The organism is Rhodanobacter glycinis (assembly GCF_900114325.1).
Lineage (GTDB): Bacteria > Pseudomonadota > Gammaproteobacteria > Xanthomonadales > Rhodanobacteraceae > Rhodanobacter_A > Rhodanobacter_A glycinis.
In genome coordinates, this window is the sequence record NZ_FOSR01000020.1 from 1 (window position 1) to 57,671 (window position 57,671).

Genomic DNA, 57,671 nt, shown 5'->3' on the forward strand with positions numbered 1-57,671 from the left:
TCGAACGCCGCACCGCTACCGCATCCAGATGGTAGTGGTGCTCGGTTTGTGCGTTGAACCCGACCTCCACCGTGCGCAGGCTATCGGCACCGGAAAGCTGTGCGTAGACCATCGCCAGCAACTGCTGCCAGCGACCAAATCCCTTGCTGTACTTGTCGGCCTCGCACCGCTCGACGGCGCGATCAAACACGCCACGCGGGAGATGCTTCGTCAGTGCATGGAATCGGCTTATGCTGAACATGTTGCGGGCCCCGGTTTTTGAGTTGGCGCTCGGGGGTGTACACCCCCAACCGTTGGCCCGCAACGCTTCTCGCTCCCATGGCTGGATTTATTCCGGACAGCAGTGGGCGAGAGCTGGGATCCAGTGCCTTTCCAGCGACCTGTTTAGCGACAAGGTTCAGCCAATGCCTCACCGTTCGCCCTGAGCGTAGGCCCGCAGGGCCGGAGTCGACGGGTGATCGCCTGCAGGCGCTTCGACTCCGCTTGCTGACGCAAGCTACGCTCAGCGCGAACGGTCTTTTTAGCTGAGCTTCGTCGCTGATCAGGTCCAGCTACTGAGCATCAGGCAACAGCCTTGGGATCAGCGCGGATGGCGACGCGGGCCGGGTGATCGTGCACCCGCTGGCGAGGCCGGAGCCACTGGCTGGCGCAAGGGCGTGGCGGCGGTTTCGCCTTCCTGCAGCAACCAGTCCAGCGTCCATTTGGCCGGCTGTTCCTGCGAAAGCAGGCGCGCCAGCGCGCGCAGTGGCTCGCGCAGCGCTTCGTCGAGTTTCCACGGTGGGTTGAGGATGACCATGCCCGAGCCGTTGAGGCGCAGCGGCGAGTCGTCCGGGTGCACCAGCAATTCCGCGCGCAGCACACGTTTGGCGCCGCTCTGGCGCAGGTTGCGCAGGAACGGCTGCACCTGGCTGCGCTGCTTGATCGGATACCACACCGCGTAGATGCCGGTGGGCCAACGCTGCAAAGCCTCCTTCAGCGCTTTCTCGATGGTGACGTACTCGGCTTCCTGCGCCTCGTAGGGTGGGTCGATCAGCACCAGGCCACGTTTCTCCGGCGGCGGCAGCAAACCCTTCAAAGCCTCGTAACCGTTGCGCGCGTGCACGTGCATGCGGGCATCGCGACGCAGCAGTTCGCGCAGGTTGGCGGCTTCTTCCGGATGCAGTTCGCACAGTTGCGCGCTGTCGTTTTCGCGCATGGCGTGGGCGACCTGCAATGGCGAACCGGGATAGAGCTTCAAGCCGGATTCGTTGCCGGGCAGCGCCAGAATGCTGTCGAGCCAGCGGCGCAGCAGCGGTGGCAGGGCTTCCATGGAGGCCGCGCCACGGGACATGTCAGGGAACATCAGGCGCTGGACGCCATCCTTGTATTCGCGGGTCTTGTTGGCCTCGACGCCATCCAGCGCATAGCTGCCGCTGCCGGCATGGGTGTCGATCAGCCCGAACGGCGTCGGCTTGCTCTTCAGCGATTCGAGCAGTGCCAGCAGCACGACGTGCTTGAGAACGTCGGCAAAGTTGCCGGCATGGTAGGCGTGGCGGTAATTCATGGGCATGGCGACGTGCGAGGGGCGACCAGTATAGGTGGCGCTGGACCATCGCAGTGGTTACCCGACGAGACAGCTCTTGGCAGTGCCTCGCCGGCGGGGTTTTGGCTGGGCAGCGCGCTATTCCACGATATTGTGGCTTTCGGTGGTGCCGAGCAGTTCGGTTTGTGCGGGACGCCGGCGACGGTTGCGGCCGAGCAGCGGATGCGTGAACACCGCCAGCAGGATCACCGTCACGCCGGCGTAGAACCAGTTGTCCAACTGGCGTTGCTCACCCAGCAGCACGATGGCCAGCACGATCGCATAGACCGGTTCCAGGTTGGTCACCATCTGTGTGCCGAACGCGGTCATGTGGCGCAAGGCCACCAGTGCCAGCGCGAACGGCAGCAGGGTGCAGCCGAAGGACAGCACCAACAACAGCAGCGCATCGTGGACGCTGGGCAGCACGAAGGCCGGGCCGGTGTGCGGCAGCAGCGGCGCCAGCAGGGTGAGGAACAACGTACCGGTGCCCAGCTCGATGCAGGTGACGGTGAGCGGGTCGCCGTGTTCCACCATGCGCTTGTTGAGGGAGCCGAACAGCGCCACGAACAGGGCCGACAGCACGCCGACGGCAAGGCCGAGGCGCATGGCGTGCGGTACGCCGCCCACCACCATCACCACGCCCGGCACCACTGCCGCGCCGATGAAGAGTTCACGCGGGTCGAAGCGGCGCTTCGCCAGCCAGGGCTCCATGAAGGCCAGGAAGACCGGGCCCAGCGCCAGGCAGGTGGCGCCCACCGAGGCGTTGGACAGCTTGATCGCGGCGTAGAAGGTGAGCCAGTGCAGCGACACCAGTACGCCGATGCCGGCATAGGCCCAACGCGTGCGCGCAGGCATGGCGCGCAGGCCGCGCCACACTTTCGGCATCAGCAGCAGCGTCAATGCGACCAACAGCATGCGCCACCACACCAGCGGCAGGGCCTGCAATGTGATCAATTTGCCGATGATGGCGGTGAAGCCCCACAGCAAAACGCAGAAGTGGATCTGCAGGCGGGCGCGGTGGATCGGTTGCATGGGGCGAGGCCGGGAAGGGACGCGCCATTTTATGCGATCCGCAGCCGCCCGGATGCGGCCCGGGAGGCCGCCGGGCCTCGTGGTGGCAGCCCGACAAGCCCGTCAGTGTGCCGTTGCCCGGGCTGGATGCTTCGGTGATACGACTTTCGTCGGGGCGGCCCCGGATGGGCCGCGCATCTTCTGCAGTACCGCGCGGCAGGTGTTGGCATTGCCGGTGTCGTGGCTGGGTGCGATCAGCGCGATCAGTGCCGCCGCCGGCGCCGCCACCACGCCGAGGGCGATGGCACCGCCGCCACGCAGCAACAGCGGGCCGGGGTGGACGCCTACGTCCGGATTCTTCAGCGTGCCTTTCACGTACAGCGGCGAGCGCAGCGACAGGATGCGCAGGCCCTTGGTATGCGGAATCACGTCGAGGTCGAGCTTCTCGTTGGCGAAGTTCACCGTGCCGGTGACATCGATCAGCGCGTCCGGCGTGTCCAGCACGAACAGCTTGGTGTCGAACAGGCCATCCTTGGCGGTGAAATTGCTGGCGGCGCAGTTGATCTTCACTGTCTTGTCGCCGAACAGTTTGCCGAGAATGATGTTGCCCACGTTGAGGCCGGCGGTTTCCAGCAGGTTGCGGCTGATCGCGCCATCGTTCATCAGCAGCTTCAATTCGCCGTTGGCACTGCCGAGCAAGGCGGCCACGGAGTTGCCGCGCGCATCCAGTGCCGCGTTGCCATTGATCTCGCCCAGGCTGGTTTGCATCGGCTGGAAAGTGGGGAACAACTGCTTGAGCTTGAGGTGGCGGGCGTGCAGGGCCAGCGTGCCGTGCATCGGCGTGGTGCTGCCGTCGAGACGCAGGTTGCTGTCGACCTTGCCGCCGGCCACGCCGAACTGCAGCGGGTCCAGATGCAGCACGCCAGCGTCCATGATCACGTGGGTATCGAGCGATTCGATCGGCAGCGCCTTGCCGTGCACGATGCGGTCAGCGCTGAAGGTCACGTCGGCATCCATCGCCTTCCAGCGATCGGTACGGAACGGTGCCGTGGGCAGCACGCGATCGCTGGACGCGGTTTGGGACTTGGCATCGGCCGGGGTGGCGGTTGTGGCCGTGTCATTCGCACCGATCAGCGGTGCCAGGTCGGCGAAGCGCAACAGTTTCGAATGCACGTCGCCGCTCAGCTTCGGGCGGGCGCCGCCGGTGACGAAATCGAGGTCGCCGGCCAGATCGCTGCCGCCGACGCGACCATGGAAATGGTGATAGCCGAAGCGGCTGCCGTTGCGATGCAGTTCGGCGGTGAGTCGGCCGCGGGTGGCGTAGGGCGGGGTGTCCGGCAAGGTGACGCCGATGATCGGATACAGCCTGGCCATGCTGGAGCCGGCGAACCACAGGCGCAGGTCGAGCGCGCCCAGATGCAGCGGGTCGGTCAGCGTGCCCACCAGCGCGATATGGGTGTCGCCGATACGCAAGTGCGCCTGCACCGGGAAGGGTTGTTCGGCCTGTTGCAGCGCCAGCACGGCACCGGTCTTGCCGCTGCCGTCCAGGCTCGCGCCCTGGTAGCTGCCTTTGGCTGTCCACGCGAATTGGTAGCTGGTGGCGCTGGCCTTGCTGTCGCCGGGCTGGCCATTGCCATTCGTGCCGCTGCTCGTGGCCACCGATTTCCCGGCGGCGCTGCCGGCACTGTGGCTGGCCTGGGTGCGTGCATCGGCGACGGTCTGCGCCACGATCTGGTCGTAGGGAATGGCCTGCTTCAGCGGGGTGATGTCCACTTTCAGCTTCGCCTTGGTCGCCGCGTCATCCAGCGCAATGTGCCCGCGGTCGAACCCGATCGCGCCGAGATCCAGCGTCCATCGGGACGGCGTATTGTTCTGCGGCAGGGTGAAGTCCCAGGTGGCGCGGCCCTTTGCGTCGCGTTCCAGGTCGACGTCGGGTTGCACCAGTTGCAGCTGCGGAATCTTCACGCGGAACACCAGCAAATCCAGCGGCGACAGGCTGAAACGCAAGGCATCGAGATGCGCGAACCGCGGCTGCGAGGCCCACGCCGGGTTGGCGATGCTGACATCATGGGCGGTGACCTGCGGCCACGGCACCCACGCGCGCAGGCCATGCGCATCGTGCTCACGCCGCCAGGCCACGTCGAGGTCGCCGTTGATTGCGAAGGGGCGTCCGATGGTCTGGCTGACCTTGGCATCGATCGTGGGCCGCAGCCGGTTCCAGTCGAACAGCGCGATGATCACGATCAGGATCACCGCCAGCGCCAGCCACACGCCGATGATCCATGCCAATACCTTGCGACTGCGTGTCATGGCCATCTTCTTCACTGCCCTTGTCTATACCGGGGTAGAAGCCCGCTCGCGGGCGATGCTCCTGGCATGGCATCCGAAAGCCTGAAAAGCATCGCCCGCGAGCGGGCTCCTGCAGGTTGCGTGCGGCGGCCTGCTCTGGGCAGCCGACGATGCGCAAGACATAGCCGATGTTGTGACAAGGTTTTGTGGTGATGGTGTGATTCCGCGGGCCGGCGGTTCATGGCCGGCCAGCGGGTGCGCCGAGGCGGGTTCAGTCTTCGTCGTCGTCCGGGCCGGCCTTCCAGTAGCCGCTGGCCTTGATCCAGTCCTTCGGCACGCCGCGCTGGTCCAGCCATTGGCGCATGGCGCGGGCGCGGCGCGATTCGGTGGCGATCCAGTAGAAGGTGTCGCCGGGAGGCGTCGGCAGCGCGTGCAGGGCGTGTTCCAGCAAGCCTTCCTGCTCGGTGGGGCGGCCATCGCGTTCCAGCCAGGTGATGTCGAGGCCGGTACGGGCCGGCAACGATTGGCGATCCTGCACTTCGGGGATTTCGATCAGTGCGCTGATCCGGGTGCTGGCCGGCATTTCCTCCAGCCAGCGACCGATGGCCGGCAGGGCGGTTTCGTCGCCGATCAGCACGTAATGGTCGAAGTCGTCGGCGACCACGAAGGAACCTCGCGGACCGCCGGTGCCGAGCTGTTGTCCCGGGCCTGCCTGCCAGGCCCAGATGGAGGCCGGGCCATCGCCATGCAGCACGAAGTCGATGACCAGCTCGCCGCGTTCGGCATCGTGGTAACGCGGGGTGTAGTCGCGCATCGGCGAGGGTTCCAGGCCGGCCGGGAATTCGACGCCGTTCGGCCCCAGCGTCGGTGGTACGAGCTGGCCGGCACGGTTGGGGAAGAACAGCTTTACGTGGTCGTCCGGCGAGGGGCTGCGGAAGCCGCGCAATGCGGCGCCGCCCAGCGTCACGCGCTGCATGTGTGGGGTGAGGCGCTCGACGCGCAACACGTCAAGCGTACGAAACACGACGTCGTGGCGCAGTCGCTGGTTGAGGTGTGGGGCCATCGGGGGATTTCCGTGTGGGGTGAACGAAAGCGCGTGGCGATGGCTGGCGCGGGAGGGAGGGCGTTACGTGATCAGGTGCGTGGTTCTGGCCGCGTGTGGCTGATCAGATTCGGGCTGGAAAGGCAGTACGGCAACGGCATCGAGTGGGCCGTCGGCTTCCAGCAAGGTGCGAACGATGGCCTGTCGTGGCGCGGTGAACGTCAGCCCGTGTTCCTTGCAGCGTGCCGCCCAGCCAGGGCCGGCGTGGGATCAGTCTTGCGCTCGACCACTGGCGATCTCGCTGGCAGCGCGTTCGAGGATGGCGGCAATGCGCTGCGCTTCGGCCTTGTCCCATTCCATGCCGTGCATCAGCACCGCATGCTTCAACGCGTGCATGGCCTTGCGCACGATCATCGGGGCGGCCATTTTCGCTGCCATGCGCGCGCTGTGCCGGGTGCGTGCCGTGACGGCTTCCACCGCCTCGCGGTTTTCGTCGAGGAAGGCGTGGCCTTCGGCGGTGATGCCGTACAGCTTGCGGTTGCCCTCCTGGCTCTGGATTTCGGCATGGCCGAGTTCTTCCAGCATGGTCAGGGTGGGATAGATCGCGCCGGGACTGGGCGAATACTGGCCGTGAAACATTTCCTCGATGATGCGGATCAGCTCGTAGCCGTGCCGCGGCTGCTGCTCGATCAACGCCAGCAGCAGCAGCTTGAGGTCGCCATGGCCGAACATGCGACCGCCACCGTGGCGACCGCCGCCGCGCAATCCGCTCCAGTCGCCGAAGCCGTCTTCGCCGTGGCGTCCGCCGAACGCGCCACCGAACGGGCCCCGCCCGGCATGGCGCTCGTGATGCTCGCCTTCGTACCCGCCGTGGCAGCCGTGATGACCATGCTGCATGGCCTTGAAAAAGTGATGATGCAGTCTCATGACATGATTCCGATATATCGCAAGTATGAATTAAGATATATCGTAGTAATGTCGTTTACAAGTGTTGGCGCCCCGTGCGGACGCCACGCCACCAGGAACCGAGCATGCCTCATCAAACTGCGGGCCCGCGCGCCGGCGGCCATCACGAACCGTCGCCGCCGAAGAGCCTGCGCGAGCGCTTCGTCGCGTTGCGCAACCTGCCGCCGTTCCTCGCCAGCATCTGGCGCACCAGCCCGTGGCTGTGCGTGTGTACCGTCGTGCTGCGGCTGTTGCGCGCGTTGCTGCCGGTGTCGACGTTGTATGTCGGCAAGCTGATCATCGATGCAGTGGTGCACCTGCTCGCTGGTGGCAGCGTGAAGGTGGACCCGACGGCGTGGCTGGGCAGTCCGGCCTTGCAACATCTGTGGCTGCTGCTGGCGGCGGAGTTTGGGCTGGCGGTGGCGGCGGACCTGCTTGGCCGCATCGTCTCGATGATCGATTCGCTGCTGTCCGAGCTGTACGCCAACAGCACCAGCGTGCGCCTGATGGAGCATGCCGCCTCGCTGGACCTGGAGGATTTCGAGGACGCCGACCTGCAGGACCGGCTCGACCGTGCGCGCCGCCAGGTGGCCGGGCGCAGCTCGCTGCTGACGCAGTTGCTGGGACAGGCGCAGGACATGGTCACCATCATCAGCTTCGCGGTGGGCCTGCTGGTGTATGCGCCGTGGCTGATCGTGCTGTTGCTGGTGGCGCTGGTGCCGGCGTTTCTCGGCGAGTTTCATTTCAATGCGCAGAGTTACGCGGTAAATCATCAGTGGACGCCGGAGCGACGCGAGCTGGATTACCTGCGCATTCTCGGCGCCAGTGCGCAGACCGCGAAGGAAGTGAAAAGCTTCGGCCTGAATCGCTTTCTGGTGGATCGCTACCGCGAGCTGTCATGGTCGATCTACTACGCCAACCGGCGCATCGCCTTGCGCCGTGCGGGCTGGGGCGGGCTGTTCACCACCATCGGCACGATCGGCTATTACGCCGCCTACGTGATCATTGCGTGGCGCACCGTGCACGGCCAGTTCAGCGTGGGCGACCTGACCTTTCTGTCGGCCTCGTTCCGGCGTCTGCGCACCTTGCTGGAAAGCCTGCTGACGGGCTTCTCGCAAGTGGCCGGGCAGGCCTTGTACCTGGACGACCTGTTCTCGTTCTTCCAGATTCGCCCGGAGATTCTGTCGCCGGCACAACCGCGACCGTTCCCGCAGCCGATCCGCGCAGGCTTCGTGTTCGAGGACGTCGGCTTCCGCTATCCGGGCTCCGAACGCTGGGCCGTGCGCCATCTGGATTTCACCCTGCATGCGGGGGAAGTGCTGGCATTGGTGGGCGAGAACGGCGCCGGCAAGACCACGCTGGTGAAACTGCTGTCGCGACTGTACGACCCGGACGAGGGCCGCATCCTGCTTGATGGTCATCCACTGGCCGAATACGACCTGGAAGCCTTGCGCGCGAACGTCGGGGTGATCTTCCAGGATTACGTGCGCTATCACTTCGATGCGGCGGACAACATCGCCGTGGGCCGGATCGAGGCGCGCGCCGATCGTGCACGCATCGAGGATGCGGCCCATCGCAGCGTGGCCGACGAAGTGATCGGACGCTTGCCGGGTGGATACGACCAGCGCCTGGGCAAACTGTTCAAGGATGGCGTGGACCTGTCCGGCGGCGAGTGGCAGAAGATCGCCATCGCCCGCGCCTACATGCGCGACGCGCAGTTGCTGATTCTCGACGAACCCACCGCCGCACTGGACGCGCGCGCCGAGTTCGAGGTGTTCCAGCGCTTCAAGGAGCTGTCGCACGAACGCAGCGCGGTGGTGATCTCGCACCGCTTCTCCACCGTGCGCATGGCCGATCGCATCATCGTGATGGAAGGCGGCCGGATCGAGGCGATCGGCAGCCACGATGAGTTGGTGAGTGCCGGCGGCCGTTACGCGGAATTGTTCGAATTGCAGGCGGCGGGGTATCGGTGAGGCATGTATGTGGCGTCACACGCCATTGCCTGCTCTGCCAACGTTTTTCCTCACCGTCATTCCAGCGAAGGCTGACTGCTGTCCGAAGTCATTCGGAACATTCGCAATCATGCGCAACGCCCGCCGACACCACGCCCTTGCTCGTCATTCCTGCGAAGGCACACTGCTGTCCGGAATAAATTTTGCGAAGGCATGACGGCAGCGGAATCCGTCATTCCAGCGAAAGCTGGAATCCAGTCAGACATGCGTGCGAAGCACACAAAAACAAGAAGTTGAGTGTGCTTCGCACAGCATCTTAACTGGATCCCAGCTTTCGCTGGGATGACGAGACGGGGCGTGGCCGAAAACTCTGAAATTTGAGCCTCATGCGAACTCTATGGTTGCAAAGTTGTACGGCTCGGGGCTTTCCACGCATCGCGCACTTTTATTCCGGACAGCAGTGTGCGAAGGCAGGAATCCAGTGACTGTGTTGCCTGAGCAGGCGTGATCGCTACTGGATCGCGGCCTTTGCCGGGATGACAAGCACGACAGGTCGTCGCTGCCCGATTTTGAGTTGCCGCTTGGCGGCGGCCCGTGCATACGACACCTCTGACGCAGCCATGTCCACTTGCATCACGCGGAGGATTTCAATGCGGCTTCGTTACGGACTTTCGCGGCGGGTCACGCGGTAGACGGAGGCGGGCGGCAGGTTGAACAGGGTGCTGCCCACCCGTTGCGCTTTCAGGCCTAGGCGCTCCAGCAAGCTGTGCGGCAGCGGACAGCGAGGGCCGTAGGTGAACTGATAGAACACGCCATCAGCGCGCAACTGGCGTTCGAACGCACCTTGCACGATGGCCGAGACGTGAAGTGCCGGCATCGACAACAAGGGCAGGCCGCTGACGATGGCACCGGCGCGCCTGTCGCCGAACAGCGGCTGGATGTGGCCCAACCTTGTCGCATCCATGCTCAATACATGTGACTGCGGGTGGCGATGTGTCAGCGAACGGGCAAAATGAGGGTTGGTTTCGATCAGAGCCAATTGCTCGGGGCGTACGCCGCGCGCCAGCAGCGCGCGGGTGAATACGCCGGTGCCCGGACCGAGTTCGATCACCGGACCCACCGCCTCGCTGATGCCGGCGGTGATCAGGCGCGCCAGCGCAGGGCCGGAGGGCATCACGGCGCCCACACGCCGTGGCGTGCGAAACCATGCTTGAAGGAAAACCAGATTGTCGGTCAACGGCATAGGGCAGGTTCTGCTGAATTGGCCAAGCCGACACGTTTGCCGGACCTTCCCCCACCATAAGGATTCCGGCTGAATGAGATGTTGCCCTGCGCTGGCGTATTTGCCGGTTTCGGCCTGTGGACAATGCTGGCAAGGTGTGTGTGTTTGCTCCTCCCCCTGCATGCAGGGAAGGCTGGGAGGGGGTAGGCGGGCCTGCCACGAGATGGGGTGACCCCACCTCAACCCTCCCCTGCTTGCAGGGGAGGGAGCAAAGCGCTATGGCGAAACGGGCTTCCCATCCACCCGCACCGGCGCATGGATATCGCAAATGCCCAGTTTGCCCACCGGCGTCGGATAGAACGCGTTATGGCCGTGGCGGGCGGCGTCGATCATTGCGGTGAAGGTGGGGCTGGTGGTGCGCAGGACCTGGATCTTCTCGCGCTGGGCCGGCGGCAACTCGCTGGCCAGTTTCACCGAGATAATCGGTGTGCGCTCCGAGGCCTTGGCGTAGAAGCCCATCGGACCGGTGCCGCGCGGCAGCGCGGACAGGTATTGCATGCCTTGCAGCACGCGGCCGGCCACGGCCAGGTTGTGGTCGAGTCGACGCGGCGCCTGACCGATGATGGCGTACAGCGCGCTGCCGTTGCCGCTGTTCGGTGGCACGTCGCGGCCCACGCCAACCATGCCGTAGCACTGCACCAGCCACTCCTCGCCGTTGGCCGGATCGCGCGCTACCGGGAAGCCACCGGAGAAACCGACTTGCGGCGCGTAGACGTCGCCATCGGGTAGCGGGGTCCACGGCTGCTTCGGATCGATCGAGCGGGTGAATTCCGGCAGCAAGGTGGCCTTGGCCTTGCCCAGTGGATGCATCTTCGCCTTGTCGCCGCCGTCGTCGCCGTTCGGGTCGTCCCACTGGGTGACGAAGTTGTCCTGCACCCGCACGATGGCCAGGCCGTCGAAATAATGCTGGCGCACCAGGGTGCGGATGTTGGCTGCATGCAAAGGAGTGAACGCCGGTGCCAATTCGATCACCACGCGACCCTGCGGCAACTGCATGTAGAGCAGGTTATCCGGCGCAGGCGTGCGCCATTCGGCGGGTTTCGCGGCGGCCAGTAGCTGCTTGGTGGTCGGGGTGGGCTTGTCTTGCGCAGCGATGGCCTGGGTTGCGACGAGGCCGAGCGCTATCGCAACGGCGGTGACAAGATGGCGGCGCATGGTGGTCTCCCCGGAGCGTTGGCGTCGCGGCACGTTAGCAGGAACAGACAGTCTGCGCCCGGCGTTATTTCCGGAAGCGCACGAAGGCGCGCTTGGCCAGGTACAGCAAATGCCCGGTAAGGCCGGCATCCTGGGCTTGGCGCAGCGCAGTGTTCTCGGCGTAGAGCATGTGGATGTGTCCGTCGCGTTGTTCGATCAATTGCTTGATCTCGGCCACGTCGCTGCGTGTCAGCGTGTGGCCTTCGTCCAGATGCATCGGCAACTGCCGGTTCACGTAATAGGTCGTGTGACGTGGTGCCGTCTCCGCGGCCGGGCGTTCCTTGGTGTAGAAGTAAAGTGCGACGGAACGGCGCGTGAGGTTGGCATGTTCGGGCGGCAGCTCGATGCGACTGAAGGCGTGCCAGGAGCGCTCCGAGGTCTCGAAGATTACGCAACGATTGAACGCAGGCGCCACCGAGCGCGCAGGTCGCGCGTCGGCATGCGGATCGCGGAACAGCTCCAGGCAACCGCCCCACTGCGCATCCCATTCCGGATTGAGGTAGACGATGAGGTTGAGCCGTCGATGCCAGCGTTCGCTGGGGTGGTAGTTGAAATCGACATGCGGATCCAGGCTCATGCCGTTGCGATTCTCGTGGGTACCGCCGCCGAGATACCACGGATCGTAGATCAGGTCGTCGATGCCGGTGAGCTTGCTGATGGCTTCCAGGAACTCGGGGCTCTGGATCGCGTTGTCGAGCTGCTGCCAAGCCGGTCCAAGCTGGCGGATCTTCGCCAGCGTGGACTTGCCACCGGGTTTGCCGTCGTCGCCCACCGAGTTGCCACGCTCGAAGGCGGGGAAATTTTCCAGCAACGCTGCGGCGAAATCCGGTGCAAGGAAGTCGTCGATCACCACGTGCGGGAACGGTGCCGCCGAAACGAACTCGGCTTGGCAGGCCTCCGCGGATTCCCGCACGCGCGGATGAATGATCGAAACGCCCGACGAACTGCGCATGGGTCTTCCCTGAGGCGAATGGCGCGCCATTTTACGTTGCTTCGGCGTGGGGTGTGAGCTTATCTGCCAATGGCGGATTTGCCACCGTGCCGGCCCTTCCAGAAGTAACCGATGCCCAGCAGCACGAACCACACCGGGCTGGCCAGCAGCGCCTTGAGGGTGTCCGGCTGCAAGGTCAGCAGCACGATGACGAAGGCGAAGAAAATCAGGCAGACCACACACATCGCCACGCCGCCGGGCATCTTGTAGTTCGATGCGGCATGCAGCTGCGGCCGCTTGCGGCGGTAGGCGATGTAGGCGCACAGGATCAGCGACCACACGAACATGAACAGCACCGCGGCCAGCGTGGTGACCAGGGTGAAGGCGGTGACCAGGTTCGGAATCACGTACACCATGGTGGCGCCGACCAGCAGGCAGCCGCAGGAGAACAGCAGGCCGCGCGAAGGCACTGCCGCGCGCGAAAGACGGCTGAAACCGCTGGGTGCATGGCCTTCCTGCGCCAGGCCGTAAAGCATGCGGCTGGTGGAGAAAATGCCGCTGTTGGACGAGGACATTGCCGAGGTCAGCACCACGAAGTTGATCAGGCTGGCCGCGGCCGGGATGCCGGCCAGCACGAACAGTTCCACGAACGGGCTCTTGTCCGCCTCCACCAGCCGCCATGGCGTCACCGTCATGATCACCACCAGCGCCAGCACGTAGAACAGGATGATGCGCGCGGGGATCGAGTTGATCGCCTTGGGCAGGTTGCGCTCCGGATCGGCGGTCTCGGCGGCCGTGGTGCCCACCAGCTCGATGCCGACGAAGGCGAACACCGCGATCTGGAAGCCGGCGAAGAAGCCACCCAGGCCCTTCGGGAAGAAGCCGCCGTCGTTCCACAGGTTGGCCAGCGAGGCCTTGTGGCCGCTGGGCGAATGGAAGCCCCAGGCGATCATGCCGAAGCCGACCACGATCAGCGCCACGATCGCCACGATCTTGATCAGCGCGAACCAGAATTCCATTTCGCCGAACAGCTTCACCGCGGTGAGGTTCAGCGTCAGCAGGATCAGCACGCAGAACAGCGCCGGTATCCATGGCGCCAGCCCGGGAAACCAGAACTGTGCGTAGGAGGCGATCGCGATGACGTCGGCGATGGCGGTGACGATCCAGCAGAACCAGTACGTCCAGCCGCAGAAGAAGCCGGCCCATGGGCCGAGCAGGTCGGTGGAGAAGTCGATGAACGACTTGTATTCCAGGTTCGACAGCAGCAGCTCGCCCATCGCGCGCATCACGAAGAACAGCATGATGCCGATGATCAGGTAGACCAGCAGGATCGAGGGTCCGGCCAGGCTGATGGTCTTGCCCGAACCCATGAACAGGCCTGTGCCGATGGCGCCACCGATGGCGATCAACTGCAGATGGCGGTTGGAAAGGCTGCGCTGGAGATGATCCGGTTGCTGCGGGAGTGCGGTCATGCAGGTGCCAGGGTCGATGGGAAGAGCCGACAACATAGAAGAAACCGGCGGGTACCGCCATGCATGACTTCATACCCATGACTATTCATAACTTCACACTATGATTCACTCAACGACATAAGTCAGTGCGGGTGAGCTGATGGACGACAACGCAGGCCAGTTGAAGAAGTTCCAGAAGGAGCTGTCCTCCGGCACCGTGTCGCTGGTGTTGCTGGCGGTACTGGGGCAGTCGCGCCAGCCGCTCTACGGCTACCAGATCGCCAAGCGGCTGGAAGAAGTGGCCGAAGGCGTGCTGGCCGGCAAGCAGAGCGCGCTGTATCCGGTGCTGCGCAACCTGGAAGCCTCCGGTTTGCTGGCCAGCGAGGTGGAGCCCTCGGTGAGCGGGCCGCCGCGACGCTATTACCGCATTACGAAGTTTGGGCGCGAGATGTTGCGCGAATGGGTGGCCGCGTGGAATGCCACCCGCGATTCCGTCGACAAGGTTCTGCAGGGAGAGATGTGATGGGCATATCGTCATCAGGCATGCCGCGGACGATCGCGGACTACCTCAAGCAATTGCGCGCGGCCCTGCGTGGCGCGGACCCCGCGCTGATCCAGGACGCGCTGTACGACGCCGAAGAACACCTGCGCGCCGAACTGGCCGAGCAACCAAGCCGCAGCGAAGCGGAGATGCTCGAACACGTCGTCGGCAGCTACGGCGCGCCGGAAGAAGTAGCCGAGATCTACCGCGACCAGGAGATCAAGATCCAGCGCGCGTTGCGGCCGCCGCCGTTGCCGAAGCGGCGCTCGTGGGTGGGGCGATTCTTCGGTGTGGCTGTCGATCCGCGCACCTGGGGCTCGTTGTTCTACCTGCTGCTCTCGCTGGCCACCGGCATCTTCTATTTCACCTGGGTGACCGTGGGGTTGTCGCTGTCGGCCGGCTTGTCGGTGTTGATCATCGGGCTGCTCGTGGTGGTGCTGTTCTTCGCCACCGTGCGTGGGCTTTCGCTGATGGAAGGCCGCATCGTGGAAGCCATGCTCGGCGTGCGCATGCCGCGTCGGCCGGTGTATGCCCAACCCGGTCGCGGCCTGCTGCAACGCATCGGCGCCATGTTCGCCGACGTGCATATCTGGACCACGCTTTGCTACATGTGGTTGATGCTGCCGCTGGGCATCTTCTATTTCACGACGATGGTGACCCTGCTCGGCCTCACCGTGGGCTTCCTCGGCCTGCCATTGACGATGCTGTTTGGCCGTGACTGGTTGCAGGGGCTGTATGTAGATCATCAGATCACGGTGGACTGGGGCTTCGGCCAGCACATTCCGGGCTGGGGCGATGCGATCGCGATGTGCGTGCTCGGCATCGTGCTGCTGTTCGCTACCTTGCACCTGGCGCGCGCATTGGGCCGCATGCACGGCTACATCGCCAAGCACATGCTGGTACCGCGGCAGATGCGCGGGGAGGGTTGAGCCATGTCGACGACGATGACGGACAACGCGCTCGCCCTGCTTGCCGGCGAATGGCTCGGCGAGGAAACCATTGCCACCACGCGCTGGGGGCAGGGCGGCCCGGCAAGTGCGCGCGTGTCGGCACGGTTCGACCTGGGTCACCGGGTGCTGCTGCAGGATTACCGCGAGGAACGCGGCGGTCAGCCAGCGCTGCAGGTCCATGCAGTGTTCGCGGCTGGCCCCGAACACGACCAATACGGGCTGTACTGGTTCGACAGCTACGGCTTCACGCCCACGCAGCCTGCACTCGGTCACTGGGATGGTCGGCGGCTGGTATTCCTGCGCAGTTCGTCGCGCGGGCAAACGAGGCATATCTACGAGTCGCTGGATGAAGACAGCTACCGGCTGACGCTGGAAAGCTCCTTCGATGGCGGCATCCATTGGGAGCCGGTGATGCAAGGCACCTACCGGCGCATCGCGTAACCGCCGTCTTGTTCCCCCACACGCAGGGGAAGATTTGGATGGTCCGTAGGCACCCGACTCCCTCCCCTGTGCGCAGGGGAGGGCTGGGGTGGGGTGCCTTTTGCCAGGTTGACCCCATGCAAGTGCCTGCTTACGCTGCCCCGATCGCCTTCACGCGATCCAATTGGGGAAAACCATGCGCCTGTCTCGTCTGAGCCTTCCGGTCCTGTTGCTGGCTGCCACGGCTACGTTTGCCGCGGATGCACCGGTCAAGGGCTTTCCGCCCACGCTTCCCGCCGCTGATCTGGTGCTGCAGCATGCCAGCATCGCCACGCTCGATCCGTTGCAGCCGCATGTGCAGGCGCTGGCGGTGAAGGACGGCAAGATCGCCGCGCTCGGCAGTGACGAGTCGATTGCGCATTACATCGGCCCGCACACCAAGGTGCTGGATCTGCACGGCGCCTTCGTCACGCCGGGCTTCATCGAGGGCCATGGCCACCTGATGGACACCGGTGATTCGCTGATGGAGATCAACGCGGGCCAGCCGAAGGACTGGAATGGCGTGGTCGCGATGGTCAAGGCTGCGGTGGCCAAGGCCAAGCCGGGCGAGTGGATCGTCGGCCAGGGCTGGCAGCAGAGCAAATGGACCAAGGCGCCGCAGCCCAATGTCGATGGCCTGCCGCTGCCGGCCAGCCTCGACGCGGTATCGCCGAACAATCCCGTGCTGCTGTCACACGCCAGTGGCCATGCGATCTACGCCAATGCGGCGGCGCTGAAACTGGCCGGCATCACCCGCGCCACGCCCGATCCCGCCGGCGGCAGCATCGTGCGCGACAGCAAGGGCAACGCCATCGGCATGCTGCGCGACACTGCTGGCGACCCGGTGTACGCGGCCTACAACCGCTATCTGGACAGCCTGCCACCGCAGGAACTGGCGGCGCGCAGGGAGCAGTCGCTCAAGCTCGCCATGCAGAACGAGGTGAGCAAGGGCATCACCGGCTTCGTCGACATGGGTGCGAATTTCAAGACGGTCGACTGGATGAAGCAGCAGGCGACCAAGGGCTTCCCGCTACGCCTGTACGTCAACATCGACGTCACCGATGTGGCAAGCCTCGACAAGCATCTCGCCGATTACCACATCAACGGTTTTGCCGACGACCACTTCACCGTGCTCGGCGTGGGCGAGGATGTTTCCGATGGTGCGCTGGGCACGCACAGCGCGTGGTTCCTGAAGCCGTACAGCGATGCGCCCGGTGTCACCGGCAAGAACGTCACGTCGATGAGCACGCTGGCGCAAGTCGCGCGCATCGCCGCACGCGACGGTTTCCAGGTGTCTATCCACGCCATCGGCGACCGCGCCAACCGCGAACTGCTGGACATGTACCAGAAAATCTTCGACGAATACCCCGCTGCGCATAACCTGCGCTGGCGCATCGAACACGCGCAACACCTCAGCCCCGCCGACATCCCGCGCTTCGCCCAGATGGGCGTGATCGCCTCGATGCAATCCATCCATGCCTGCTCGGATGCGCCGATGGTGGTCTCGCGCATCGGCGAGCAGCGCGCAAAGGAAGGCGCCTACATGTGGCACACCCTGATCGACAGCGGCGCCATCGTGCTGGACGGCACCGACACCCCGGTCGAAGACACCAACCCCATCCCCAACTTTTACTGCGGCGTAACCCGCGCCTACGGCCACGGCAAGACCTTCTTCCCCGCGCAGGCCAAGACCCGCATGCAGGAGCTGCGCGCCTACACCTGGAACAACGCCTACGCGATCCACCAGGACCACAAACTCGGTTCACTCACCCCGGGCAAACTCGCCGACATGGTGGTGTTCTCCGGCAACCTGCTGACCATGCCCTCCGACCAGATCCTGCGCACGCGGGTGCTCTACACCGTGGTAGGCGGCAAGGTGGTGTATCAGCGGAAAGGTGCGGAGGCTTGGCGCAGCGGGCAGCTGTTCAAGGCCATGCCGGAATTCAATCATGTGAATTGATGGGGAGATGTTGAGCCCGAGCCTGCTTTGAAACGCTTCTTGCAAATACGCAGAGGTTGATATGGGTCGCGGAAGTTTGCTTGCAGCATTGACGCGATAGATCTGCACTGCATAAAGTTTGGTTCTTCAGTCAGGCAAGGAGCAATGGACATGACGGAATCGGCTATCGACTGGAGCCAACGCAAGCCGGTCAATGTCATTGACCCAAGCTTGCAGGCGCGCGTAGGCAAACTCGTGACTGACGCCATGCTGCAGGTTACTCGGACTGTCTTTCATACACGTGATGCCGCCGCCAAGGCTTGCGCCCGTGTGATGCAGCCTATCACGACCCGGTACGGAGTGGAGTCGGGCGCCTTGCTGTTTTCCCTCACAGGAAATGGCAATGGCCTGACGGCTGTCGGCACTCCGGTCGCGGGACGCGAGAATTGCCGTTTGAGCTATCAATGCGGGGTGGTGGTTCAGGATGGTGGTCGGGTGATAGGCGGCCTTTTGTCGGGCTACATTCACAGCCACCCGGTTGAACTTGGGTTCTCGGACAACGACCTTTACGTGGCAGCTGCCATGACCAAGCAAACCAGCGCATTGCCATATGTAACGGCGTATGTGTCGTTGCCGAGTGGGCGCGTGCTCGCATGGTCGACTCGTGCCATGCAAGACAATCCGCAGCAGACATGGAGCGAGTATGCAAAACGCACCGTACGGAAAGTGCTCTGATATGCGTCGGATTTGGACAGTGTTGGTATTGGGAGCCTTGGCGTTGCTCATGTCGGGTGCAGTCGCCGTGGCAAAAACGACTGCGGCCGCGACGAATGGCGATGACGGTCAGGGATCAGTGCGGGACCCTGGCGCTTGCGAACAATGGTCGGTCGTCGCGTCGTGCGGGGTTTCCTGGTATCGGTTGCAGGCGAATCCGTCGGCGTATCGTGGAAAGATCGTGGGGCTCACTGGCTATCTGGTGAGCGATTTCGGTGATTTGATTCTCTACCCGGACAAGGCCAACTACGAAGGTGGGAACGAGTTGGACAGTATCGTCCTCGAACGCCCTTTTGCGGTTTCGCAGGAGATCGTGGACAAGGCGGTATCCGGTGTCTACCCCGTATTCGTGCTGGGGCGGCTTGGTCCACCAGTGCAGGGCAATGTGCATGTTGTGCCACGTGCTGGCAGCTTGTACGACATCCACAAGATCATCATCACGCAGCGCGTGCCCTCCGGTTCGCCATTGAACAAGAAAGGCATACGCATTCAGCCGTCAGAGGGGTGATGAAGGAAAAGGCACCGGCCGCGAAACCCACGCCATCCGCTCAGTAATCGCGCATGTCCAGCAACATGAAACCGTGCGCGCTGTAGCCGCCGTTCTTTGGCCACGCTAATGCAGTCAGCGCAAGCGTCCCAGTCGCCCACGGCTCGTTATCGAGCAGGACTTCGCAACGCGCTTCACCTTCCGCTGTGCGGCGGTACATCAGGCGTAGCCAGTGCAGTTCGGGAGTCAGTCCTTCGCGCTCCAGCGCCGCCTTGATAGCGGCCGGCACCTGTTCCAGCACTTCCATGTCGGTGATGTCCACACCGTGCAGCGCGAATGGGCCAATAAACACGTCCCATGTGCGCACGCCGAATTCCCATGCGGTGATGGTCATCTTGCGATCGTCGGTGACGTACCAGCACGCGGCCAGCAGCGGGTGGAACGCGCTTTGCTCGAAGGCGTGCAGGGCATTCATGCAGGCGTCCTTGCTGGTGCCGTGACCGGCGAAGCTTTCCTCGATGCAGCGTTCTTCACTCAGCACTATGTCGATATCGAGGCGGCCCGGCTCGCCCGCGGCGCCTTCGTGCCACTGGGCGTGGACTACCGGAAAGTCACCGTCAGTGGCCAGCCAGCCGTCTTCGTCGGCTTCGAGTTCCACGTCGTGCCGCTCGAACAACCGCAGCAGGTATTTTTGGAGTGCGGCACTATCCATCGTCATTTCCCATTCGGTTGGCCTGGGTTTCCTGACCGTTCACCCTGAGCGTAGCGCAGCGAAGTCGAAGGGTCGCAGCACGGCATCCTTCGACTTCCTCGCTCCTCAAAGCTGCGGCCATCCATGGCCGCTCCCCGCGTGCGACCTTGCAGGCCTGCGCTCAGGCGGAACGATCGTGAGGTCATCGGTTTGTCTCTGGCAGTTCGCGCCAGGTCAGGTACATGCGCAGGTCGAATTCCCGCTGGTGGTAGTCGGGCAGCATGTAGTTGCACAGCTGGTAGAACGCCTTGTTGTGCTCGGCTTCCTTCAGGTGCGCCAGCTCGTGGACCACGATCATCTGCAGGAACTCCGGCGCGGCGGCCTTGAACAGACTGGCCACGCGGATTTCCTTTTTCGCCTTGAGCCGGCTGCCCTGTACGCGCGAGATCGCGGTGTGCAGGCCCAGTGCCCGCTGCACCACGTCGAGCTTGCTGTCGTAGAGCACCTTGTCGATGCCAGGCGCGTTCTTCAGGTGCTGCTGCTTCAGGTCCGCCACGTAGGCGTACAACGCCTTGTCGCTCTGCACGTCGTGGTGATCCGGATAGCGCTTTGCCAGGTGTTCGCCGAGACGCTGCTGCGCGATCAGTTCGCGCACCTTGTCCTGCAGGGCGGGCGGATACGCCTGGAGATACTTGAGCGGGGTCATGCGCCCATTCTCGCATTGCGCCGGCTTGCGCGTATCGGCTGAAAGCCGGTGCCCATGGCATCTCGAATAAGCCGCTTTCGGTAGGAGCGCACCCTGTGCGCGAATGGGTTTTCGCGATACCAGGCCAGAAGCCGTCGCGCACAGGGTGCGCTCCTACACGGTTTGGGCGAGGTTATGAGAGGGCTTGCTCACCAGGGCACCCGGCGCCCCAGGTAATCCAGGTATTGCAGGCCCGGTTTTCCCGCCTGCGCGTCCATGGTGTTGGCCAGGTTCGGGATGCTTTCCTCGATGCTCAGGCGCGCCTCGGGACCGCCCATGTCGGTGCGTACCCAGCCGGGTGCCATCAGCAGCAGGGTTCGGGTGTCATCGGCATGGCGGGCGGCAAAGCTGCGCATGAACATGTTGAGCGCCGCCTTGCTGCCGCGATAGACCTCGTGAAGGCCGCGCTCATTGTTGGCGATGCTGCCCTGTCCGGACGACATGATGCCGATCGTGCCATCGGCCTGTACGAGATCCTGCAGCGTTTCGATGACGCGCATCGGGCTCAGCGCGTTGGTGACCATCACGCGCACGAACTCGTCGGTCGACACATCCGCGATCGTTTCATCGTCGGCATTGGTGACGCCGGCATTGACGAACAGCATGCCGAACGTCCGCGATGCCAACCGGGCGTGCAACGCGGCGACCTGATCCGGGTGGACGATATCGACGGTCTCGATTTCGAGCCGCCCGGCGTGAGCCACCGCCAGCGGGTGCAAGGCGGAGGCGCCGGTGCCACGTTCGGTGGCGACCACCTGCCATCCGCGCTTGAGGTATTCCTGTGCCAGGGCGAGGCCAAGGCCGCGGGAGGCGCCGATGAGCAGCAGTGTTTTGTTCGGGGCGGGAGAGGGCATCTGCATTGTCCTTTGGGGATGGGGATTGGGCGATGTGGTGGTTTCGAACCTCGAAACGGGGCAACGACGCCTTGATCGTGTTGTTCGAGGTGCCCTCAAGCAGGATAGGGTTTGTAGACCCATGCGGAAGACGCGCGGGCTGCACAATACTGATGCGCCTGACGCCATGTCCGAGGAAGCCTGCCTGTCATGCCCGATGTCGATCTGAATTTGCTGATGGCCCTGGATGCCTTGCTGGAAGAGGGCAGCGTGACCGGTGCGGCGCGGCGCCTGGGGCTGAGCGCATCGGCGATGAGCCGGACGTTGGCGCGCTTGCGGGCGGCCACCGGTGATCCGCTGCTGGTTCGTGCGGGCCGTGGCATGGTGCCGACGCCACGTGCCGACGAACTGCGCGAGCGCGTGCACGAGCTGACCCGGAGTGCGCATGCCGTGCTGCGTCCTGCGGCAGCGGGCCTGGACCTTGCCACCTTGCAGCGAAGTTTCACGATCCGCGCCAACGATGGTTTCGTGGAAATTTTCGCCGCACCACTGGTGGCGGCGGTGACGGCGGCAGCCCCGAACGTGCGTCTGCGCTTTGCGCCGAAACCCGACAAGGACGTGCAGGTCTTGCGCGAGGGCATGGTGGATCTGGAGATTGGCGTACTCGGTGCGTCGGGGCCGGAAGTGCGCGTGCAAGGTCTTTTCCGCGACCACTTCGTGGGCGTGGTGCGGGCAGGCCATGCCTTGCTTGAACAGAGCGGGCCCGGGAAAAACGCGATCACCCCTGAACGTTACGCCGCGTGCGGCCACGTGGTGACTTCGCGCCGGGGTCTTGCGAATGGTCCCGTGGACGTGGCGCTGGCCGAGCTGGGGCTCGCGCGCACGGTCGTCGCCGTGGTGCCGGGTTTCCGCGCCGCGCTGGCCGTCGCGAGTACGTCGGATCTGGTGGCGCAGGTGACCGGTTCGTTCTTCCATGCGGTGCGGGCAGGGCAAACGTCGTCCGGCGCCGCAACAGTCGACAGCTTCCCGCTACCGGTACGCACCGAAGCGATCACGGTCTCGCAGATGTGGCACCCGCGCTTTGATGCCGATCCCGCTCATCGCTGGCTGCGGGAACTCGTACGGGCAACTTGTCGAGAGCCAGCATGGTAGTTGGCGGGGAGCGAGCCCGGTCGGCCCGGCGTTCAACGCTTGCCGCGCAACACCGGCAGCATCCGCCGCAAGGTGTTGTCGCGCTGGACGAAATGGTGGAACAGCGCGAGGACAGCGTGGGCGGCGGCCAGGTACATCAGGATCTGGCCGAGCGTGCCGTGGATGCCCTGGAGCTGATGCGAAAACGCGCGGTCGGGAACGGCGACACCGGGTAGCGACAAGCCCAGGAAGTTCCATGGGGTGCCCGACCAGGCCATCGTGGCGATACCCAGCAGCGGCGTGGCGAACAGCAACAGGTACAAGGCGACGTGCACGCTTTTGGCAATCACCATCTGCCAGCGAGGCGAGGGCGGAACGATCGCTGGCTCACGAAGATGCCGGCTGCGAATCAGCAGGCGCGGCAGCATCACCAGCAAGATGGCCATGCCGAACTGCATGTGCGCCCATTTGGCGTCAGTCTTCAGCGTCGAGCCGCGTGGCGACCAGTCATGCAGGTAGATCAGTGCAAGCGCACAGGCCACCAGAATGAACACCAGCCAGTGCAGGCGACGAATCCACGGGGCGTAGCGAGAGTCGGACATGGGGTTCTCGTCAATGGGGTGCGGGTATCCATAACACCGCAGGCCTGTGTCGAATCTGCAGCCACGTCGGTGGCCGCCTGGAATTGGCAACCCAAGGTCCCAGCGTACTCTCACACCATGTGCAAATCCTTAGGGCGTGCCTGCGGAAATACCTGCTGCAGCTGGCGGCCGTTCAGGCCCCACAGTCGCGCGAACAAGCCGCCGAGGACGTCGCGATAGTTGTTGAGCACGGGGTAGTCGCGATTCTGCAGCAGGTTGGACTGGGTCACGGCGACCTGTTCGCCGGCCATGCGGCCACCCGCGACCTTGCCGCCGAGCACCCAATGCACGGTGCCATGGCCGTGATCGGTGCCGTGGTCGCCGTTCTCGCGGAAGGTGCGGCCGAATTCGGAAAGCACCACCACCGTGGTGTCGTTCCACGCGTTGCCCAGCGCCTCGGCATAGGCGGCGAGGCCTTCACCGAGGTGTTGCAGGTTGTTGGCCAGGCCGCCGCTGGTGCTGCCCTGGTTGACATGGGTGTCCCAGCCGCCGACGTCGACGAAACCGAGCCGGTACTTGTCGCGCATCAGCGTGGCGATGCGTTGCGTTTCGGCAGCGAAGCTGTGCGCACTGGGCGCGCCACGGCTGGCTGCCACCATTTCGTTGCGCAAGTCCTGCGACACGCTGGCCGGCAGCGCGAGTCCGTCGGCGGTGGCCTGGGCCAGCGGGGTGCCGTGGTACATCTGCGCGAGGATGGCCGACTGACGCGGGTTGAAGTGCGACTTCGGGTCGCCCTTCAGCGAGATGTTGGGAATGTCGTGGCCGGCGCCCTGCAGGCTCAATGGCAGGTTGTTGGTGAAGGCAATCGCCGGCACGTCGGTGAGCACGCGCGAAAGCCGTGCGAGAAAACCGGAGCGGTAGTTGCCACCCGCTTCGCCGTGTTCGATGTGGTCCTGCGTCTCGAAATGGCTGCGCGACAGGTCGGTGGTGCCGGCAAACGGAATGAAGGCCAGCTGCTTGCGCTGCCACAACGGCAGCAGCGAATCGCGCACGACCGGATTGAGGCCCCAGTTTGCATCCAGCGCGATGGCGCTTTTCGGATCGGCGGCATTCGGCCGGGCGATGGCGAGGGTGGGGCGCGATTCGTAGTAGAAGTCGCTGGCACAGGGCACCAGCAGGTTGTTGCAGTCGTAGCCGCCGCGCAGGAACACCAGCAGGAAGCGCGGCGCGTTCGCCGGCGCGGCGAACAACTGGCCCGAGAACGACAGCAGCGGCGCGGCGGCGGCAGCGCCGGCGGCAAGCAGGAATTCACGACGGTTCATGGGGCACCTCGATGTTGGTTTCTGGCTCCTCCTCCTGCGTGCAGGGGGAGGCTGGGAGGGGGTGAGCTTTCCGCTGCAAGAGCCGACCCCACCCCAACCCTCCCCTGCGGGCAGGGGAGGGAGACAAGCGTTAGCGGTTCCATCGGTTCATGGGGCACCTCGATGTTGGTTTCTGGCTCCTCCACCTGCGTGCAGGGGGAGGCTGGGAGGGGGTGAGCTTTCCGCTGCAAGAGCCGACCCCACCCCAACCCTCCCCTGCGCGCAGGGGAGGGAGGCAAGCGTCAGCGGTAGTTGAAGTCGGGTGAGGAGAACAAAAACGTGTTCCATTCCATCGGTGATTTCGCCTGCGCCAGCGCGTGGCGCGTCGCCTCGGACAGGCGGGGCGCGATCGCGTTGCGGTACAGCGCGGAGTGCTGGATATCCGGCGGGCCAGGCCGTGGATCATTCGCCGCACCGGCGTGGCCGTCGTTGTCCATGAACAACCGGTTGCGGCCGCTGCCGATCACGCGGGCGAAGTCGAAGCGCTTGCTCATCTGGCCCGAGCCGGTCCAACTGGCCGAATCCAGCGGCCAGCCGTCGGGGGTGATGCGGCCGTACAGCGGCTCGCCCATCTGTTGCAGCCAGTTCACCAGCGGCACGGCATTGGGAATCGGCTGACCGTCGTAGCTCAGTCGCATGGCGGAGACCAGGAAGCGCATCGGGTCCTTGAACTTGTGCCCGCCCGGTGCGGCGGCGGCCTTGGACAGGAACATCGTGCGCAACACCGCAGCGATGTCGCCGTCGCTGCGCTGGAAGGTGCGTGCCATCGCGTCGACCAGCGCGGGCGGCGGCTGGTCATCGATGAAGTACTCGGCCAGCTGTTGCGCGATGAAATGCGCGCAAGCGGGCTGGCGCACGATCAGGTCCACCGCCTGCTCGATCTCGGCGTAGCCATTGCCGGCGATGGCATGGCCGAGGAAGGTCTTGTTGCCGTCGTCGTGCTTGCGCGGGTTGAACAGGAACAGGCCGTCGCGCACGAAGCCGGGGCGCTGGCGCATGGCGCGTTCGGCGAACTTCGGTGGCAGCAGGCCGGCACCGGTGAGGATGCGCATCAGCTGCTGCACGTCCTGCTGGGTGTAGCCCGAGCCCACGCCCAGCGTGTGCAGTTCCATCAGCTCGCGCGCGTAGTTCTCGTTGGTCTTGCTCTTCACGTTGTGCATGTTGTCCAGGAATACCAGCATGGCCGGGCTCTTCAGCGTGGCCATCACCAGATCCTTGAACTTGCCCAGTGCGTGCGGGCGGATCACGTGTTCCTCGTAGTCGGCGGCGAACACGCGCACCGGGCCCTTGTTCGCATAGACGCTGAAGTGGTTGAGCCAGAACCACACCAGTTGCTCCTTGAGCTGGTTGCTGCCGTAGATCGCGTGCAGCGTTTCGGCCTGTGCTGCCTGCAGGTAGATGTCGCGACGATACTTCTGGATGACTTTCTTCGCCGCGTCCTTGGCCGGGCCGGCGGGCGTGTTCTTGTACTGCTTGAAGTGATCGCGGTAGTCGATCAACAGCGCCGGCAACGGCGTGCTGACCACCGGGAACGCATCGATCTGCGCGGCGACCTGCGGCGGCAAGCTGTCGCTGCCCGTTAGTTGTTCGTCGAGGAAATGCTTGCGGCCGAGCTGGCGATAGCGGGCGAGGGTGGCGCTGTCGAGGCCGAAGCCATCGCGACGCAGCCAGGCGATGTCGCTGCGGCTCAGTGCGGGGCTTCCCGTTGCCGTGACGACGAGGGGCGCGGCGCTTGTCGCTACGGCGGTGGTCGCTGCAAACAGGCACGCCATGCCGGGTGCGATCACGTATCGCCATGGACGGAAGGAAAGCGGAAAGCGCATGCAGGGCGGTTCCTGGCAAAGGTCTCGGCATTGATCAACGTGCGGTCAAGGATTCGGATGACAGCAGCGCCGCGGGAAGCCTGGGCAGGTCGGTGGCGGTTCATCTGCATCGCCGCGGGTCGCGGCTGCCGCTACCATGCGTGTTCACCCGGAGCCCGCCATGCCCAAGACTTACGACCGCGCCTATTTCGACAAGTGGTACCGCAACTCCGAGCACGCGGTGGGCTCGACGGCGGCGCTGAAGCGCAAGGTGGCCATGGTGGTGGCGCAGGCCGAGTACTACCTGGGCCGCCCGATCCGCAACGTGCTCGACGTGGGCTGCGGCGAAGGTACCTGGCGTGCGCCGCTGCGTGCATTGCGGCCCGGCATTCATTACCGCGGGCTGGATGCCAGCGAATACGTGGCAATGCGCTATGGCCGCAGCCGCAACATCGGGTTGGCGACGTTCGGCCAGCTCGCCGAGCTGCGCTTCGATACGCGCTTCGACCTGATCGTGTGCACCGACGTGCTGCATTACCTCAAGCCGGCGGAAATCCGTGCCGGCCTGGTCGGCATCAGCGAAATGCTGGAAGGCATCGCCTTCCTGGAAGTGTTCACCACGCGCGATGACGTGGATGGCGACCGCGAAGGCTTTCATGCCCGCGCGCCGGAGTGGTACTTGCGCGCCTTCCGTGAGGTCGGCCTGCTTTCATGCGGCTCGCACTGCTATCTGGGGCCACGACTGGAACGACACATCGCGGCACTGGAGCGTGCGCAGTTGCCGGGGTGATCGCGGTCGGCTGTGGGGCGTGTGGAGCGGCGACGTTCGTTCGCGTTCCACTTCGCCCTTACCCTCACCCCAACCCCTCTCCCACTGGGAGAGGGGCTCGAGCTGGCTGAGCCTCTGCGCTGATCTCACCGAGGCGTGTGCCGGATCAGGGCAGGTTGTTCAGATCCACATTCGGCTTGCGGCCGCTGGCAGGGCGGGTGAAGGTGGTGCCCGAGGTGGTCGAGTGGCTGAAGAAACCGTCGTTGCGCAGGAAGAACTGGTGGCCGAACTTGCCGCCGGCGAAATCCAGGCGCTGCTTGTTCAGGCCAGTCGGGTCCACGTCGAAATACGCGGAGGTGATTTCGCTCCACGTGCCGTCAGTGCCGACAGCCCACTGGTTGCCGTACAGCGCACTGCGACCGATGTAGCCGTCGCTCGAATCGAAGCACTCGAGAAACGAGTACATGCCTTTCAGGTAGGTTGCGGTGTCGGCGTACTTCCAGCTGGCGATGAAATACCAGCTGCTGTCGTTCCCGTGCGAGTGGCGTCCGTGCCCGTGCGGCATCGGGCCAAACCAGGCGGAGAAGTCGGTGTTGCCGTTGCCGTCCGGCTGCGCCTTGACCAGGAAGCGGTAGGTTTCGCCGGCCACCCACGGGTAGTCGAGATAGCTCTGGCCACCGGTGCCTTCGCCACCGAAGTTGTTGATGACGACGTTGGGTCCCTGGCGTACCAGAGTGGTCTTGTGGGTCGGCGCATCCCAGACTGAGAACAGGATGCGGCGCTCGGTGGCCGAGTTCACCTGCATGCCGAAGTAGCCCACGCTGAAGCCGTCGGCCATGTAGTAGGAGCCGATCGGATCCTGCCCCTTGGGCACGGTGACTTCGCTGTAGAAGTATTCCGTGTTGGCCGGAACGCTGTAACCGAGGTGAACCGACGGGCCGCGCAACGACCAGTAGAAGTTGGCCGGATCGTTGGCGAAGACCGTGCCGGCCGCCGTGGCGCTGCCGGCGATCTGCAGGCCCGAGATATCGCCGTAATACGCGCCGTCGGTGGAGACGCCTTGCAGGTCCACCTTCACGTAGCCCGGCTTGTGGATGAAGAAGTTGCCTACCGGAATGACGGACGGCGAGCCGAGCCCGAGGTGCACGAAACGCACCTGCCGGTCGATCGAAACCCTCACCAGGCTGTGGCTGGCACCGTTGAGTGCGCCGACCAGCGACAACTGCAGCTCGCCCGCCTGCTGCACGTCGAAATAGACGCTGATGACCGCCTGGCTGGAATCCCAGTTGTGCAGGCCGGTATCGGTGATGGTCTCGTCATTGGCCGGCGAGGCGTGGGTGATGTAGGCGTTGCCGCCCAGTGGAACCGTGCTGGTGGTGCCTGTTCCCTGGGCCAGGGCAACGCCACTGGACAGCACGAACAGCAGCCCGAACAGCCTGCATGCAGCGAGATATCGCATGAATCCTCTCCCTCGTTGAAAAGCGTGGTACGGCGACGGAATCAGCCCGGGCCTGTCATGACAGGCAGCGGGCTGGTCTGGAATCGATGGGGCGGAAAAGCGGAGGTGTGGCGCGTACAGGGCCGGGCATCGCACCGTTTGATGCTGAGGTTGCTTTCCTTTAATCGCACTTTGCCATGATGGCGGCGCCAGTAAGAAAGTAATCGATGAATAAAGATTAATAATGAAAGTGCATATCTTGCAAATAGTTTCATTTCATAACGAATGAAACTTGCGTGACCGGCGTCACGTCATGGGCAATCGGAGGGGAGTGGCGCAGATAGTCCCGGGCATCGGCCGGGTTCACGGGTCCGAAAGCCTCAAGGCAGCAACAGGGGTTTTCGCGCGCAGTGCGCGAACCGGCAGGCAGCGCCGCCGGCGGTTCGAATCCGGGATGAAATCAGGCCAGGGTGACGGCGATGCCTGCGTTGCGCAGGGTCTCGATGATGTCGGCGGACGCGCTGGTATCGGTGATGACGTGATGCAGGTTCTGCAGCGGAGTGATGACGGACAGGCTGCGTTGGCCCAGCTTGCTGGCGTCGAGCACCGCCACGGTTTCGCGCGAGACGCGGATCATCAGCGCGTTGAGCGAGGCTTCCAGCGGATCGGGCGTGGTCACGCCGACGGTGGGGTCGAGGCCATCGACACCAAGGAACAGGCGGTCGGCGGACAGCTTGGACAGGGCCTGTTCGGCATCCGGTCCGACCAGCGAATAAGAGGTTTGCCGCAGCATCCCACCCAGCATCATCACGCGGATGTTCGACAGGCCGGACAGCTCCAGCGCGATGTTCAGCGCATTGGTGATGACGGTGAGCGACTCCAGCTTCATCTGGCGCAACTGCCGCGCGATCTCGGCTGTGGTGGAGCCGGAGTCGAGGATGATGGTTTCGCCGTCGCGCACCATCTTTGCCGCGGCCTGGCCGATGCGCAGCTTCTGCGCGTGGCGCCGGGTTTCCTTGATGTTGAGCGGAGTGTCGTTGGAGACCGGTGTGTGGTTCGGCAGCGCACCGCCATGCGAGCGGGCGATCGCACCGTTGCGGTCCAGTGCCTCCAGGTCGGCACGGATGGTGACGGCCGAGGTGCCGAACTCGTGTGCCAGCTCATCCACCGTCGCCCGACCATGCTTGTCGACGAACTCCACGATGAGGCGTCGACGTTCCTCGACCAGCAGGCGGCGAGGCGGTTTGGCGGCAGGTGGTTTGCTCATGTCGGGATATGCAGGACTCGTGCGGCGTTGTCGTGATACACCTTGCGCAGGATGGCGTCCGGCAGTTTCAGGCCGTAGATCGACCAGCGCCCCTGCGGAGGCACCGGGGAGGGAGCATAGTCGAAATACTCGTCCTCGGTTTCCAGGAAGCGATAGTAGATCTCATACAGCTCGTCGCCAAACAGCTGCTGGGGCACGTCGTCGCCCCACGGTGAGGGCACCGCGTCAGTGCCGAACAGGATGCGATCCTGGTAACGCTCGAAGAAGCGTTGCGCGATGCGCGGCTGCCGGCCCAGTTCGCCGATGCGCGCACTGATGTCCACCAGCGTGTTGGGAAAACGATCCAGGCAGGCGGAGACCGCGGCCAGGTTTTCGGCATTGTTGCCCACGTGCAGCAGCACGAAGGTGGTGCGCGGATGGCGCGCGATCATGCGGTCGCGTGCGGCGATCAGTTCCGCGTGGCTGGGGAAGTCCGGGCCATAGAACGACCAGTCCGGATGCTGCGCCAGTTCCTCGTAGCGTTCGTTGTTGCCGTCGGTGGGCAGGAAGAACGCTTCCGGATCGGAGACGTGCAGGAACACCGGCATGTCGTGCGCGGCGCAGGCTTCCCACATCGGATCGAAGCGGGGATCGTCCACCGCCACCAGCGGGCCTTCGTCGATGTGTTCGCGCAGATACAGGCCCAGCGTCTTGAGCAGCTTCAGCCCGCGCGCGCCGGTGCGATGGGCGTGGTCGATCGCATCGCCCTGGCGCTGCGCGAAGTCCGGCTCGTTGAACAGGCCGAAGGACGGCTCGGTGAGGGTGAGGAAGCGCCCCGGCGCGGCCTGGTCGAACAGGCGGATGCTTTCTTCCAGACCCTTGCCGGTGCCTCCGGTCAGGTTGACCAGGGTACGCACGCCCTTGCGATCCATCACCGACAGCAAGGCTTCCGGAGTGGTGAACACGGTGATCTCTTCGCCGACCGACACACCGTTGCGCACCTCGGTGGTCCAGGTGAGATGTGCATGCATGTCGATGACTGGGAAGCGCGGCCGTTCGATATGTGTCTGCGGCACGCGCAACATGCTGCGCGGCTGGAAGTCTTTCAGCCGCAGCTCGCTCTTGCTGGCATCGGGGGCGGTCTGCAGCGGATTCTTGCCGCTGCCCTCGATGCGCACCGTGCCGGCACCGTGGGGCGGTGCGCAGCAAAGGCAGGATTTTTGATGGGTCATGGTTTTTTCCTGTCCCTCCGCCGAGGCGTGCCTTTTCTTCCTCTCCCCTCCGGGGAGGCGTGCTCTTTACTTCCTCTCCCCTCCGGGGAGAGGAGCGAGGTGAGGGGCGGGTGCTCGCGGAAAGGATGCTAGTGCAATGCAAGCCGTTTCGTTGGAAGTGCTCCGCGAGGTTGACCCCTCGCCCCAACCCTCTCCCCGGAGGGGAGAGGGAGTCAATCAGCGCGGATGCTTCTGCATGATCTCGTGCACCTGCCGCGTCAGCGCGACGGCCTGGTCGAACGGACGCAGCCACATGTTGCGGCCGAACATCACGCCATTGGCGCCGCTCTCCATATAGAACGCCACCTTGCGCAGCACGGCTGCGTCGTCGTCGTTCTTCTCGCCGCCGGAGAACAGCACCATCGTGCGTCCGGCCGAACGCACCACACGGGCGCAGCGGGCGCCGGCGTCTGCGACCAGTTTGTCGTACGGCGCCGGCACGTTGGCCACGCTGTCGTTGGGCTCGTGCAGCTTGACGAGGTCGGCGCCCATCTCCAAGGCAACACGGGCGGCGTAATCCTGCGCGTACAACGTATTGGTGCCACCCTTGGCATTGATGGCGCTACCGCGCGGATACGCCCACATCACCAGCGGCATGCCGTAACGCTCGCAATCGCGACGCACCTGCTCGAACTGGCGGATCTCGTCGTGCTGGCGCGGCGAGCCCACATACATGGTGTAGCCCACGGCATCGGCACCCAGGCGCACGGCGTCTTCCACCGAGGCGAACAACGGCGAGGTGGCCTCGGCGTCGCTGGCGATATTGGTCTTGCCGTTGAGCTTGAGGATCAGCGGTACACGACCGCAGTACTCGGTCATGTATTTCTCGGCCAGGCCAATGCCCAGCGCGATGGCAGAAAAGCCGCCGGCTTCAGCCAACTCGAACTGATAGCTCGGGTCGACGGCCGGCGGATGGGGAAAGAAGTCCGTGGGACCATGTTCCAACCCTTGATCCAACGGCAGCACCAGCAGGCTGCCATTGCCCGGGCCGTGGCCATACAACAGGCGCCACAAGCGCGTGCGCTTGCCATGGGAAAGAGCCAGACGCGAAAACTTTTCGGAACCTTTCAAAGGGACTTGCAAGCTTTGTTTCATTTCGAATACTCTGATGTGATGATCGAATAGTTTCACATTCGAGTGAATCGAGCAAGATGTCAATACTTGATAAAAAAACGAAATATTTCGGAAGTGTGGAGGGCCTGCTGGCAAGGACCGGTGCGCAGCAGCAAGCGGCTGGTTACGCCGATACCTTGCGCGAAATCCTGCAACAACCGGCCACCTGGCGCGACACGGCCTGCCTGCTGCAGCAGGAAGACACGGTACGCCAGCAGCTGACACAGGCGCTGGCGGCCAACGTCGGGCCGATCGTGCTCACCGGTTCGGGCAGCTCGATGTACATCGGCGAATGTCTTGCACCGACGTTGCAGGCAGCGCTCGGTCGCGAGGCGCGAGCCATCGCCGCCGGCACGCTGCTCACGCATTGGCGCAGCGTACTGCCGCCGCAACCCGGCCTGCTGATTTCGCTGGCGCGGTCGGGCAACAGCCCGGAGAGCTGCGGGGTGGTGGATCGCCTGCTGGCCGACGCGCCGTACTGGCACCATCTGGTGATCACCTGCAATGCCGACGGTGGCCTCGCCACGCGTTACCGCGACGACGTGCGCGTGAACGTGCTGGTGCTCGACGAGCGCACCAATGATCGCAGCCTGGTGATGACCAGCAGCTTCACCAATCTGGTGCTGGCCGGCAGCGGCTTGCCGTCACCAGAAGGTATCGGGGCTGCTGCCGCGCGTGCTGCCGATGCGGTCAAGGGCATGGTCGATACCCATGTCGAGCGACTGGCCGAGCTGGCCCGCCGCGATTTCGATTCGGCCGTCTATCTGGGTAGCGGTGGTGCCATCGGTGCGGCCCACGAAGGCGCGCTGAAGATGCTGGAGATGACCGGTGGCAAGGTCGTCACCATGGCCGAGACGTTCCTCGGTCTGCGACACGGGCCGATGTCCAGTGTGCACGAAGCCACTCTGGTAGTGGCGCTGTTGTCGAATGATCCCGCCGTGCGCGGCTATGAGCACGACTTGTTGCGCGAGCTGTCGCGCAAGCGCCTGGGCATGGCCACGTTGCTGGTGGGCCAGGGCATTCCCCTCGACCTGATCGGTCCGAACGACATTGCCATTGATTTGCCGTTGGCCGGTGATGGCGAGATCCCCGCGCTGCTGGCGCAGGTGGTGGCCGGGCAATGGCTGGCGTTCTTCCGCTGCCTGCATCTGGGCGGTACGCCGGACGCGCCGTCGCAAGGCGTGCTCACCCGCGTGGTGGGCGAATTCACCATCCACGGCGACGACGCATGACGGCTGGAGCTGCCATGAAGCGCGTTCTTGTGGCTGGCGAGATCAATGTCGATCTGGTGTTCAAGGGCTGTCGCTCGGTGCCCGAGGCTGGCCGCGAAGTACTGGCCGACGATTTCGTGATGACGCCGGGCAGCTCCTCGATGATTTGCGCGATGGGACTGGCGCGACTTGGCAGCCCGGTGGCATTCCACGGTCGGCTCGGCGCCGACAGCTGGGGCGACTATTGCCTGGGCGCATTGCGCGGTGCTGGCATCGAGACGACCACGTTGCAGTCGGATGCCACGTTGCGCACCGGCATCACTGCCTCGCTGTCCACGTCGCAGGATCGCGCGCTGGTGACCTTTCCCGGCGCCATCGGTGAACTGCGCGAAGCCGACATCACCGATGCGATGCTGGCGGCCGCCGATCATCTGCACGTGTCTTCGTACTACCTGCAACGCGCGTTGCGGCCACGCTGCCGCGAGCTGTTCGCGCGTGCACGCGCGGCGGGCCTGAGCACGTCGCTGGATCCCGGGTTCGATCCGGAAAATTTGTGGGGCCTGGATATCGTCGAGGTGCTGCGGGAAGTGGATGTGTTCCTGCCCAACGAGGACGAACTGCTAGCGATCACCGGCTCGCGCGATGTCGCCTCTGCGTTGCGCATGCTCGGCAAGGACCACACGCTTACCGTAGTGAAACGTGGTCGGCATGGCTGTGCCGTGAGGCACGAAGGCCGGATGCTGGAAGTGCCGGCATTTGCGGTAGACGCGGTGGACAGCACCGGCGCTGGTGATTCATTTGACGCGGGTTTCCTGCACGCATGGCTGGGTCAGCAGCCGTTGCAGGAGTGCCTGCGCTGGGGCAGCGCCTGCGGCAGTCTTTCCACTCGTGCGGTGGGGGGCACGTCGGGGCAACCCGGTGTGGCTGAGCTGCAGGCATTGCTGGCGGAGGCACCATGATCACCGTCGCCGGCTTCAATACCGCGATCGACCGGTTGGTCTCGCTGGATGCCTTGGCGCCGGGTTGCGTGCAGCGCGTCGGCCAGGTGCGTGCCTACCCGGGTGGCAAGGGCTTGCACGTGGCGCAAACGATTGCCGCGCTGCGCGAGCCGGTGCAACTGGTTGGCTTGACCGATGCGATCCATCGCAACCTGATTGCCCGCCGGATGAGCGAACGTGGCGTGCTGTTCCATGGCGTGGAGATGGTCGACGAGCTGCGCAGTTGCTTCGCCGTGCGCGAATGCGACGGGCGCATCACGGAGTTGCTCGATCCAGGCCCTTTGCTGGACGATCGCATGCAGCAGCAATTGCTCGATACGCTCGGGCGTTGCCTGGAGAACAGCGACATGCTGGTGCTTTCCGGCAGCCTGCCGCGCGGCTTTTCCGACGACACCTATGCCGCGTTGGCGCGACGCATCGGCTCGTCCGGCGTGCCGTGCCTGATCGATGCCAGCGGTGCCGCCTTGCGTCATGCGATGGAGTCCGGCGCGTGGCTGCTGAAGCCGAATCGCGACGAGGCGAGTGAACTGGCCGGCCGCCCGCTGACAACCGCCGAGGATGCCGCGACGCTGGCTCGCGAGCTGCACGCGCGGGGCATTGCGCGACCGGTAGTGACGCTGGGTGCGCAAGGCGCCGTGGGGTTCGATGGCGGCGATGCGTGGCACGCATCGCTCGACATTGGTCGCAGCGAGAACGCGGTGGGCTCGGGTGACTGCCTGCTGGCCGGCCTGGCCGTGGGCTTCAGGCAAAACATGACGATGGATGACGCGCTGCGCCTTGGCGTGGCGTGTGGCGCTGCAAACGCCATGCATGAGGAAACCGGCTATGTGCGACGAGAGCAGGTGGACACCTTGCGTGGCCAGGTACGGGTGCGCCGTGTAACGGGCTGAAAACACCGGAAATTCGACAACACGCTGCAGGCGAGGGCCTGCGGTGCCAAGCGGGGCTTTGCCTGGCAAAAGGCAAGCATGCGGCGAAGTCCCATCCAAACGAGTGGGGAGAATGGCATGAGCAGAGCAGGACGGGGAGGTTGTTCCAGCGGAATGAAGCGGACCGTGCTGGTGGTCGGACTGATGGCAGCCCTGGGCGGCATGCCGGTGCTGGCACAGTCCATTACGGGCGGTTTGTACGGCCGCGCACCAGGTGGCCAAGGCGCCACGATTGCCGTGGACAATCCGGCCACGGGTTATCACAAGAATCTCGAGGCCGATGCCTCCGGGCGTTACAGCCTCGGTGGCCTCAATCCGGGGCAGTACACGGTGACGGTGACGCAGGACGGCAAGGTGGTCGGCGTTCGTCGCGTCACGGTGGTAGCCAACGTGCAGGCCCAGGTGCGCACGACGCCTGCTGCTGTGGCGGCTCCGGCGAACGTCAACGCGACCGACCTTTCGGCCATCACGGTGAGTTCGTCGGTGATCGATCAGGACGTCAACCCGATCGACGTGAGTACGCCGGAACTGTCCAGCAACTACAGCATGAAACTGGTCGACCAGTTGCCGACCGGGCGCAGCGTGGACAGCATCGCCGAGCTGAGCTCGGCGGTGCATTACGACAACCAGACCACCGGGCTGGCGCAGTTTGGTGGTGCCAGTTCCGCCGAGAACCGCTACTACTACAACGAGTTCGATACCACCTACGACTACACCGGGATCGGCGCCACATCGCTGCCGTCCGAGGCACTGTCGTCGGTGCAAACCTTGCCGAGCAACGCGGGCGTGAACTGGACCAGCAGCACCGGTGGCGTGATCTCGTCCACCGTGCGCCAGGGCACCAACCGGTTCCAGGCGGGTTATTCGCTGTACTTCACGCCCGGCACCTCGGCGTTCGAACCGCGGCAGCCGAACTCCTACGACAGCCAGGGAAACTACTACCACTTCACCGAATCCAACACGAAAAGTCCTCGGTCCACACAGTATCTGTGGGCGTCCGGTGCATTGGTGAAGGACAAGCTGTTCTTCTTCGCGATGCTTGGCAACCAACCGGTCAGCCAGAGCACGAGCTATGGCAGCAATCGTGAGTACGATGCGTCGTCGCGCGACAAGAATGCGTTGTTGAACCTCACCTGGAACATCACCAACAACCAGTCGCTGAACGTGGTGGGGTATCGCGAATGGAGCGACACCTTCAGCAACCAGTACACGCTGGACCGGATGTATGACCCGTCCTCGGCCGGCAAATACTTCGGCTGGGCCGACAGCAAGGCGAAGAACCAGTTCCTGATCGGGAACTACCACTGGCAGATCAACGACACCATGAGCCTGCGGCTGATGGGTGGTTACCTCAGCTCCACCACGTTCGCGCCGACCAGTGCCACCGGCACCGGCCTGCCGTATGTCACCGAGGTGAATGCCAGCAACCAGTCCACCAACATCGGCATCAGCAACACGGCAAACCAGGTTTACCCGGTGGATTACTGGCGCAAGGGCTTCAAGGGCGATTTCGACTGGGTGCTGGGCGACCACACCCTCACCATCGGTGCCGAACATTACAAGCACTACATCAACAACCTGGAGACCACCACGGCCGGCGGCAACTGGACGTATTACGACCGGCCCGGCTATCTGCTGCCGAACGGTGCGGTGGTGCCGGGCGGCGGTCAGTATGTGCAGCAGTCGTACAAGCAGGTGGGCGGTGCCTTCTACACAGTGAACAAGGCGGCGTACATCTCCGACAGCTGGCAGGTGAATGACCGCTGGGTGGCCTATGCCGGCCTGCGCGACGACTACTTCATCAACAAGAACGTCAACGGCCAGAACTTCTTCCGCTCGTCGATCCTGTCCCCGCGTCTGGGCGTGGCCTGGGACGTGGAGGGCGACGGCACGTTCAAGATCGGTGCCAATGCAGGCAAGTACACCATCCCCATCCCGTCGTCGGTGAACAACGGTGCCGCCGGTGCCTCGCTGACCTGGAACCGTTACTACACCTACACCGGTCGGGATCCGAACACGATGGCGCCGACCGGGCTTTCCCAGCTCGGCCCGCAGTACACGCTGGTCAACGGTCTGGCTCCGTCGAAGGAGAATGTCGCCACCTCCAACCTCAAGGCGCCGTACCAGTACGAGTTCCAGATCTACGCGCAAAAGCTGCTCGAGAACGGCTGGTCGACCAAGCTGGACGTGGGCTACGCCACGCTCAAGCGCACCATCGACGATGCTTGCACCACCGACGCCATCACGGCTTACGCGCAAAGCCACGGCTATCCGGACTACGTTGATGAAACCGGTTGCCCGGAGGTCAATCCGGGTATCGCGCAGGTCTTCACGCGCGACTACAGCGGTACCGGAAAGCTGCAGTCGCTGACCTTGCCGGGCAATGCCGTCGGGCCGGCACCGAAGCGCAAGTACATGCACGTGACGTTCGAGCTGGTGCACCAGCGCACCGTCGAGCAGCCGTATTTCCTCGACATCGGCTACACGTGGGCGCACCTGTATGGCAATTACGATGGCCTGATCAACCTGACCCAGCGCACGCAGAGCGGCCCGGGCGAACAGACCTACTGGGACTTCCCGGGGATCATGGATTTCAGCTCCGGCAATCTGTCCAGCGACGTGCGTCATAGCGTCAAGATCAACGGGGTGTATTACTTCCCCAGCGGATTGCGTCTGAGCAGCGTGCTCGACATGGCCACCGGCACGCCGCTGAGCTGCATGGGCACGTATCCGGACAACAACAATCCAGCGGCGGGTTATGGTTCATCCACTCATTATTGCGACAGGAAGCCGGCGCCGTTGGGCCATGCGGGACGCACGCCGTTCTATCTGGACTGGAGCGTGGGCGTGGGTTATGACTGGCGGATCAACCAGGACAATCGCCTGAGCGTGGACCTGCAGGTTCAGAACGTGACCAATCGCAAGGGGCGTATCGATTCGGAGCAGACTTACGACCAGGGCTTCACTGCGGACGGGGCGACCATTCCCAATCCCGCATATGGCGCCGGAACGTGGCAGACACCGCGCACCACGATGCTGATCCTGCGCTACCAGTTCCATTGATGGCTTGATCGGGCGGCCCGCGCATCGGGCGGCCCACCCTCTTCGCGCCGGACGTGCGCGGAATGCATTTACAGGATGCCGCGCGCGGGCAGGGATGAACCACGACGCGCATCCGGGCTGTTCGAGAGATTCCAGACATGTCCTTGATCTTCCCTATCCGCACTTCACGCAGGGCACCTCTTTCCTTCTTCCGGCAAACGGCGCTGGCCCTTTGCCTTGCCGGTTCGTTCAGCGTGGCGGCGCTGGCGCACGATGCCACCAGCGCGGCGCGTTTCCAGCAGCAGGGCGACAGCGCCAGTTTTGGCAATGCGGCCATTTCAGCCAGTTGGTCGTTGACTGGCCAGAAGCTGGGCCAGATGGTGCTGGCCGACAAACTCAACCATCGTTCGTTCAACGTGACTGCACCGTTCGCCTTGGTGATGGCTGACGGCAGCACGTTGTCGGCGTCGGACATGCATGTGCTTGCCGCACCGAAGCAGGTGGCGTTGCATGCCGATCCGAAGGCATCGCGGCTGGCCGCGCGACTGCCGGGGCAGTCGGTCGAGGCCAGCTTCGGCGACGCCGGTGGCCGCTTCCGGGTGGACTGGAAGCTGGTACAGCGCGAAGGCTCGGATTACCTGCGCGAAGTGGTGACGGTCACGGCGCTGAAGCAGGATGAACACATCACCAAGGTGGAACTGCTGCAGACCCAGGCGCCCGACGTCATGGTGGATGGCACCGTGCAGGGCTCGCCGGTGGTCTCCGGGCCGGATTACTTCGGTTTCGAGCAGCCGCTGTCCGACAGCAGCGCATGGGGCAATGTCGTCAAGTTGTGGATCAACCAGAGCCTGCCGTTGCGCAAGGGCAGGTCGGTGACTTACTCCGCCGTGGCTGGTGTGACCCATGCGGGCCAGTTGCGACGCGACTTCGCCACGTATGTCGAACGTGAGCGCGCGCATCCGTACCGGCCGTTCCTGCATTACAACTCGTGGTACGACATCGGTTACTTCACCCCGTATACCGAAGCGGAAGCGCTGAATCGCATCAACACCTTTGGCAAGGAGCTGGTCGAGAAGCGTGGCGTGAAGATGGATTCGTTCCTGTTCGATGACGGTTGGGACGACCGCAGCGGCAGCTGGAATTTCAGCAAGGATTTTCCACACGGCTTCGTGCCGTTGCGCAAGGCGGCGGCGAAGTACGGGGCTGCGCCGGGCGTGTGGCTGTCGCCGTGGGGTGGCTACGGCAAGCCATGGAAGGAGCGCGTGGCGAATGGCAAGGCAGCCGGCTACGAAACCAATGCCGGCGGCTTCGAACTGTCCGGGCCGAAGTACTACAAGCGTTTCCACGACGTGGTGATGAAGTTGCTGAACCAGGACGGCATCAACCAGTTCAAGTTCGATGGCACCGGCAACGTCAGCAGCGTGTTTCCCGGCAGCCTGTTCAACAGCGATTTCGCCGCGGCGATCCAGTTGATCAAGGACATCCGCAAGGACAAGCCGAACACCTTCATCAACCTCACCACCGGCACCTGGGCATCGCCATTCTGGTTGCGCTATGCCGATTCGATCTGGCGCGACGGCGAGGATGACTGGCACGCCGGCGTGGGCACCGAACGCGAGCAGTGGATCACCTACCGCGACAAGGAAACCTACGAGAACATCGTGGTGAAGGGCCCCTTGTTCCCGATCAATTCGCTGATGCTCCACGGCATCATCTACGCGCAGATGAACAAGCGCCTGAACACCGATCCGGGCCACGACTTCGCCAACGAGGTGCACTCGTACTTCGCCACCGGCACGCAGCTGCAGGAGATGTACATCACGCCTTCGCTGCTCAGCACGCAGGACTGGGACACGCTGGCGCAGGCGGCGAAATGGTCGCGCGCGAATGCCGACGTGCTGCGCGATACGCACTGGATCGGCGGCGATCCCGGGCGTCTGGACGTCTACGGCTGGGCGTCGTGGTCGCCGAAAAAAGCCATTGTCACCTTCCGCAACCCGGACGACAAGCCGCAGTTGGCCGTGATCGACCTGCAACGCCAACTGGAGCTTCCGCAAGGTGCCGTACGCGATTTCAGCGTGCAGGACGTGTGGCACAGCGGCGGCAGTGAGGTGCCGAAGACGCTGGATGCCGAGCATCCTGCCACGATAAAGCTGGCGCCGTTCGAAGTGCTGACCCTGGAACTGACCCCGGCAAGCGGAGGCTGAGCATGATCGATCCGGCCCGCGGCTTGCTGACAGCTGCCGCGGGCCTGTTACTGTGCCTTGCCGCGGCGAACTTCCACGATGGCAGCGAATGGCCTGCCATCTGGCTGCGCTGGGCACATACTCATGGCCTGAGTGGCGTGTCGCGTACCGTACAGTGACCGCCATCTGGGAGAAAGCAACGAATGAACATCATTGCACGAGCGGCCCTGGCTCTGGCGCTGCTGCTGCCGGCGGTCGCGTTCGCCACGTCCGCCACGATCACCGACCAGCCATTGCCGCTGCCGCAGGGCGGCCCGCGTCCCGACGCCGCTACCGTGCATGCCTGGCAGGCGCGCAAGTTTGGCCTGTTTATTCACTTCGGCCTGTACTCGATGCTGGGCGGCGTATGGGATGGCCGGCGGATCACCAACGGTTACAGCGAGCAGATCCAGTCGCACGCGCCGGTGCCGATCGACCAGTACGAGGCGTTGGCGAAGCGCTTCGATCCGGTGAAGTTCGACCCTGACGCCATCGTGGCGCTGGCGAAGGCCGCGGGCATGAAGTTCATCGTGCTTACCGCCAAGCACCACGACGGTTTCGCGATGTTCCACACTGCGCAGAACCGCTACAACGTCGTCGATGCCACGCCATACAGGCGCGACGTGGTGAAGGAGCTGGCCGACGCCTGCGCGCGGGCGCGCATGCCGTTCGGCGTGTACTACTCCACCATCGACTGGCACTGGATGCATGGCCAGTACCGCGACGACAACGACAACCCGATCACGCCCGCGCAGGCCGACTTCAACGTGGCGCAGATCCGCGAGCTGATGAGCCATTACGGCGCGATCAGCGAGGTCTGGTTCGACATGGGTAAGCCCACGCCGGCGCAGAGCGCGCGTTTCGCACGCACGGTACACGAGCTGCAGCCGAAGACGATGGTGTCCGGGCGCGTATGGAACCACCAGGGCGACTTCAGCGTGATGGGCGACAACAGCGAGCCGGGCGTGGGCATGGAAGAGCCATGGCAGTCGCCAGCATCGATGTTCCCGGACACCTGGGGTTACCGCTCATGGGAGCAGCGCAATGACCTGCCGGGCAAGATTCGCGAGAACATCGCGCGGCTGGTGCGGGTGGTCAGCGCCGGCGGCAATTACATTCTCAACATCGGCCCGGAAGGCGATGGCTCGGTGGTCCCCTACGAAGCGGACGTGTTGCGCGGCATCGGTGCATGGCTGAAGCCGCGTAGCGCGGCGATCTACGGTACGCGGGCCGCACCGTTCGCGAAACTGAACTTTGGCTACGCCACGCTCGGTGCCCACACGCTGTACCTGTTCGTCGAGAAGCCACCGGCCGATGGCGTGTTGCACCTGCCCGGCGTGGTCGGCACGCGCTTCGGCCGCGGGCGTGTGCTGGCCGATGCACGGGCGAGCGTCGGCAGCGTGGCCGTCGATGCGTCGGGTGCCGCCGTCAAGGTGGAAAACCTCGCTGGCGCCGGCTACATGCCCGTGGTGGCGATTCCGTTCGAGGGCAAATTGCATGTGCGTCCCGATGCAGTAGCTCCCGATGCTGACGGCCATGTGCATCTGGCAGCTGCGCAGGCCGAGCATTTCCTCAACTACAACGGCTACGGCTACAACGATCCGCCTACCGTCTACAAACTGCGCTGGCATGCGCAGGTCGGCGCTGGCGACGACACGCTGACCGTGCATTACCGCGGTGCGCAAGCGCGGGCTAAGCTGGATGTCTGGGTGGACGGCCATCCCCGCACGCTGGCGCTGCCGGCGGGCGACGGTACGGCGCACCTGCGTGTGAGCCGCGATCCGCGCGTATTTCCGTATGCGATGCAGGTGGAACTGACCCCCGTGACGCCGTTCCGCAAGGGCGACCGCCTGCCGGCCACCATCGAGTCGGTAGAGCTTGCGCCGCTCATGAATCCGGTGACGTCGCCGCACGGAGAAGGAAGGTCGATGCCCCATGCCCGATAAGTCGTCGCGGAACATTTTTCGTGGAGAGAACCGCATGCAACGACGAACCTTTCTGCAACTGAGTGTGCTGGCACCGTTGGCGCTGGGGGCGAATTGGAGTACTCGCGCCGGTGTCGCGCGGTCCGTCCATGCGGGTGGCCCGGACGGTCGCGCGCACCGCTTCGAGCTTTCATCGCAGCAGTTCCTGCTCGATGGCAAGCCGTTCCAGATCTTGAGCGGCGAGATGCATCCGATCCGCATCCCCGCCGAATACTGGCGGCACCGCATTCGCATGGCGAAGGCGATGGGGCTCAACACGATCTCGATCTATCTGATGTGGAATGCGCTGGAATCGGAGCCGGGCGTGTTCGACCTGAAGACGGGCAGCCGCGACTTCGCGCACTTCATCCGCCTGTGCCAGGAAGAGGGCATGTGGGTGTACCTGCGCCCGGGTCCGTACATTTGCGGCGAGTGGGATTTCGGTGGCCTGCCGCCGTACCTGTTGCGCACGCCGGGCATCCGCGTGCGCCATCGCGACGATGCGCATTACATGGCGGCGGTGCGCCGCTACATGGATGCGATTGCGCCGCGCATTGCCCCGTTGATGGCCAATCGCGGTGGCCCGATCCTGATGGTGCAGGTGGAGAACGAGTACGCCTCGTTCGGCAGCGATCTCGGTTACCTGGAGGCGTTGCGCACGATGTGGCGCGAGCGTGGCGTGGAAGGGCCGTTCTCCATCTCCGACGGATTGGGCCAGATCCGCAAGGAGGGCACGTATCTGCCTGGTGCTGCGTTGGGGCTGGATGGCGATACCGACTTTGCCGGTGCCCAGCCGATTGCCGGCGAGATGCCGGTATGGGTGGGCGAAGGGTACCCGGGCTGGCTTACCCATTGGGGCGACAAAAACTTCGCCAGCAACGACTTCGATCCCGTCATGCGCAAGCTGCTCGAAGAGGGGCGCTCGTTCAACCTGTACGTGGTGCATGGCGGCACCAACTTCGGCTTCGGCGCGGGTGCCAATGCCCACAATGACTATTCGCACTTCGAGCCGGTGATCACCAGCTACGACTACGGCGCACCGATCAACGAACGCGGCGAGCCGACGGCGGACTATCACCGCTTTCGCGCGATGCTGGCCGCGCATGCGCCGAAGCCGCTGCCGGAGATTCCGGCGGCACCACCGGTGATCCGCTTCGATGCGGTCATCGCGAAACCGTACGCCTCGTTGTGGGACAACCTGCCGTCGGCGAAGCGCGTGGCGCAGCCGCAGCCCAACGAGCTGCTGTTCGCGCAAGACCACGGCATGGTGCTGTATCGCAAGCCGCTCGATGGCGGCGGCAAGCTGGCGATCGAGGGCGTGCGCGACTACGCCAGCGTGTTTCATGGCGATCGTCATGTCGGCAACATCTCGCGCCTGCAGCAGGCCGGCCTGCCGGTGGAACGTCCACTCGATCTGCCCGCGGGCAAGGGCGACCTCGATATCCTGGTCGACAGCTTCGGCCATGTCGGCTATGGCCAGGCCATGTCTGACCGCAAGGGCATCGTCGGTGCGGTGCATCTCGATGGTCACGAATTGAGTGACTGGCAGGCCTACAGCCTGCCGCTGGACGAGCGCTACGTGGCCGGCTTGAAACCATTGCGCGAAGCGCCCACGCGACCCGGCGTGTTCTTCAAGGCGAAGCTGCATCTGGACAGCATGGGCGACAGCTACATCGACATGAGCGCGTGGGACCAGGGCTACCTGTGGGTCAATGGCCACCTGCTCGGTCGCTACTGGAAGATCGGCCCGCAGCAGCGCCTGTATTGCCCGGCATCGTGGTTGCACAAGGGCGACAACGATTTGCTGGTGTTCGACGTGCATCGTGTGGAAGGAGCACCCATTCGCGGCGTGGAACATTTGAGTGGTGACTGAGTCACAGGTCGCGCAAATGTGAAGTGCATCAAGCGATGGTTGGGCGGTGGCTCGATCGCCTTGCTTCACTGCTGGAGCCCGCTCGCGGGCGATGCTCTTGGCATGGCAGCCGAAAGCCCGAAAAGCATCGCCCGCCAGCGGGCTCCTACGACCGTCGACCCGCTGACGATGATCGTGATCAGCGGTAACAGCCAACAGTCCGCATATGCGGGCCATACCCGTTTTGGAGTCACCCAAGTCCATCCGTGAATCCATGCTGTTGCTTTGGCCCTGCCTGATCTTCACGGCGGGGTGTGCGCAAGCACGTCCGCAGCTCGCGCAGGCGTCGCAGGCGCAGGCCTGTCAGCCGGCACAGGCCGAGGCTGCCGATGCGATGGTGGACAAGCTCGATGACTGGCCGGCAGTCGACCGCTTCTTCAAGGCATACCGTCAGTGCGATGACGGCTATATCGCCGAGGGCAGCTCCGACGCCATTGCGCAACTGCTGGCCAGGCAATGGGACACCTTGCCGAATTTGCAGGCACTGATCCGGCAGGAGCCGGCGCTGCGCTCCTTCGTGCTGTGCCAAATCAACACCACGCTGGATTCCGATGAGCTGGATCGGATCAAGCGCAACGCCACGGAGTCTTGCCCATCGGACGGGGCCTCGTTGTGTGCCGATTTGCGGCTGACTGCGGAGCATGCCTCGAAGTAGGTGTTGAATCAGGTCGCGAGAAGGCCGCCATACAGGCAGTTTTTTCATTTGTGCCTGAGTTTTCTTCTCACGAGAGCCATTGGCGCCCGTCTGGGTGGAGTGTTCTTCGTGTGGATGGATCGAAGGGAGGGGGGGGGGCTGGAATGCCGCAGCGCTATCGACGGTGCGCATGAAATTACGCTGTCGCTGACCAAACATGAAGTGCTAAATTGAAGCTGTGACGGAGGTTGAAGAATCACAGGTGGTCGCGCTTTGACTCCACCTCTTTCACTGCTCGCCCTGAGCATAGACCCGAAGGGCCAAATTCAAAGATGCGTAGGGGTTGGGCGTTGCGGTTTACTCGGTATGGTGACAGGGACTGGCTAGGGGAAAAGGGTGACAGGGGGAAAGTCTGGCTTGGTTCATGGCGGCAGTCATGCTGCTCGTTCTTCGTGGCCTGCTGTCGTGGGTCGACGTCAATCGGGCATCAAGCTTGCGATAGCGTCGGTGCGAAAAGTCCGGGCCGCATGTTGTCGTGACACACCCTGTCAGGACGCAGCAGCAGACTCGGTCCCGCGCGTAACCAAAGCGGGATGGCAATGAGCGAGCCCGATCACGAAAAGCTGGCCTCCAGGCTGGCCAGCATCCTGTTGAAACTCAACCAGGGCGAGTCCTTCAGTCCCCAGGAATTGGCGGACGAGTTCCGCGTGGGCGAACGCACGATCTATCGCGACCTCAACCGCCTCAATGGCATCGCCGAACGTTCGTCGGACGGCAAATACCGGATCGTTCCTGAATACCAGGGCAAGCTGCGCCCCAAGGATCTGGAAACCTTCGCCAGACTCGTGGGCGTGGAGGACTTGTTCCCGCAGAACAGCTCCCGCTTCCTCATAGCCTTGCTCGACACCTTGAGCCAGAGCAGCTTTCTCATCCGGGGCCACCACTACGAAAAGCTGAAGCCGCACGACGCGCAGTTCCAGCAACTCGACAAGGCCATCCGCGACGGCAAGCGCTGCACCCTGACTTACGCGGACAAGCGGCGCACGCTGGAACCCTATCGTCTCGTCAACAACAAGGGCATCTGGTATCTCGCCGCCACGGATGAGGGGCGGCTCAAGTCCTTCTCGCTGAGTCGCATCAGTTTGTTGGTGGTCGGCGACGACTGCTTCGAACCTCGCGCCGACGTCCAGCGGCAGATCGAGGAAGAGGACGACGTCTGGTTCGGCGAGGAGAAGACCGAAGTCTTGCTGAGCATCGCGCCGCAGGTTGCCTACTACTTCAAGCGGCGCAAGCTGCTGCCGCTACAGGTCATCGATAAGGATCTGGAGAACGGCGGGCTGATCGTCAGCAGTCGTGTCAGTGACGCGAACCAGATATTGCCGTTGGTGCGGTACTGGATTCCGCATGTGCGGGTTTTGGAGCCGGGGTGGTTGAGGGATCGGTTAGAAAGTGATATTCGAGTTTTCTTGGCCTAAAAGCAAGTGTACAAAATATTCATCGGTGAGCAATCGCTCGGTCTCGTTTTGCAAATTGTGAAAGGTTGTGAATTTATGACGGATGGCAGGCTAGGGCATTGCTCGGCATGTTTCAAAAAGACATGGCATCGTCTGGAGCAGAAAAATGTCCTTAGGCGCAATGTGTATCAGTGCATGGGATTGGATTGTGGCCACTACACGCTACTTTGTCGTGTGCCAGAGTGTCATAATTTTGCGATGGGTCATTCAAAAGGGCACAAAACAAGGAAGGATGGATCATTCATTGATCGATTTAAGGATGGCTGGCATTCCGAATTTTGTGCTGAACATGATGGGACTATCGGGTCATTTGAACGACTTGGTGACAAGTTGAATGATATTTCAGACTTTAGATCATTATTCGATGGCCGAAAAACGAATTTCGTTAAGGCGGCGACAATAACTTCGGCAGTCATTGGTGGCGTTGTCGTGATTGGTTTGACGGCGGGCGCCGCTGCTCCGGAAATTGCCGCGATTTTAGGTAACGCGGGTCTTCTCGGGGCTGCGTCTACTGGAACTGCGATCTCTACGCTTTCCGGTGCGGCTTTGACCAGTGCTTCGCTTTCGGCGATAGGGTCAGGCGGAGTTCTACTTATTACTGCATCGGGTGCAGCTTTGGGCGGCACGCTTGGCGGCGTAGTATCTTCTAAGTATGCGGGTGAAATTAAAGACTTTAATATCATTAAGGAGGCGGGCGATTGTAATAATTCAGTTCTATTCGTGAATGGATTTCTTAATCAAGCTCAAGATAATCTTGACGATTGGCGTGATGGTGCTGGTCGAATTTTTAAAGGATACACTTTATATCTCGCGACGTGGGAGTCAAAAACGCTTGCCTCATTGGGCGGGCTGTTTGCGGGCGGGGCAAGTAAGGCGGCACTGTCGGGTGTTGCTATCAAGGCGGCCAGTCGAGCGACAAAAAAAGCCGCTGGTAAGTTCAATCCCCTCGGTGCCGCAACAATTGCCGCGGATGTCATCGGGAATGATTGGCATACCGCAATGGTAAAGGCTGCCATGACGGGTGTACTACTGGCTGATATAATGTCTCGAACTCCAGAAAAACAATACACACTTGTTGGGCATTCTCTTGGTTGCAGGGTCATTTACTATGCGCTTGAGGCGCTTTCAACACGTGCAGCTAAGCCTGTCATCAGGGATGTCATCCTGCTCGGCGGGGCAGTTGGCGCTGATGACGAGCTGGGTTGGCGGAAAGCGACGGAAGCTGTGTCCGGGAAAATTTATAATTGCTTTTCAGGGCGTGATGGTGTGTTGAGTTTGGCTTATAAAGGAGCCAACGCACTCTCTAGTGATCCGATTGGGCTTCGTCCTATATCGTATCAGACGCAAAAAATCGTAAATTTTGATTGTACTGAATTTATTGGCGGGCATACGGAGTGGAAACCCAAATTTGATATGGTGTTGAGTGGTCTCGAAAAGACATATTTGTTCAACCAATCATTGAATGAGGATTGATGGCTTCGGTCGACGATTTCAAAAAATAAAGCAAAAATTTTTGCTTTGCTGGCGCGCTTGGCGACAAGGTCTGTGTAGCTTTTAAAAAGCTAAAGTCTAGCTTGCAGCGGCTAGACTTTAGTTGAGTTCATGCTGTCCAAGCTGGTTATTTACGATGTAGAAAGCCAAACTTCGCCGTCAATGTCTCTATCTTGGTGGCTATGCGGTGAGCTGTCGGCCCTTCACCGCATTTTGGGCAGCTTGGCAGAATATGCACTACATCGCTGGATGAGATGAGCGTGTGTTTCCATCCGCAATGGGTGCAGAAAAAGGTTATGGGTGGTGCGCGAAAAGGCACGGTCAGTTCTCCGAGTGGTACATGCGTGCCGAATTGCTTCTCGACGTCGTGGGTGTCTTTCGACGTGCGTTGCCAACCATAATCAAACTACTGGATAGGCGATGTAGCCAAAGTCGTCTTCACCACCGCGCATCATCAGGTCAATGACGTTGGGCAACAGCACGCCAAGGATGGCCGCTCCTTCCTTCACCTGCGCCCGATTGGTGGTTCCGCCCCAGGTGGCACTACCATGGATCAACTGGTTGCGCAGTACATAAAGCCGATCCAGCAGGATGGAGAGCAGAGTGGCGGTGTCTTTCTCCATCAGAGCGCGCAGCGCGAGCTTGCGGCTGGCGGCGAAGGAGGTTTCCCAAGCGCCGTCGGATTCGTGGTTGCGCATGGCGCGCCAGAACGGCTCGAATACGAAGCGGTTGTCGATCAGCGTGCGGATCGGCCCGCTGAACTGGTGGAACAGCGCGTCGTGCAGGCGCTGCTCGCCATCCAGTCGCAGCAGGCGGTCGATGAACTGGCGCACCTGATCGCGCTCCTTCTGTTCGAATCCGAATTCGCTGGCGTAGGCCGCATTGAAGGCGATCCAGAGGAAGATGTAGCGGGCGTCCTGATCTTCCTTTTCCTGTTCCGCACGTGCCAGCCAGCTGATGGCGCGATGAATGCGCATGCGTAGGGCTTCCGGTTGACCATCGCGTACCTGACGATGTTGTTCCTTGAGTGTCCTGGCGTCCATGGATTTCCCCTGTGCTTCGATTTGCCACGCCGGATTGCCGTGTGTAGCCGCGCTGGCGGTTTCATCGTATCGGAGGCGGCAGGGAGATGGGTAGGTGGTTGCAGAAGGGTTCGGTAGTTTTGGCCGGAATTTTTTTCCAAGGCTGACATGACCTGTCAATGCCGCCCTTTAAGCTGGTTTCCATGGGCATCTCGAAGACCTCCGTCGCTCCAGCGGAAGCTGGAGCCCAGTGCCTTCAAAGCAAAAGCATTGATAAGCAACGGCACTGGATTCCTGCTTTCGCAGGAATGACGAGTAAAAAGGGGGGGTATTCGAGGTTCCCCATGGGAAGGGGCGACGTTCGACGCCGGCCTTTTCCCGGCCCAGGCAACCTCAAAGGAGTACGGCAATGTTCAAGTTCATTGGTGCGGCGGTGGTGTACGGCTTTGCGATTTTCGGCCTGTCGAAGTACCTCGACAGCGTGAATTCCAGTGAGTCCGGGGCCGCGGAGTAAGGACAGTGGCGTTTTATCGACAGGGAAATGTACTGCTTTGCCAAGTGGATGCCTTGCCCGATGGAGCACTTCGTGTGCCTGCAGAGGGGTGCATCGTGCTTCCCTTTGGCGAGGTCGCTGGTCATGCGCATACGGTCGATGCGAATCATGCCGAGGAGTATGTGTCGTCGGACTCGCACGGCGAGCGGAGGCATTTGCGGGTGTTGAAGCCCGCTTCGCTGATGCATGAAGCGCATGCCGCGGTTTCGTTGTCGCCGGGTATCTACGAGATCGTGCGGCTACGGAAATATGCGCCCGGTGACATCAGTCCCGCTGCGGGCTGATGTTTATGCCGCTTCCTTGCACAAGGCTGCGATTGTGAGGTGGGCATCATTGGTCTGTCGGAAAAGCAAAGGCCGCCATTTTGGCGGCCTTTGCTTTTGGTGCGTGGAGCAACCTGATCAGCCGCCGCGCGAGGCGCGCTTGCGATCGTTCTCGGTCAGGTGCTTCTTGCGCAGGCGGATTTCCTTCGGGGTGACTTCGACCAGTTCGTCGTCGTCGATGAAGTCCAGTGCCTGCTCCAGCGAGAACTTGGTCGCCGGAGTCAGCTGGATCGCGTCGTCCTTGCCGGAGGCGCGCATGTTGGTCAGCGGCTTGGGCTTGATCACGTTGACGGTGAGATCGTTGTCCTTGGCGTGGATGCCGACCAGCTGGCCTTCATACACGTTGTCGCCTTCGGCGGCGAACAGCTTGCCGCGCTCCTGCAACGGTCCGAGCGAGTAGGCCGGGGTGGTGCCGCCGGCGTTGGCGATCATCACGCCGTTGGCGCGCTTGGCGATCTGGCCGTCTTCCTTCGGACCGTAGTGGTCGAACACGTGGAACAGCAGGCCCGAGCCCTGGGTCAGGGTCTTGAACTGGTTCTGGAAGCCGATCAGGCCACGCGCCGGGATCATGTATTCCAGGCGCACGCGACCCTTGCCGTCGGGCTCCATGTTCTTCAGCTGGCCCTTGCGGATGCCGATGCGCTCCATCACCGGGCCCTGGTGGATTTCTTCCACGTCGATCACCAGTTGCTCGATCGGCTCCATCTTCTTGCCGTCGATTTCCTTGATGATGACTTCGGGGCGCGACACGGCCAGCTCGTAACCTTCACGGCGCATGTTCTCGATCAGCACCGACAGGTGCAGCTCGCCGCGGCCGGAAACCAGGAACTTGTCGGCATCCGAACCCTGCTCGACCTTCAGCGCCACGTTGTGCACCTGCTCGCGGTCCAGGCGGTCCTTCAGCTGGCGGCTGGTGAGGAACTTGCCGCCGGAGAGATCCTTGTTGCCGGCGAACGGCGAATTGTTCACCTGGAAGGTCATGCTGATGGTCGGCTCGTCCACGGTCAGCGCGGGCAGCGCTTCGGGCGTGTCCAGCGCGCAGACGGTATCGGAAATGGTCAGGTCGGCAATGCCCGAGATGGCCACGATGTCGCCGGCCTCGGCGCTGTCCTGCTCGATCCGCTCCAGGCCCAGGAAGCCCAGCACCTGCATGATCTTGCCCTGGCGCTTCTTGCCATTGCGATCGATCACCGCGACCGGCATGCCTTTCTTCATGGTGCCGCGCTGGATGCGACCGATGCCGATCACGCCGACGAAGCTGTTGTAGTCGAGCTGGCTGATGCGCATCTGGAACGGGCCCTCGGGGTCCACGTCCGGCTTGCTCACGTGCTTCATGATCGCTTCGTACAGCGGGGTCATGTCGCCTTCGCGCACGTTTTCGTCCAGGCCGGCATAGCCGTTCAGGGCCGAGGCGTAGACGATCGGGAAGTCCATCTGCTCCGGCGTGGCGCCGAGACGGTCGAACAGGTCCCACACCTGTTCCACCACCCACTCGGGGCGCGAGCCGGGGCGGTCGACCTTGTTGATCACCACGATCGGCTTGAAGCCCATCGCGAACGCCTTCTGCGTCACGAAACGGGTCTGCGGCATCGGGCCGTCCATCGCGTCGACCAGGATCAGCACGGTGTCGACCATCGACAGCACGCGCTCCACTTCGCCACCGAAGTCGGCATGTCCCGGGGTGTCGACGATGTTGATGCGGTTGCCCTGCCAGGTGATGGCGGTGTTCTTGGCCAGGATGGTGATACCGCGTTCCTTTTCCTGGTCGTTCGAATCCATCACGCGCTCGGCCAGCACCGTTCGCTCGGCCAGCGTGCCGGACTGCTTGAGCAGGCAGTCGACGAGGGTGGTCTTGCCATGGTCGACGTGGGCGACGATGGCGATATTGCGCAAGTTTTCGATGGACATGGGAAAAGGACCCGGGCGGCCTGTGAGCCGTCTCGCTGAGTTTTGACGAGGGTGAATCGGTCAATTATACGGACTTGTGCGGCAATCTGCCCGATTCACGTCACGATGGCGTGACGGGGCCTCGTGAAGGCCTGCCGGCCGATCGTGCCCGGGGAGCATAAATCGGCTCTGAAGCGTTATCCTTGGCAGCTGTTGTGCCGGCGCTGCCCGGTGCGTTTCCAGCCCCCAGCAAGGATTCCCGATGACCATCAACGTCACCATGCAAACCGGCCGCGGCCCGATCCACCTGCGTTTGCACGAGGACAAGGCCCCGGTGACGGTGGCCAGTTTCGTCAACCTGGCCAAGCGTGGCTATTACGACGGCCTGTCGTTCCACCGCGTGATTGCCGACTTCATGGTCCAGGGCGGTTGCCCGCAGGGCACGGGCACCGGCGGCCCGGGTTACAAGTTCGAGGACGAGTTCCACGCCTCGCTGCGACACGACAAGCCGGGCGTGCTGTCGATGGCCAATGCCGGTCCGCGCACCAACGGCAGCCAGTTCTTCATCACCCATGGCGCCACGCCGTGGCTGGACGGCAAGCACAGCGTGTTCGGCGAAGTGGTCGGCGCGGAAGACCAGGCCGTGGTCGATGCGATCCGCCAGGGCGACGCCATCGAGAAGGTGACCGTGGAAGGCGACGTGGATGCGTTGCTGGCCGCGCAGGCCGACCGCGTGCAGGAATGGAACAAGGTGCTGGACGCACGCGGCTGAGCCAGGTTCGTTCCGTCCCGCGGCCGCCGGTCGCGGGGCGGGGTGCGGCAGTGAAGGGAGAATCCATGCGAGTTCGTCTTGAAGATGTGGCGCGCGAGGCGGGTGTTTCGCCCAAGACGGTGTCACGCGTGCTCAACGACGAGGCCAACGTCAAGGACGAGACCCGCAAGCGCGTGCTGGCCGCCATGGAAGCGATGGACTACCACCCGCATCCTTCGGCACGCAGTCTGGCGGGCAATCGCTCGTTCCTGGTGGCGATGCTGTACGACAACAACGACAACCCCACCTCGTCCTACCTGGCCGAAATCCAGGACGGCGTGCTGGAAGCCTGTGACGAACACCACTACAGCATGATGGTGCGCCCGTTGCGCATCGGCGGCAGCGATTTCATCAGTCGCGTCGATGCGCTGATCTCGCATCATCATCCCGATGGCGTGGTGCTGACCCCGCCGATCACCGATTACGCACCGTTGCTGAAGCGCCTGAGCGAGCGCGAAGTGCCCAATGCCTGCGTGTCGCCGATGAAGCATCGCGGCCGCATTGGCGTATTCATGGACGAACGCGAGGCGGCGCGGGCGATGGTGGAACACCTTGTTTCGCTGGGCCACACACGAATTGCCCATGTGCTGGGCATTGCCAGCCATGGTGCCAGCCGCTGGCGCCTGGCCGGTTATCGCGACGCGCTGGCCGCTGCCGGCCTGCGTGAAGACCCGGCGTTGATCGTGCAAGGGGCCTTTACCTTCGGTTCCGGCGTGACGGCGGCGCGCGAATTGCTGGCACTCAAGAAAAAGCGCCCGACCGCCGTGTTCGCGGCCAATGACGACATGGCCGCCGGCGTGATGTGGGTAGCGGGCGAGTATGGCCTCAAGGTGCCGCGCGACCTGTCCGTCTGCGGTTTCGACGACACCCCGTTGGCCAGCCAGTTGTGGCCGGCGCTGAGCACGGTTCGCCAACCCAGCCGGGAGATGGGGCGGGTCGCCGCCATGCAGTTGCTGGATACCCTGCGTGGCCGCGGTCCGGGGAAACTGGTGCAGGTGCCGTATTCGCTGGAATTGCGCGATTCGACGACAACCGCACCCTGAAACGCTGTTCCACGTCTCCGCATGGCCGATTTGGGAATATTCCGAGCGCAACGCCGTCGCGCTTGTGCTAAACCGGTCCCGGTCCGTCCGAAAGCCATGGTTATGCCATCGCTGCCGTCGTGGAGGCGGCCATCCGGGGGAGTCGTCACGAGCGTGGCGCCCGGGGTCGGACGGTTCGACTCATTTCAATGACCTACATGGAGTATGGCGATGTCCTTTCTCAATGATTTGATTGGCGGTGCGCAAGGCAACGCAGCGGGCGGCGGTTCACTGCTTTCAGTGGCGGGTGAACTGATCCAGAAGGCGGGTGGTGTCCAGGGCCTGGTCGGCATGTTGCAGCAGCACGGGCTGGGCGAAGCGGTGCAGTCGTGGGTTGGCACCGGCTCCAACCAGCCGGTGTCCGGTGACCAGCTGGGGCAGGCGCTGCAGAACGGCGGCCTGGGTTCGGTGGTGCAGGAAGCGGCCGGCAAGCTCGGCGTCGACCCGAGCCAGCTGATGGGCCAGCTTTCGCAGATTCTTCCGCACGCGGTGGACCACCTCACCCCGGATGGCCAGGTGCCGGCCCAGGGGCAGGGTGGCGGTCTGAATCTGGGCGCGCTGGAAGGCCTGGCCGGCAAGCTGTTCGGCGGCGCGGGCGCCTGATCCACATTGAGGCGCACCGGCGGAGCGAGGTGCTCCGCCGGTGCGTACGACCTTACGAAGTGGCGTTGCGCTTGAACACGGCGTGATAGATCACCAGCAGGATGATCGCGCCGACGATCGATGCAATGAAATGCATGAGACCGGTAGCCGGCCACCAGCCGAGCCGTTCACCCACCCAGGTGGCGAGCACCGAGCCGATGATGCCGAGGATGGCGGTGATGATGAAGCCGCCCGGATCCTTCCCGGGGGTAATGAGCTTGGCAATGATGCCAACGACCAGACCGACGATGAATACCCAGAGCCAATGCATGTCCGTGTGTCCTCTTGCGGGTGAGTAGTACAGGTCCCCTTCGGTGGTGGGCGCCGCCTCCTGCGTGCCCCATGCCGCTGCCCCTTCCCCTGCCGATACCGGCGTGACGCGGCGGGCGGCAACGCCATCATGCAATGGGCGGGCGGCCATTGCATCCCCCGGAGTCCGCATTTTTCGGAACGCGGGCTTGCTGCGAGGCGGCCGGGGGCTTTGAAGCCGGCTCTGGCCGGTGGGGTTCCGGCTTCGACTTATGTCGCGAATATCGGATGCCGCAGCGCCGCATGCTAAAATTCCGCGGTTTTTCGGCTTCGTTCACGATCCCGGCTCCCCTGCGTTTCAGGGAGGCTGCGCCTCGTTCCACATGGTTCAAGAGGAAGTCATGCCCCAGCTTGCCCAGCGTGTCGGTCGCGCCAAGCCCAGCGCGATCATGGTGATTGCCGCGAAAGCGAAGCAGCTCAAGGCTGCCGGCCGCGACATCATCAGCTTTTCCATCGGTGTACCGAATTTCCTGCCCGGCGAGCACGTATACGCCGCCGCGCGCGAGGCGCTGGCTCATGATTCCGGCCAGTACGGCAGCAACCGTGGCGCGGAGCCGCTGCTGGATGCGTTCCTGAAGCACATCGAGGCGCTGGGTTTTTCCGGGTACGGCCACGCCAACCTGTCGATCGGCATCGGCGCCAAGCAGGTGCTGTACAACCTGTGCGAGGCATTGCTGGACGAGGGCGACGAGATCGCCTTTGCCGCACCGTACTGGACCACCTATCGCGACATCGCCGACATCGTGGGCGCCAAGGCCAACGTGCTGCATTGCGGCCCGGAACAGAACTACAAGTTGACGCCTGCGCAACTCGACGCCGCGTTGGCGCGCAAGCCGCGGGTGTTCCTGTTCAACAATCCGTCCAATCCGACCGGCATGGTCTACACGCGCGACGAGATCGCCGCGCTGGCCGCGGTGCTGGTAAAGCATCCGGACACCTGGATCATCACCGACGACATCTACAACGCGATGGTGTTCGACGGCATCGGTTACCACAATTTCGTGTTTGCCCAGCCGGAGCTGCGCGAGCGGCTGATCTTCGTCGATTCGGTCTCCAAGACCTACGGCATGCCGGGTTGGCGCGTGGGCCTGATGGCTGGCCCGGAATCGGTGGCCAAGGCGGTCACCACGCTCAATTCCAACCACATTACCAGCGTGCCGGAAGTGATCACCGCCGCGGCCGTGGCGGCCTTCAGCGGCCCGCAGGACATATCGCAGGCCAAGTGCATCGAATTCGCCGAGCGACGAGACACCGTGGTTGCTGCGCTCAACGCGATTCCCGGTGTCAGCTGCCCGCGTCCGCAGGGCGCGTTCTATGCCTTCCCGGATATTTCCGTGGCGTTTGGCAAGAGCCATGGCGGCACGAAGATTTCCAATGACGTGGAGCTCTGCGCCGCGCTGCTGGAAGCCAAGGGCGTGGCTTGCGTCCCCGGTTCGGCCTTTGGCGAGCCGCGCGCGCTGCGCATTTCCTACACGTGTCCGGCCGCACAATTGCAGCCTGGCCTGGACCGCATCGCGGAGTTTTTTGCCGAACTGAATTGAATCCGTGAATCGGGAATGGGTGCCGGGCGATCCTGCCCGGCCCGCGTTTCCGGTTCCTTTTTCCCGATCCCCATTCCCGGAGATGAGATGATGAAAGCCCCCGTTCGAGTTGCCGTTACCGGTGCCGCCGGCCAGATTGGTTACGCCTTGTTGTTCCGCATTGCCTCGGGCGACATGCTCGGTCCCGACCAGCCGGTGATCCTGCACCTGCTCGAGATCACCCCGGCGCTGCCCGCGCTGCAGGGCGTGGTGATGGAGTTGAACGATTGCGCGTTCCCGACCCTCGCCGGCATCGTTGCCACCGACGATCTGAACGTGGCTTTCAAGGACGTGGATTACGCGCTGCTGGTCGGCGCCCGTCCGCGCGGCCCGGGCATGGAGCGCAAGGATCTGCTGGAAGCCAACGGAGCCATCTTCGGCCCGCAGGGCAAGGCACTGAACGACCACGCCAAGCGTGACGTCAAGGTGCTGGTGGTCGGCAACCCGGCCAACACCAACGCGCTGATCGCCCAGCAGAACGCGCCGGACCTCGATCCGAAGTGCTTCACCGCGATGGTGCGCCTGGACCATAACCGCGCGATGAGCCAGCTGGCCGAGAAGACCGGCAAGCACAACACCGACGTCAAGAAGATGACCATCTGGGGCAACCACAGCTCCACCCAGTATCCGGACCTGCACCACGCCACCGTGGACGGCAAGCCGGCGCTGTCGTTGGTCGACCAGGCTTGGTACGAGAGCGATTTCATCCCCACCGTGCAGCAGCGCGGCGCCGCCATCATCAAGGCGCGTGGTGCCTCGTCGGCCGCCTCCGCCGCTTCGGCCGCGATCGACCACATGCGCAGCTGGGCGCTGGGTACGGCCGAGGGTGACTGGGTCTCGATGGGCATCCCGTCCGACGGTTCCTACGGCATCGCCCCGGGCGTGATCTTCGGTTACCCGGTGACGGTGAAGAACGGCAAGTACGCCATCGTGCAGGGTCTGGAGATCAACGCGTTCTCGCAGGCGCGCATCGACGCGACCCAAAAGGAACTGCGCGAAGAGCGTGCGGGCGTCGAGCACCTGTTCGCGAAGTAAGCAAGCACGACGCACCTGGTTGAAAGGGAAGGGCGGCTTCGGCCGCCCTTCTTGTGTCCGGCGTGGCGATGGCCCGGTTTTTTCTGGTCGTCGTCCCGGCGCAGGCCGGGGCCCAGCAACGATCGCGTGTGTTCGAGCTATGCGGTTGCTGGATGCCAGCTTGTGGATAGGGTGTTTTGCTGAGTTGTGGTCAAAGCGGTGTCGTTCAATCCTTCGTCGCTTGGATATCATCCAACGCCTCGCGCAGATAGGCGAACAGGCTTGCGTCCACCATGCTGCCGCTGCGCAGATCCGGCTCCCTCGCGTAGGCCTCGCGAATACGCGCATGGGTGGCCGGGTCGTCGCCGGCGTAAGCGCGGAACAACGTCATCCAGCGTTGCGCCAGCTGCCGTACGTGGGGGGAGTCGACGGGGACCGCGGCGTCCATCGCTTTGCGCAAGTCTGCAATCAGTGGCGGCCACTCGTACATCTGACGACCGTAGTTCGCGCGTAGAAATTCCATCTCTGGCTCGCTTAGATAGCGCGCGAACAGCGTCAGTCTCGCAGCCACGACCGCCTTCTCCACGAAGCATTCCAGCGCTTCGGTAATGCCGCTGCGCTGGCGGGCCTGTGGTTCTTGTTCGTTGACTGCGCGCAGGCGCATCAAAAAATCCGCGTTGCGCCCGGTGTCGCGGCCAAGCATTTCCATCCAGCGCAGGGCGAGCATGTCCACGTCCGG

At 63.4% G+C, this 57,671-nt stretch carries 50 protein-coding genes (1 of these 50 running past the window's edge); 26 read left to right on the top strand and 24 right to left on the bottom strand.

What is annotated here, in order from left to right; all coding sequences use genetic code 11:
- The 6 genes from BMY90_RS15665 to BMY90_RS15690 form a co-directional block, all read right to left on the bottom strand.
- The coding region (locus BMY90_RS15665; protein ID WP_139201773.1) for a DUF4372 domain-containing protein at positions 1-241 on the bottom strand (241 nt) is incomplete at its 3' end.
- 339 nt (positions 242-580) lie between these two features.
- Positions 581-1,543, bottom strand: coding sequence for a 23S rRNA (adenine(2030)-N(6))-methyltransferase RlmJ (locus BMY90_RS15670; protein WP_092705130.1), 963 nt, complete (start codon positions 1,541-1,543; stop codon positions 581-583).
- 117 nt (positions 1,544-1,660) lie between these two features.
- Complete coding sequence (locus tag BMY90_RS15675) at positions 1,661-2,593, bottom strand: DMT family transporter (protein WP_092705131.1); 933 nt, start codon at positions 2,591-2,593, stop codon at positions 1,661-1,663.
- Positions 2,594-2,695: 102 nt separating this feature from the next.
- Entirely contained in the window at positions 2,696-4,882 is a 2,187-nt protein-coding gene (locus BMY90_RS15680) for an AsmA family protein (RefSeq protein WP_092705164.1), read from the bottom strand.
- A gap of 250 nt (positions 4,883-5,132) precedes the next feature.
- Entirely contained in the window at positions 5,133-5,924 is a 792-nt protein-coding gene (locus tag BMY90_RS15685; protein ID WP_092705132.1) for a siderophore-interacting protein, read from the bottom strand.
- 249 nt (positions 5,925-6,173) lie between these two features.
- Positions 6,174-6,830: a PadR family transcriptional regulator gene (locus BMY90_RS15690; protein WP_092705133.1), complete on the bottom strand. Its 657-nt coding sequence runs from the start codon at positions 6,828-6,830 to the stop codon at positions 6,174-6,176.
- A 104-nt stretch (positions 6,831-6,934) separates the two neighbouring features.
- Between BMY90_RS15690 and BMY90_RS15695 the strand changes: the two genes are divergently transcribed.
- Positions 6,935-8,821, top strand: a complete 1,887-nt coding sequence (locus BMY90_RS15695; RefSeq protein WP_092705165.1) for an ABC transporter ATP-binding protein — start codon at positions 6,935-6,937, stop codon at positions 8,819-8,821.
- A gap of 640 nt (positions 8,822-9,461) precedes the next feature.
- Here BMY90_RS15695 and BMY90_RS15700 read toward each other — a convergent pair.
- The 4 genes from BMY90_RS15700 to cycA form a co-directional block, all read right to left on the bottom strand.
- Positions 9,462-9,974: a class I SAM-dependent methyltransferase gene (locus BMY90_RS15700; protein WP_237711860.1), complete on the bottom strand. Its 513-nt coding sequence runs from the start codon at positions 9,972-9,974 to the stop codon at positions 9,462-9,464.
- A gap of 324 nt (positions 9,975-10,298) precedes the next feature.
- Positions 10,299-11,237 carry a peptidylprolyl isomerase gene (locus BMY90_RS15705; protein ID WP_092705134.1) on the bottom strand — a complete coding sequence of 313 codons (939 nt, stop codon included), beginning with the start codon at positions 11,235-11,237 and terminating at the stop codon, positions 10,299-10,301.
- A 64-nt stretch (positions 11,238-11,301) separates the two neighbouring features.
- Complete coding sequence (locus BMY90_RS15710) at positions 11,302-12,228, bottom strand: 2OG-Fe(II) oxygenase (RefSeq protein ID WP_092705135.1); 927 nt, start codon at positions 12,226-12,228, stop codon at positions 11,302-11,304.
- A 59-nt stretch (positions 12,229-12,287) separates the two neighbouring features.
- Positions 12,288-13,679, bottom strand: coding sequence for a D-serine/D-alanine/glycine transporter (cycA, locus tag BMY90_RS15715; protein WP_092705136.1), 1,392 nt, complete (start codon positions 13,677-13,679; stop codon positions 12,288-12,290).
- Between the two features lie 139 nt (positions 13,680-13,818).
- Between cycA and BMY90_RS15720 the strand changes: the two genes are divergently transcribed.
- The 6 genes from BMY90_RS15720 (at position 13,819) to BMY90_RS15745 (ending at position 18,829) form a co-directional block, all read left to right on the top strand.
- Positions 13,819-14,181, top strand: a complete 363-nt coding sequence (locus BMY90_RS15720) for a PadR family transcriptional regulator (RefSeq protein ID WP_008213025.1) — start codon at positions 13,819-13,821, stop codon at positions 14,179-14,181.
- A 20-nt stretch (positions 14,182-14,201) separates the two neighbouring features.
- A complete protein-coding gene (locus BMY90_RS15725) occupies positions 14,202-15,128 on the top strand; it encodes a sensor domain-containing protein (RefSeq protein WP_008213022.1) in 927 nt (308 codons plus the stop codon).
- A 3-nt stretch (positions 15,129-15,131) separates the two neighbouring features.
- Positions 15,132-15,590 (top strand): DUF1579 family protein, encoded by a 459-nt coding sequence (locus BMY90_RS15730; RefSeq protein WP_008213013.1) that lies wholly within the window; start codon positions 15,132-15,134, stop codon positions 15,588-15,590.
- Between the two features lie 175 nt (positions 15,591-15,765).
- Positions 15,766-17,568, top strand: coding sequence for an amidohydrolase (locus BMY90_RS15735; RefSeq protein ID WP_092705137.1), 1,803 nt, complete (start codon positions 15,766-15,768; stop codon positions 17,566-17,568).
- Positions 17,569-17,718: 150 nt separating this feature from the next.
- Positions 17,719-18,282 carry a hypothetical protein gene (locus BMY90_RS15740; protein ID WP_139201774.1) on the top strand — a complete coding sequence of 188 codons (564 nt, stop codon included), beginning with the start codon at positions 17,719-17,721 and terminating at the stop codon, positions 18,280-18,282.
- A 49-nt stretch (positions 18,283-18,331) separates the two neighbouring features.
- The gene (locus tag BMY90_RS15745; protein ID WP_139201775.1) at positions 18,332-18,829 is read left to right on the top strand and encodes a hypothetical protein; all 498 of its coding nucleotides are present in this window, start codon (positions 18,332-18,334) and stop codon (positions 18,827-18,829) included.
- A gap of 40 nt (positions 18,830-18,869) precedes the next feature.
- Here the strand turns inward: BMY90_RS15745 and BMY90_RS15750 are convergent, their stop codons facing one another.
- The 3 genes from BMY90_RS15750 to BMY90_RS15760 all read right to left on the bottom strand — a co-directional run bounded on the left by BMY90_RS15750 (position 18,870) and on the right by BMY90_RS15760 (position 21,098).
- A complete protein-coding gene (locus BMY90_RS15750) occupies positions 18,870-19,520 on the bottom strand; it encodes a DUF6348 family protein (protein WP_092705139.1) in 651 nt (216 codons plus the stop codon).
- 181 nt (positions 19,521-19,701) lie between these two features.
- A complete protein-coding gene (locus BMY90_RS15755) occupies positions 19,702-20,205 on the bottom strand; it encodes a M48 metallopeptidase family protein (protein WP_092705140.1) in 504 nt (167 codons plus the stop codon).
- A 188-nt stretch (positions 20,206-20,393) separates the two neighbouring features.
- Positions 20,394-21,098, bottom strand: coding sequence for an SDR family NAD(P)-dependent oxidoreductase (locus BMY90_RS15760; RefSeq protein ID WP_092705166.1), 705 nt, complete (start codon positions 21,096-21,098; stop codon positions 20,394-20,396).
- A 189-nt stretch (positions 21,099-21,287) separates the two neighbouring features.
- On the opposite strand from BMY90_RS15760, the gene BMY90_RS15765 reads away from it, so the two are divergent.
- Positions 21,288-22,229 carry a LysR family transcriptional regulator gene (locus tag BMY90_RS15765; protein WP_092705141.1) on the top strand — a complete coding sequence of 314 codons (942 nt, stop codon included), beginning with the start codon at positions 21,288-21,290 and terminating at the stop codon, positions 22,227-22,229.
- Positions 22,230-22,261: 32 nt separating this feature from the next.
- Here BMY90_RS15765 and BMY90_RS15770 read toward each other — a convergent pair whose 3' ends face one another.
- The 3 genes from BMY90_RS15770 to BMY90_RS15780 form a co-directional block, all read right to left on the bottom strand.
- Positions 22,262-22,810, bottom strand: coding sequence for a cytochrome b (locus BMY90_RS15770; protein ID WP_092705142.1), 549 nt, complete (start codon positions 22,808-22,810; stop codon positions 22,262-22,264).
- 110 nt (positions 22,811-22,920) lie between these two features.
- Positions 22,921-24,111: a DUF1501 domain-containing protein gene (locus BMY90_RS15775; protein ID WP_092705143.1), complete on the bottom strand. Its 1,191-nt coding sequence runs from the start codon at positions 24,109-24,111 to the stop codon at positions 22,921-22,923.
- Positions 24,112-24,392: 281 nt separating this feature from the next.
- Positions 24,393-25,973: a DUF1800 domain-containing protein gene (locus BMY90_RS15780; RefSeq protein ID WP_092705144.1), complete on the bottom strand. Its 1,581-nt coding sequence runs from the start codon at positions 25,971-25,973 to the stop codon at positions 24,393-24,395.
- Positions 25,974-26,133: 160 nt separating this feature from the next.
- Here BMY90_RS15780 and BMY90_RS15785 point away from each other — a divergent pair, with 160 nt between their 5' ends.
- A complete protein-coding gene (locus tag BMY90_RS15785; protein ID WP_092705145.1) occupies positions 26,134-26,742 on the top strand; it encodes a class I SAM-dependent DNA methyltransferase in 609 nt (202 codons plus the stop codon).
- A gap of 145 nt (positions 26,743-26,887) precedes the next feature.
- Here BMY90_RS15785 and BMY90_RS15790 read toward each other — a convergent pair whose 3' ends face one another.
- The 4 genes from BMY90_RS15790 to BMY90_RS15805 all read right to left on the bottom strand — a co-directional run bounded on the left by BMY90_RS15790 (position 26,888) and on the right by BMY90_RS15805 (position 31,747).
- Positions 26,888-28,180, bottom strand: coding sequence for a DUF3472 domain-containing protein (locus tag BMY90_RS15790; protein WP_092705146.1), 1,293 nt, complete (start codon positions 28,178-28,180; stop codon positions 26,888-26,890).
- 439 nt (positions 28,181-28,619) lie between these two features.
- Positions 28,620-29,426 carry a transcriptional repressor AgaR gene (gene agaR, locus BMY90_RS15795; protein ID WP_092705147.1) on the bottom strand — a complete coding sequence of 269 codons (807 nt, stop codon included), beginning with the start codon at positions 29,424-29,426 and terminating at the stop codon, positions 28,620-28,622.
- On the bottom strand, positions 29,423-30,637 hold the full coding sequence (locus tag BMY90_RS15800) for an amidohydrolase family protein (protein WP_092705148.1): 1,215 nt from the start codon (positions 30,635-30,637) through the stop codon (positions 29,423-29,425). The genes agaR and BMY90_RS15800 overlap by 4 nt, the downstream gene beginning before the upstream one ends.
- A gap of 216 nt (positions 30,638-30,853) precedes the next feature.
- Positions 30,854-31,747 (bottom strand): class I fructose-bisphosphate aldolase, encoded by an 894-nt coding sequence (locus BMY90_RS15805; RefSeq protein ID WP_245735065.1) that lies wholly within the window; start codon positions 31,745-31,747, stop codon positions 30,854-30,856.
- 80 nt (positions 31,748-31,827) lie between these two features.
- Between BMY90_RS15805 and BMY90_RS15810 the strand changes: the two genes are divergently transcribed.
- From BMY90_RS15810 to BMY90_RS15855, 11 genes are all read left to right on the top strand, one after another.
- Complete coding sequence (locus BMY90_RS15810; protein WP_245735066.1) at positions 31,828-33,021, top strand: SIS domain-containing protein; 1,194 nt, start codon at positions 31,828-31,830, stop codon at positions 33,019-33,021.
- A 14-nt stretch (positions 33,022-33,035) separates the two neighbouring features.
- Positions 33,036-33,959, top strand: coding sequence for a carbohydrate kinase family protein (locus BMY90_RS15815; RefSeq protein WP_092705150.1), 924 nt, complete (start codon positions 33,036-33,038; stop codon positions 33,957-33,959).
- Positions 33,956-34,888, top strand: a complete 933-nt coding sequence (locus BMY90_RS15820; RefSeq protein WP_092705151.1) for a 1-phosphofructokinase family hexose kinase — start codon at positions 33,956-33,958, stop codon at positions 34,886-34,888. The genes BMY90_RS15815 and BMY90_RS15820 overlap by 4 nt, the downstream gene beginning before the upstream one ends.
- A 153-nt stretch (positions 34,889-35,041) precedes the next feature.
- Positions 35,042-37,990: a TonB-dependent receptor gene (locus BMY90_RS15825; protein WP_092705152.1), complete on the top strand. Its 2,949-nt coding sequence runs from the start codon at positions 35,042-35,044 to the stop codon at positions 37,988-37,990.
- Between the two features lie 137 nt (positions 37,991-38,127).
- Positions 38,128-40,176, top strand: coding sequence for an alpha-galactosidase (locus BMY90_RS15830; RefSeq protein WP_175481598.1), 2,049 nt, complete (start codon positions 38,128-38,130; stop codon positions 40,174-40,176).
- A 2-nt stretch (positions 40,177-40,178) separates the two neighbouring features.
- Positions 40,179-40,334, top strand: a complete 156-nt coding sequence (locus tag BMY90_RS17290; protein WP_175481599.1) for a hypothetical protein — start codon at positions 40,179-40,181, stop codon at positions 40,332-40,334.
- A gap of 24 nt (positions 40,335-40,358) precedes the next feature.
- Positions 40,359-42,140 carry an alpha-L-fucosidase gene (locus BMY90_RS15835; RefSeq protein WP_092705153.1) on the top strand — a complete coding sequence of 594 codons (1,782 nt, stop codon included), beginning with the start codon at positions 40,359-40,361 and terminating at the stop codon, positions 42,138-42,140.
- A gap of 34 nt (positions 42,141-42,174) precedes the next feature.
- Complete coding sequence (locus BMY90_RS15840; RefSeq protein ID WP_092705154.1) at positions 42,175-44,031, top strand: beta-galactosidase; 1,857 nt, start codon at positions 42,175-42,177, stop codon at positions 44,029-44,031.
- 253 nt (positions 44,032-44,284) lie between these two features.
- A complete protein-coding gene (locus BMY90_RS15845) occupies positions 44,285-44,725 on the top strand; it encodes a hypothetical protein (RefSeq protein WP_245735067.1) in 441 nt (146 codons plus the stop codon).
- A 578-nt stretch (positions 44,726-45,303) separates the two neighbouring features.
- Entirely contained in the window at positions 45,304-46,179 is an 876-nt protein-coding gene (locus tag BMY90_RS15850) for a helix-turn-helix transcriptional regulator (protein WP_092705155.1), read from the top strand.
- Positions 46,180-46,185: 6 nt separating this feature from the next.
- On the top strand, positions 46,186-47,691 hold the full coding sequence (locus BMY90_RS15855; RefSeq protein WP_139201776.1) for a DUF726 domain-containing protein: 1,506 nt from the start codon (positions 46,186-46,188) through the stop codon (positions 47,689-47,691).
- 419 nt (positions 47,692-48,110) lie between these two features.
- On the opposite strand, the gene BMY90_RS15860 is transcribed toward BMY90_RS15855, so the two are convergent.
- Complete coding sequence (locus tag BMY90_RS15860) at positions 48,111-48,911, bottom strand: HEPN domain-containing protein (RefSeq protein ID WP_245735068.1); 801 nt, start codon at positions 48,909-48,911, stop codon at positions 48,111-48,113.
- A gap of 339 nt (positions 48,912-49,250) precedes the next feature.
- Here BMY90_RS15860 and BMY90_RS15865 point away from each other — a divergent pair, with 339 nt between their 5' ends.
- Complete coding sequence (locus tag BMY90_RS15865) at positions 49,251-49,568, top strand: hypothetical protein (RefSeq protein ID WP_139201777.1); 318 nt, start codon at positions 49,251-49,253, stop codon at positions 49,566-49,568.
- Positions 49,569-49,685: 117 nt separating this feature from the next.
- Here BMY90_RS15865 and typA read toward each other — a convergent pair whose 3' ends face one another.
- Positions 49,686-51,515 carry a translational GTPase TypA gene (typA, locus tag BMY90_RS15870; RefSeq protein ID WP_008210154.1) on the bottom strand — a complete coding sequence of 610 codons (1,830 nt, stop codon included), beginning with the start codon at positions 51,513-51,515 and terminating at the stop codon, positions 49,686-49,688.
- Between the two features lie 241 nt (positions 51,516-51,756).
- On the opposite strand from typA, the gene BMY90_RS15875 reads away from it, so the two are divergent.
- The 3 genes from BMY90_RS15875 to BMY90_RS15885 all read left to right on the top strand — a co-directional run bounded on the left by BMY90_RS15875 (position 51,757) and on the right by BMY90_RS15885 (position 53,990).
- Positions 51,757-52,266: a peptidylprolyl isomerase gene (locus BMY90_RS15875; RefSeq protein ID WP_092705159.1), complete on the top strand. Its 510-nt coding sequence runs from the start codon at positions 51,757-51,759 to the stop codon at positions 52,264-52,266.
- A 65-nt stretch (positions 52,267-52,331) separates the two neighbouring features.
- The gene (locus tag BMY90_RS15880) at positions 52,332-53,348 is read left to right on the top strand and encodes a LacI family DNA-binding transcriptional regulator (protein WP_037099190.1); all 1,017 of its coding nucleotides are present in this window, start codon (positions 52,332-52,334) and stop codon (positions 53,346-53,348) included.
- A gap of 210 nt (positions 53,349-53,558) precedes the next feature.
- Positions 53,559-53,990: a YidB family protein gene (locus BMY90_RS15885; RefSeq protein ID WP_008210157.1), complete on the top strand. Its 432-nt coding sequence runs from the start codon at positions 53,559-53,561 to the stop codon at positions 53,988-53,990.
- Between the two features lie 52 nt (positions 53,991-54,042).
- Here the strand turns inward: BMY90_RS15885 and BMY90_RS17470 are convergent, their stop codons facing one another.
- Entirely contained in the window at positions 54,043-54,450 is a 408-nt protein-coding gene (locus BMY90_RS17470) for a GlsB/YeaQ/YmgE family stress response membrane protein (RefSeq protein WP_245735069.1), read from the bottom strand.
- Between the two features lie 229 nt (positions 54,451-54,679).
- Between BMY90_RS17470 and BMY90_RS15895 the strand changes: the two genes are divergently transcribed.
- Positions 54,680-55,879 (top strand): aminotransferase class I/II-fold pyridoxal phosphate-dependent enzyme, encoded by a 1,200-nt coding sequence (locus tag BMY90_RS15895; protein ID WP_092705170.1) that lies wholly within the window; start codon positions 54,680-54,682, stop codon positions 55,877-55,879.
- A 90-nt stretch (positions 55,880-55,969) separates the two neighbouring features.
- On the top strand, positions 55,970-56,953 hold the full coding sequence (locus tag BMY90_RS15900) for a malate dehydrogenase (protein WP_092705171.1): 984 nt from the start codon (positions 55,970-55,972) through the stop codon (positions 56,951-56,953).
- A 205-nt stretch (positions 56,954-57,158) separates the two neighbouring features.
- Here the strand turns inward: BMY90_RS15900 and BMY90_RS15905 are convergent, their stop codons facing one another.
- Positions 57,159-57,671, bottom strand: the end of a protein-coding gene (locus tag BMY90_RS15905) for a MerR family transcriptional regulator (RefSeq protein ID WP_092705160.1). The gene runs 516 nt beyond the window's last position; the window shows 513 of its 1,029 coding nt (coding positions 517-1,029); the start codon falls outside the window, past its right edge; the stop codon is at positions 57,159-57,161.

Bases quoted from the DNA above. Each gene is read 5' to 3' on its own strand.
- BMY90_RS15830 (WP_175481598.1), top strand. From the start codon at position 38,128: ATGTCCTTGATCTTCCCTATCCGCACTTCACGCAGGGCACCTCTTTCC.
- BMY90_RS15725 (WP_008213022.1), top strand. From the start codon at position 14,202: ATGCCGCGGACGATCGCGGACTACCTCAAGCAATTGCGCGCGGCCCTG.
- BMY90_RS15850 (WP_092705155.1), top strand. From the start codon at position 45,304: ATGAGCGAGCCCGATCACGAAAAGCTGGCCTCCAGGCTGGCCAGCATC.
- BMY90_RS15675 (WP_092705131.1), bottom strand. From the start codon at position 2,593: ATGCAACCGATCCACCGCGCCCGCCTGCAGATCCACTTCTGCGTTTTG.
- BMY90_RS17470 (WP_245735069.1), bottom strand. From the start codon at position 54,450: ATGGCCGCCCGCCCATTGCATGATGGCGTTGCCGCCCGCCGCGTCACG.
- agaR (WP_092705147.1), bottom strand. From the start codon at position 29,426: ATGAGCAAACCACCTGCCGCCAAACCGCCTCGCCGCCTGCTGGTCGAG.
- BMY90_RS15770 (WP_092705142.1), bottom strand. From the start codon at position 22,810: ATGTCCGACTCTCGCTACGCCCCGTGGATTCGTCGCCTGCACTGGCTG.
- BMY90_RS15835 (WP_092705153.1), top strand. From the start codon at position 40,359: ATGAACATCATTGCACGAGCGGCCCTGGCTCTGGCGCTGCTGCTGCCG.
- cycA (WP_092705136.1), bottom strand. From the start codon at position 13,679: ATGACCGCACTCCCGCAGCAACCGGATCATCTCCAGCGCAGCCTTTCC.
- BMY90_RS15750 (WP_092705139.1), bottom strand. From the start codon at position 19,520: ATGGATAGTGCCGCACTCCAAAAATACCTGCTGCGGTTGTTCGAGCGG.
- BMY90_RS15825 (WP_092705152.1), top strand. From the start codon at position 35,042: ATGAAGCGGACCGTGCTGGTGGTCGGACTGATGGCAGCCCTGGGCGGC.
- BMY90_RS15735 (WP_092705137.1), top strand. From the start codon at position 15,766: ATGCGCCTGTCTCGTCTGAGCCTTCCGGTCCTGTTGCTGGCTGCCACG.
- BMY90_RS15690 (WP_092705133.1), bottom strand. From the start codon at position 6,830: ATGAGACTGCATCATCACTTTTTCAAGGCCATGCAGCATGGTCATCAC.
- BMY90_RS17290 (WP_175481599.1), top strand. From the start codon at position 40,179: ATGATCGATCCGGCCCGCGGCTTGCTGACAGCTGCCGCGGGCCTGTTA.
- BMY90_RS15710 (WP_092705135.1), bottom strand. From the start codon at position 12,228: ATGCGCAGTTCGTCGGGCGTTTCGATCATTCATCCGCGCGTGCGGGAA.
- BMY90_RS15760 (WP_092705166.1), bottom strand. From the start codon at position 21,098: ATGCCCTCTCCCGCCCCGAACAAAACACTGCTGCTCATCGGCGCCTCC.
- typA (WP_008210154.1), bottom strand. From the start codon at position 51,515: ATGTCCATCGAAAACTTGCGCAATATCGCCATCGTCGCCCACGTCGAC.
- BMY90_RS15670 (WP_092705130.1), bottom strand. From the start codon at position 1,543: ATGAATTACCGCCACGCCTACCATGCCGGCAACTTTGCCGACGTTCTC.
- BMY90_RS15790 (WP_092705146.1), bottom strand. From the start codon at position 28,180: ATGCGATATCTCGCTGCATGCAGGCTGTTCGGGCTGCTGTTCGTGCTG.
- BMY90_RS15885 (WP_008210157.1), top strand. From the start codon at position 53,559: ATGTCCTTTCTCAATGATTTGATTGGCGGTGCGCAAGGCAACGCAGCG.
- BMY90_RS15695 (WP_092705165.1), top strand. From the start codon at position 6,935: ATGCCTCATCAAACTGCGGGCCCGCGCGCCGGCGGCCATCACGAACCG.
- BMY90_RS15745 (WP_139201775.1), top strand. From the start codon at position 18,332: ATGTCGGGTGCAGTCGCCGTGGCAAAAACGACTGCGGCCGCGACGAAT.
- BMY90_RS15755 (WP_092705140.1), bottom strand. From the start codon at position 20,205: ATGACCCCGCTCAAGTATCTCCAGGCGTATCCGCCCGCCCTGCAGGAC.
- BMY90_RS15785 (WP_092705145.1), top strand. From the start codon at position 26,134: ATGCCCAAGACTTACGACCGCGCCTATTTCGACAAGTGGTACCGCAAC.
- BMY90_RS15900 (WP_092705171.1), top strand. From the start codon at position 55,970: ATGAAAGCCCCCGTTCGAGTTGCCGTTACCGGTGCCGCCGGCCAGATT.
- BMY90_RS15720 (WP_008213025.1), top strand. From the start codon at position 13,819: ATGGACGACAACGCAGGCCAGTTGAAGAAGTTCCAGAAGGAGCTGTCC.
- BMY90_RS15700 (WP_237711860.1), bottom strand. From the start codon at position 9,974: ATGCCCTCCGGCCCTGCGCTGGCGCGCCTGATCACCGCCGGCATCAGC.
- BMY90_RS15740 (WP_139201774.1), top strand. From the start codon at position 17,719: ATGACGGAATCGGCTATCGACTGGAGCCAACGCAAGCCGGTCAATGTC.
- BMY90_RS15685 (WP_092705132.1), bottom strand. From the start codon at position 5,924: ATGGCCCCACACCTCAACCAGCGACTGCGCCACGACGTCGTGTTTCGT.
- BMY90_RS15800 (WP_092705148.1), bottom strand. From the start codon at position 30,637: ATGACCCATCAAAAATCCTGCCTTTGCTGCGCACCGCCCCACGGTGCC.
- BMY90_RS15875 (WP_092705159.1), top strand. From the start codon at position 51,757: ATGACCATCAACGTCACCATGCAAACCGGCCGCGGCCCGATCCACCTG.
- BMY90_RS15780 (WP_092705144.1), bottom strand. From the start codon at position 25,973: ATGCGCTTTCCGCTTTCCTTCCGTCCATGGCGATACGTGATCGCACCC.
- BMY90_RS15845 (WP_245735067.1), top strand. From the start codon at position 44,285: ATGCTGTTGCTTTGGCCCTGCCTGATCTTCACGGCGGGGTGTGCGCAA.
- BMY90_RS15775 (WP_092705143.1), bottom strand. From the start codon at position 24,111: ATGAACCGTCGTGAATTCCTGCTTGCCGCCGGCGCTGCCGCCGCCGCG.
- BMY90_RS15680 (WP_092705164.1), bottom strand. From the start codon at position 4,882: ATGACACGCAGTCGCAAGGTATTGGCATGGATCATCGGCGTGTGGCTG.
- BMY90_RS15765 (WP_092705141.1), top strand. From the start codon at position 21,288: ATGCCCGATGTCGATCTGAATTTGCTGATGGCCCTGGATGCCTTGCTG.
- BMY90_RS15840 (WP_092705154.1), top strand. From the start codon at position 42,175: ATGCAACGACGAACCTTTCTGCAACTGAGTGTGCTGGCACCGTTGGCG.
- BMY90_RS15820 (WP_092705151.1), top strand. From the start codon at position 33,956: ATGATCACCGTCGCCGGCTTCAATACCGCGATCGACCGGTTGGTCTCG.
- BMY90_RS15880 (WP_037099190.1), top strand. From the start codon at position 52,332: ATGCGAGTTCGTCTTGAAGATGTGGCGCGCGAGGCGGGTGTTTCGCCC.
- BMY90_RS15895 (WP_092705170.1), top strand. From the start codon at position 54,680: ATGCCCCAGCTTGCCCAGCGTGTCGGTCGCGCCAAGCCCAGCGCGATC.
- BMY90_RS15705 (WP_092705134.1), bottom strand. From the start codon at position 11,237: ATGCGCCGCCATCTTGTCACCGCCGTTGCGATAGCGCTCGGCCTCGTC.
- BMY90_RS15730 (WP_008213013.1), top strand. From the start codon at position 15,132: ATGTCGACGACGATGACGGACAACGCGCTCGCCCTGCTTGCCGGCGAA.
- BMY90_RS15810 (WP_245735066.1), top strand. From the start codon at position 31,828: ATGTCAATACTTGATAAAAAAACGAAATATTTCGGAAGTGTGGAGGGC.
- BMY90_RS15815 (WP_092705150.1), top strand. From the start codon at position 33,036: ATGAAGCGCGTTCTTGTGGCTGGCGAGATCAATGTCGATCTGGTGTTC.